Raw genomic sequence first — 51,866 nt, forward strand, 5'->3', positions numbered from 1 at the left:
AAGGCCACCTGTTGGCAGCCTGTTATTCGTTAAACGCTTCGATTATTTCGTCGATACATCGGTCAGTGTCGGCGTCCATGCCATCAGCCCGGCTCAGCAAATCTTTGATTTCATCAGCCGTGACATTCAGAGCTGTTAGGAATTCGACAACGGCTGAAGTCACTGCGCGATACTCTTGCTGATACATACATGATGAAAATGAACCGGCGACTGCATCACGAAGCTTTTGCTTCAAGTCTTCCGGGTAATCCGTGTTGATCATCTCTCACTCCATACGGCAGCGCCGCTGTTATTCAGGCGTAAAAAAAGCCGCTCACTTGGCGGCTAATTCGCGTTTTATCATTTCTGTAGTCCGGTTAGCCCATGGGTCAACAACCACGCCGTTCTTGATGTAAGGGGGGCCGTCCTCTGGCTTAACCATGCATTCCGATTGCAGCTTGCATCCGTTGCAGCGCTTGAACTGACCGCACCACCTTTGGACGTCAGTATTCATAGCGATAATCCTGATACTGAGACATGTCGTCATCAGGGTGTTGATCAAACTCTTCCATGCATCACCTCAAATAAGTGGAATGCTGAAGCCACGCTGTTTCTGCCTGGCGTTTGTGAGCTGGCCGTAAGGGTTATTCACCTTCCGGTACTCAGGGTTTTCTTGCGTTACAAATTCAGGCTCAGCACGATTGCGCCAGTTAGGTGCCGCTGTTACTGCTGTGAGTACATTGATGCTGCAACCAGAAAGAGTCGCTTCAATCTTTCTGCCCAGCGCGTTCTCTGCTGCACACTTTGCTCTGTAAGCCTGAGCACGGCGTTCACGTGAATTCATGGCTATCTCCTGTGATGATTTTGGTGGTGAGGTCTGGAATCGAACCAGAGGTACGGCTGCAATGCCCGCGTCTGCCACTGCGCTACCTCACCCCAAAAGCATCTCTGCTTTGGTACGCCTGTATCGGCGTCTGTCATATTGTTAAAGAGCATCACCGTCCTGGTGAGTGGTGCGTCCTGCTGATGGGGTGAATATACAAAACGTATCCTTATTATGCAATACGATATGTATACTTATTTTCTGTGATATACGTAATGTCATGTTTTATGGGTAGATTTATTTTCTACCTGAGGATTTCAGGCACAAAAAAACCAGCTTTCGCTGGCTTCTCGGGTTGTGGTGGGGATGACAGGCACAAAAAACCCGGCACGGTGGCCGGGAAATTTATAGCTGCCTATGTCCTGTTATCTTTATTGGATCATTTTTTTGGGGTGGGGGAACAATTAAAGAGTTTAAGCCGACTTTAGAGCACATTGATGCAACGTGCTCTTTCCAATAAGGCCAGGCGGCGTTAGTAATTTTATCAGAAGAGCTAAAATCCTCTAACTGTTTGATTTCTAATTGATGTAATGAATCAAAAACCACATCATGTTCTACAAGAATTTCAAAAAAAACTTTTTCATCCGTTTGTTCTGCTTGGTCTAAAAGACGTATTCCACATTGTAACCTGAAAAAACAAGCATAACTTTTTACTTCAAGCCGTTTCTCATCCCTAAAGACCTCAACGACCTGCACGCCAGTAACTTTGTTATAGGCTTGTTGAGTTAACTGCAAGCCGTTCATTTGTAGTATGTTTACATCATTATGAAAGGAAAGAGAGGATTTCCTTAAAAAGACGTCTTGAAACAATGGCTCTATCATAATATTTAACCAATCAGATGGCTGGCGAAATTTCCCAATGGGCGTTATTTGATTTCTGATCTGGCTGAAAAACCATCATTTCGATTGTTCCTGGCTTTGCCTTCCTCATTGCTTGGCTTGCAAGTCTTAAGGAAGCCGTCTCAGTAAATAAGGTACTTACAGCTTCACATATAGATGCGTTATAAGAAACCACAGCGACATCAGGACAGCCTTGATGCAAAAACTCTAAAGCTGCGGGTATTGCGTAAGCAGTTCTTATGAGTTTGTCCATGGCAACAGATTGAGTAACGTCACCATTTTCATATTTAGTAAAAGCGTTTTTCCCGCCACCAAAAAGCTTGGAAGCTGCGATTTGCGTTATTCCAAGAGCTTCCCTAAAGCATCTAATCTGTCTTCCAGTAAGCAATCCATCAGCTTCTCTATAAAAATCAGACATTTGTCTTTTGTTAAAAGTAGCTTGTTTTTCTGTAAATGTCTCAGAGCCACAGGAATCACAAGAGGATACGTGGAATTCCACTTGCTTTTTAAAACCTTCAAACTCACGAAGCACGTACTGGTGGTTTTCATGTAGGCTTTCATCCCCGCAAATCGGGCAGAGAGAATAACGTTTCATGAGAAATCCTTAGTTTTAGTTGAATCATGTAAGGAGATAACCGCTACAGTATTGCCTGTATCAGTGATGCATAACTTTACATACATCAAGGTCGTCATCTCCCTCCTTTCTTGAGGAGTATATAATGGTGCTGGCACTATATATGCATCACAAGCAAATATACCCTTGGGCGCATTTCCGTTACACCATTGAGAATTAAGGTATTCCCCTTGTGAGAGGGCTAACTTAGCAAAGCCCCTCAAATCACCCAAGTCAATCATGTGAAGCGTCATGAAATTGTTGGTGTTAGTCGTAACAGAATTCACTTGGCATCTATCAAGATTCTCTAAAAGATCCGGGTAAAGTGGGCCGGAATTTATGAGCCTTTCCTCACCATCTTTTAAAGCATCCTTAGGGGCACCCGTTTTATACCGGCTAAGTACTCTGTTTACCATTATGGTAAGTCCATGCTCATATTGTCAACTATCACAAAGCTGAAAATAGCGAAATAATTTGACAGAGGTTTTCAGGATAAACCCTTTATAAAAAAAGGAGTTAGCGTCATATTTTCTTTATGTTAAATTTTATAGCTTCATGGGTATATCGGCGAAATTCAAAAATACTTTAACTAAGATCTTACAACCAAAGCCATCTTAAGTTCATGGTTCAAACCAATCGCATCTTCGTCTCTACGCCCACGCCAATGATCCGGCAGTTACCATTGATGGGCTTCATCGGCCATGAGGGGTTCAGTCCCCGGAGATACTTTTCATTTCCATCTATGACTAGCTTTTTAAATGTCGCTTCATTGTCGTCCGTCAGCTTAGCAACGACCAGGCTACCGTTCAGAGGTTCACGGCCCGTATCAAACAGCACAAAAGTACCTTCCGGGATGCTTAATCCCATCGGTGCTGTCATAGAGTCTCCCTCCACCTCAAGCCAGAAAGCATCGCCCTGAATATGGGCATCAGACTCAAGCCACAGATCGATATCCTTCAGGGTGTAGACTTCACACGCCTCTGACCATGCACCCGCCTGAACCTTGCTGAGAACGGGATATTTGGTGCCCGGTGTATATGGGCCAACGTACGAGGTATTTGCAATAGATCCTGCTGGAGCAACTGTTCCATCAGCATTTACCGTAAATTCTTTATAACCGAGATAACGCAATAACTTAGCTATCTCCTCAAGGCTGGGTTCGCGCCTTGCGTTAAGCCAATGGCTAACCGCACCCTTAGTTATCCCAAGATGCTCAGCCAGCTTTTCCTGCGTCATATCCATGTCCTTCATGCGGGACTTGGCGAGGTCGTACCATTTCATATTCATGCCCTGATTATACGAACTGTATAAATCCAATCGAGACACAAAATGTATAACCCGCTTGCCGTGTACGGATACAATATGTATACTCAAATCAGTTTATGGAGGTTCAAATGAACAATTTGCGACTTTATCGCGAGCGCTTGGGATTAACCCAGACACAACTTGCGGAAATGGCCGGATGTACCCCTGGTGCAATTGGTCACTGGGAAACGGGCCGCAGAGGAATGGATATCCACCTTTGCCGGCAGTTTGTTTCGATTTTTAACAAGTTAGGCGCTACGGCTGGGCTTGACGATGTGTTCCCCCCAGGGAAGAACGCAGCAGCATAAGCAATATCGCTCTTTACACAACTTAACCGCGCCGATACAGGTGCACAAACACAGTGGCACCCCACGGTGCTCACACGTAACTAACTATCTAACCAACATGGAAATTATAAGAAATGGAACAGGCAAACCCACGCAAATCAGGAAGTATTGCGTTTATCGGTCGCCATCTTCTGGCGACTGCACACCAGGCATTATCAAACACCCGTCAGTCAGTGGTTGCGAAGATGCTCGAAGTGGCAGACAGCACCATCCTTCGCCGTACCGAAAAATACCCGGAAATTATGGAAACTCTCGCCGCCTGCGGTGTAGAGGATTTTGTGATGCGCGGAGAACGGAAGATGCCTCTGGAACACTACCGGCATTTGATCTGGATACAGCTGGAGTATTCCCGGCTGCAACTGGAAATGACAAAAGAAAAAGCCCCAAACGCGCGAACGTTTGAGGCCTGATGCGAAAAGACTGGATCAATTCACAGGAGTAATTATACATGCGAAAACGCAGAAATTACCAGGAAAAAGAGGAGCGCCGCCATCCTGACTCACCGGATGGGCTGGTCGTAGCAGCAGCCAATAGCAAGCCTTTCGCTGAGAGGCTCATTGGTGTTTACAGACTGGCTAAAGCAGGGGTGAAAAAAGATGAGCGTCGCTAAGTTATCGGATTACCGTAAGCCTCATCTGGAGGCCGTGGAGCGCAGAGTGGCCGATACAGATGATGGTTTCATCATGCTGGCTATGGAGCTTTATGAGGAACTGATAGGCGCTAACCTGACACGCAATCAGGCCAAGGTGGCACATGCCGTTTGCCGCAAGACATACGGGTTTAAGAAGAAGATGGATCGCATTGCAGACAGTCAGTTAGCAGAGCTGTGCCGTATCAGCAGACCGAAAGCAAATATTGCCAAGAACGAGTTGATAGCCATGGGTGTTTTAGTTAAAGAGGGCAGTCGTACCGGGCCTAATAAAAACATTTCAGAATGGCAAATCCCAGAGTGTTCCCAGATAGGTAACATTGTTACCAAAGCGGGAACAAAAAAAGTTACCAAACCGGTTACACCAAGTGTTACCAAAACGGAACACACAAAAGATATCTTTAAAGATAATAAAGAAAATACCCCTATATCCCCAGAGGGGAGTTTTCCGGTTAAGCAAGAATCACCCCCTGAAAAACCGCCTGTCAGTAAATTCACATTCAACCGTGAACGCTTCAAAGACACCTGGAACAGCAAAGCCCAGAAGCATGGCCTTCCACGGATCGCGAGTATCAGCACGACTACCGAGAAGGGCATCAAGCGGCTGTATGAGTCCCACCTGAAGCACTGTCGGGAAACAAAGCGCCAACCGAAGGACATCGACACGTTCATCAACGGCTACATCGAGTTTGGTTATCAGCCTACTCCGTACGCCATGGGAGATAACCCAGCCGGTAAAAAATACGGCGTGGATACCGCGCTAACCCAGCGCATCGTTGACCAGGTAATCAGCCAGGAGCCACAACATGGATAGCTATGAATTTGAAGAGCAGTTGGTAGGCGCGATGATGATTAAAGGCGATCACATAGATTGCCGGGACATTGCGGGCAAGCTGCCATCTGAGGCGTTTGAAAACTTTCACCTGCGCCGAATGTACGAGGTTATCTGTGCGCTTCTGAGCAAAGCAGAACCGGTGGACATTTTCACGGTGCGCGACAGCATTCCTGAAGATTCAAAGAACTTTGTGCTCGATGTTTCGTCGAGGTGTAAGTCTGGGGCGAATATCAAAGCCTGGGCGAAGCGAGTTCGTCAGTGCTGGATGATCCGCAAAGGTGTTACTGATTTGAATGATGCTATTTCGCTGCTGAAAGCTGCGGGCGCTCACGACATCAACGAACGGCTGGCAGATGTGGCGGGCTTACTGTCGAAAATACAGTTTGAAACTAACGACCGGTTACCGCGGCGAATAGGTGACATGCTTGGAGATTACATGGACGTGCTGGGCAAGCGAATGGAAGGCCAGGATTCCGGCCTGTACCTGAAAACTGGCATACAGCCGATGGACGATGAGTATGGCGGCTTCGACCGTACAGACCTGATCATCATCGCTGGTCGCCCTGGCATGGGTAAGACTGAGCTGGCTATCAACATAGGTAACTCAATCGGCCGGCAGAAAGGTCGAGGCCTGATGATATCGATGGAGATGTCAGATATGCAGGTCGTGGAGCGTCATGTGGCTGACCGTGCTGGCCTGTCCATTGGTACGCTGCGTAATCCCCTGAACATGCTGGATGAGCAGTACACGCGGCTTACAGGGGCTACAGGAACACTTCAGGACGAGGATAACTACGTGCTGGATGAAACCATGAGCGTTGATGAAATCATTGGCCACGCCGAGCGCCTCAACATGGACGGCGGCCTGAGCTTTATTTCCATCGACTATCTCGGCCTGATGAAGAAGCCCAAAGCTGAGCGCAACGATATCGCCATTGGTGAGATCACCCGCAAGCTGAAGCAGTTCTGCCTTCGAAACAAAGTCCCGGTAATCCTCCTGTCACAGCTCAACCGTGGCGTGGAAAGCCGACAGGACAAGCGACCTACCCTGGCTGACCTGAAAGACTCCGGTGCCATTGAGCAGGATGCAGACGTGATTATCTTCCCGTACCGCGACGAAGTTTATGACGAGAAGAGCAGCATGCGCGGCATCGCTGAAATCATCGTCGGCAAGTACCGCTCCGGCCAGCCCAAGACTTTCTACATGGGCTGGAAGAATGGTCACTTCATCAACATGGACCAGGAAGATGCAGCGCGTCAGTTTGCGCAGAATGAAAACCAGCAGCCCCGCGCCGCTAACGACTGGAGATAGTTATGAACGACACAAAATTACCAACCGTAGCCCATGAGAGCGAAATGGAACTCCTTCCGGGACTAACTATCACCGTCCTGGCGCTGGACAACGGGCAGAGGATTATCCCGGTAGAAGACATGCAGCGAGCCTGCGAATTCATCGGCATTGATCTGGAAGCATTTCACAGCTATCTGGCAGGCCAGCCAGCGCGTAAGGGAGGAGAGTGATATGAAATCCAAGCCAAAAAACGTAATCGTGCTCATCCAGTTAGAAAATGGAGAGTTGGTTCAGCGCCCACTAAAGCGCGAAGAAGTTAATTTTGTACTCCCCATTCTTCAGGAGTTCGACGGCGGAACGTTGAAAGTAATACCGGCACCAGCCGGATTGGTACTGGAGAAGAAAAATGACCAACAACGATGAGCTTGAGCGGCAGGCGTTTGAGATGCACACGCGGAAAGACGAGGCTTTCATGGAGTTTTGGTTAGATCGGGATGCTAACGGAAATTACTACTGGGACCAGACGCGATACGAATGGCATGGCTGGATGGCCCGCGCAAAGCAGGAGAGCAATCATGACTGAAGAGTTATGCAGGGCGAAGTTTGAAGAGTGGGTTGCTGATGAATTGGGACACACACTTGAATATGTCAAAGGGCAGAGGGCTGTAACGACAGACCGATATTACAGTGAATACGTAGAAATCCCGTATAGAGCATGGAAGGCCGCCTGGAACACCCGCGCTGAGATGGAGAAGAGTGATGAAAACGCATGAGCTGAAAATTCTGCCTGAGCATTTCTTTCCAGTGCTGGACGGTTTAAAGCTGGCTGAGCTTCGCAAGGCTGATCGAGATTATCAGGTCGGAGACACGCTAATTCTTCTGGAGTGGAATGGCGAATATACCGGTGATGCATGTACCCGCTTAATTACCCATGTTGCTGATGTGGGTGCCTACCTTCCCGGCTACGTTCTTCTCAGCATTAAGGAGCCTGAAAATGTCAGCTGAAGTAATCCAAATTAAACGCCCGGACCACCTGGCAGAAGTAGGCGCTGGCCTGACGCTGCTGAAGATGTTCCACAAGACCGGCGGCCACAATGCTCAGACCATCACTCTGATTATGGAGAAGATGGAAATCGACCTGGCTAAGGCGCAGGAGATAACCGACCGGAGGTAGAATGTGAACAAACAGAGCTATTTTTTGACAGACCCCGTCCGGCGACGAAACTGCACAGAATTCATCAACTCCTTACCAACCAATCCTGATTCACCCCTCGTAGTCACTATCCAGGAACGCACCCGCAGCCTCGACCAGAACGCCAAACTTTGGGCATGCCTCAACGACATCTCAGAGCAGGTCAACTGGCATGGGCGAAAGCTGGCGAGCGAAGAATGGAAGCATGTGTTTACCGCAGCCCTGAAGAAGCAGGACGTGGTGCCGGGATTAGACGGCGGATTTGTTGTTTTGGGCCAGTCAACCAGCCGCATGACCGTTGGTGAAATGCGGGACTTAATCGAATTAATCAGCGCCTTTGGTGCAGAGCAGGGCGTCAGCTTCGGCGACGATGCAACCTGTGCAATGCGCTGGGCAGCCCATTACGGGAGAGCAGCATGACAGCACGTGACCGCATCAAAGAGTTTCTGTCCGGCAAAAATGGTTATGTCTCTACCAGCATCCTCCATGACCACATTCAATCACTTGGCTATAAGCGTGTCAGTTCATGTGGCGCTTTATCCAAGATGGTAGCCAGAGGGGATGTCATCACCAACGGATATCACATCCACACCTACGTGAAGCTGAACGAAGACTATCAGCCGACAGCAGCATCCGTCCGGCAGACGGCCAATCATGCACACCTTGCCGGAGTGATGGGGCGGGTTCCCACAAAGCCCAAGCCGAAAAAGGAAAACGCCATCTTCGACCTGTGCCGGAAACACAGTCGCATGTACGAGCTTATTGACCAGCCACTGCGTGAGGTGAGGGTATGAAAAAGGATGTCTATACCGTACCGGAATTACTCAGGCGTTGTAACGGTAGCCGGACAGCTGTTGGCCGCATTGTAGGGCTGGACAGGCGCACTGTCGGTGTTTACTCAGATGATACTGAAGGGCTACGGCACGTCATCGTAAACGGCGTTCTGATGGTAGCTCAGGGAAACCGGGGGAGGCGAAAAAATGCTTAGTTGGTTTCACCATCCAAACTGCACCGCCGAAGAAGCAAACGCATTAATCCTCCAGTACCAATCCCGCAATATCAAAACCGAAAAGCACCTCGCCGCTGACTACAAGTCCTGGACAGTTTCTGCCTTGCTTCCGGAACTCAACTACACACCTCAGCCCAGCAAGCGATGGGCACAGCCGATATGGAGCAGGGTATGAGCATGCACGATTACATGCCTGGCACCTGGTGCGACAAATGCAAATCATCATCACCACCTGATGACCCTTGCAAGTGTGGAGCGTGCGCAAACTGTGGAATGCCACTCTCACCCGACGAATGTCATTGCTGTGATGAATGTGCTGCTTTCTACGAAATGACCGATCCAAATCACCGAATGGAGGATGAAGATGGCGAATCTTCGTAAAGAAGCGCGGGGCAGGGAGTGCCAGGTCAGATTGCCGGGCATCTGCAATGGTAACTCTGAAACAGTGGTACTCGCGCACTACCGGATGGTAGGTATCTGCGGAACAGGTATGAAACCTGATGACCTTTTTGGAGCCTGGGCATGCTCTCGCTGCCACGATGAAATTGACCGCCGCACACGTCACTGTGAAGTCACTGAAGCCCGCATAGCGCATCTGGAAGGCGTTATCAGGACACAGGATGCATTACTCAGAGAAGGAAAGGTGAAGCATGGCTGAATATCGGATCACATTGCCCTGGCCGCCGGGAAACAACCACCTCTTCTCAGTGTTTCGCGGCAGGAAAATCAAAAGCAAAAAAGGCAGGGAATACACAGCAGCAGTCATTAAGCAAATCACCGAAGCAAATCAGCAGTACCTCCTCACCGGCAGCCTCAAAGTAAAAATCACCGCATACCCACCGACACGCGCCAAGCGTGACCTGGACAACCTTTTCAAAGCCCCTCTCGACTCACTCACCCAGGCAGGCGTAATAGCCGATGACAGCCTGATTGATGACGTGCGCATGGTGCGCGGGGAAGTAGTGAAGGGCGGTCGCATGGATTTTCTGATTACTGAACTGGAGGAAGCATGAGCATACGCGAGCTAAATCTCAGCAAAGACGAGCACGACTGGCTGAACAGCTGGCTGGAGTTATGGGGCGCGTGGGTTTATTCAGGAAGACTGGAGACGCGAAAGAGCAGCATGATCGCTCAGTGGATGGCAAGTGTAGAGCCGCAGCCTGGCATGTCCCGGCCAATGTGTAACGATGATGACGGACTCTTGATTTCTCAGGTCGTGGATTCCGTCATGTGCATCGATAAAAAAGCTTATGGCATCCTGCTAAGTTACTACTCACACGGTTCTTCCAAGCGAGCCATTGCATCCTACTACCATCAGTGTGCAAGTCCTCGCAAAATCAACAAGGGGCGAAGTGGAGAGGGCTGGCGTAAGCCATCTTATGGAACCTGCCGTAATGAGATTGACGACATTCTGAATGCCAGCCTGTGGATGATCTTCAATCCTCTGCAAAAAGCATTTAATGAACGTAAACGTGTTGTTAAAGTGCGGCATTGTGCAAATAACATGTTGACATCCTTTAGCCATTTAGCCACTATATGACGGTAAGTTGCCGTACGTGTTCTTAGAATGCGACGGCGACTTTTTTATTGCCCAAATTCCAGAAGGTCGCCATCAGAGCGGCCTTTTTTTATTCCAGTTTTCGCCCCTACCAATTAACGCGACCCCTCAATATTCCTGTGTGGTAGCGGGCGTCTTTACCCTTTCAATGACACACGCAGCCGCCTGAAAGAGAGGTGGGAGATGAAACGTATGCCGGACAGACCTGATAACCTGGCGGCAATGATCGCCTGGCTGGCAAATCACCGCAATGAGGTCGGCTACTCAATCCTGGCATTCGTTATGTCGATCCTCACAACTTCGCGGAACAGGAAAACTATTTGGCGTGACCGTCTAACCGGCGCGGCAATGTGCGGAATCCTGTGTTTTTTTGCTCAACCAACACTCACGGCTATATGCGCGATATTCGGATGGAATTTTCCGCCGGAATTGTGCTGGCCGTTCTCTGCATTCGTCGGCTACATCGGCGTTGATGCTTTGTTCTCGTCTGTACGCAGGCGGGTAGGCATGGAAGGGGTTAACGGAGGTTCAAATGCTGACAGTTAATCAATTCCAGCGCGCAACAGGCGTGAATGATGAATTGCGTGACGCATGGTATGAGCCGGTAGCGGCAGCCATGCAGAAGCATGGGATTAACACGCCACTCAGACAGGCGCATTTCCTCGCCCAGGTGGGCCATGAGTCAGGCGGCTTCCGCTACGTGGAAGAGAACCTGAATTACCAGTACGGCGCTCTGCTCGCTATGTTCGGGAGCCGCATTACGAAAGAGCAGGCAATGAAGTACGGGCGCACCTCAGAACACGCAGCCAATAAGCAAATGATCGGTAATATCATCTATGCCAACAGGATTGGCAATGGTGATACCGCATCAGGTGACGGTTATCGTTACCGGGGGCGAGGGCTGATCCAGATTACAGGCAAGTCAAATTACAGAGATTTGATTCAACCGCTGGGTGTCGACGTGGTGGCAAATCCTGATTTACTGGCAGATTACAAACTGGCAGCAGAGTCAGCAGCGGCATGGTGGAAGATTCACGGGCTGAATGAAATAGCTGACGCAGATGATGTTGGTAGCATCATCCGCGTTATTAATGGCGGCATTAACGGAATTGAAGACAGGAAAACCCGGCTCACTAAAGCTAAGGGGGTTCTGTGCTAAAAGTAATCAGCGTTATCCGAAACAATACCGGCCTGATAATTGTAGGGCTATTTATCCTGGCGCTGTGGGGGCTAAACACCCGAAACGGTCAGCTGCTCGCGACAAATGATCGGCTGGAAAAGCTGGCTAACAGCAAAGACGATCAGATAAACGACCTGAGAAGTAAAAATGATGGCCTGGCGGCAAGCGTGAGCGACCTGGTCACAGCAGTAAATAAGCAGAATGCCGTCATGTCTCAGGTCACTGAGCAACGGGCAGTTACCGCACAGCAAAACAGGAAGCTCCAGAGTGAAATTAAACGTTACCTTGCGTCGGACAAGTGCGCTGTTGCTCCTGTTCCCGCTGATGCTGCTGACCGGCTGCGCGACGCAGCAAAAACCGCAGGTGGAGTACCGGACAATAAAGCAGCCCCAGCTAAGCCTGCCAGCCGAACTGACAAGCCAGATTGATGTGCCAGAGGTGCCGGTAGATATGACGTTCGGTGACAGCGTGTCACTGAATGCTGAGCTGTTTGGCCTGCTTGGCCAGTGCAACATTGACCGGTCGGGTATCCGTAAAATCGAGTTATCCCGAAATAAAGAATAAAGCTATGTCAGTGCAAGGCAGTCAAAACCCCACCCAGTTCCGCGAGCAGTGGGACAAAGATACAGAGCAGAAACCAGCCTCGGCATAGTCCGGGCTTACTCAGGCAGGCAGCTACGGTTAACTAGGCTGTTCAATATAGCCAGCCTATTGTAAATTCCCTTTTTTAAACTGAGAGGATTTACATGAAAAACGTTCCAGAACAAGGCACTTGCTACTTCAGCGACCTGTCAATTTTCGATGATTTTAAGCGTGATCTGAAAACTGCATTCCGAAACTCAGATTTCCATGATGTAACCGTTAATCGTGTCTCTGATGATGTTATCGTGGTTTTTGAATGGGCTGATAACACCTCAGATTTAGAAGTATCCCATGCCATTACAAAGAGAGTAGTGCAAAGCTTTGGGGGAGAATACCTACCTGGTGAGAACTAACAAATAAATAAGATTTAAATGCCGTCTTCGGGCGGCTTTTCACCCGATCATGTATATCTGAAAACTACCGAATATGTGTCATCGCCATCTAACGGAACAAAACAAGGCACATCAAAACGAGCGTGCCTTGTTGGTTAAAAAATTACGCAGGCAAGCCACCCCCTGTTGGGGCGGGATTAGATGTTGCATCTTCAATTAGGGCTTTAGCTACGGGCTTAGAAACAGGCACCTTAGTATGACAATCAGCAAACAATGCTTTCATGCCACCTACTTCTGACACAGTATATTTATGTTTCGTAGCGCTACCTGAGCTGAGCTGAGCGGCAATCACATCGTCAGCTACACCAGCCGCGGCCATTTTCCCTACGCGCTCAATAACCATGCCGGAGCGACTGGTAGGACTAGATGCCTTATCTAGAGCATGGCTTCCGGCATCTGCAGCCGCATCTAAAACCTTACCCATTAAGTTTTTTTTGCTCATAGCTTATTCCTTCCAAGTGAGCATGTGGCAAAAGCGCCACATCCTAAATTAGGGGCGTACAATCATTAGTCAAGGTATAGATAATAAATTCGCCAATTGGCGCATTTATTTTGTGTTGAAAACTGCATTCACTGAGTTCAACTTTCAGCATAAACACAATGAATTATCGGCTGGTGGTCTCACCATTGCCGGGGGTTAATCACATCTAACCAGCAGGAAACTCTAAATGGCTAATTTAAATGAGGGTAAATCTTTCAACGTTAAACTGCGTACGAAGGATGCCGCACAACAGTGCATCACCGCCATTGAAAATCCGTTATTGGCAGGTGGTTGGCTCTTAATCAAGACTCCGTTTGGATATTCAAGAACTCCTGAAAGCCAAATCATCAGTTATTCAGTAGAACGGGATGTGAATGATTTAGCTGGCTGTATTGCCAATAGCATTGATGATTACAACAAAAGATTTGCCGATGTAGCGCTGCTGAAACTTGAAGGTAAAACAGCAGTAACGTTTCTGGATGACCGCTTCACAGTGATCGCAGAGAAGCTAACCCCAGATGAATGCCGGGAAGCGATTGATCACATCAGGCGTAAACGTTGTGGATTGACGCTCATTAATCATGAATGAGCCACGTATCTACAACAGCCGCTGGGACAAAGCCAGGTTGTCATTCCTGAAATCGCATCCTCTTTGCGTGATGTGCCTCAGGCAGAGCAGGGCAGAGACGGCTACCGTTGTGGATCACATCAAAGCCCACAAGCTGAAAGAGGCTCTGAATGGTGGCAAGCCGGAAGAGATAGCAAAATCGCAGAAACTATTCTGGGATAAAGCTAACTGGCAACCCCTCTGCAAACAGCATCACGACTCCACCAAGCAGCGCGAAGAGAAGCGCGGTCACGTCATCGGATGCGATGAGAACGGCCTGCCACTCGACCCACAGTCGCACTGGCGGAGGTGATGAGCCACGAACCTACGGGGAGGGGCGGGTAAAGACTTCAGGGGCAAGCGCCTTCCTGACCGCCCGCCCCCCTTTTTATGCACAGCCGCGAAATGAAAAGTTTTTTCCGGGAGGTTAAAAAATGGCCGGAAGACGACCAAAACCTACCCCTCTGAAGTTAGTCACAGGTAATCCTGGCAAACGCGCGCTCAATAAAAAAGAGCCTAAGCCTGCACGGGAAATCCCCAGTCCGCCATCACATTTAACCGACGAAGGAAAGACCGCCTGGGGCCGCCTGAGCGTTCTTCTCGATGGTATGGGCGTGCTGACTATCGCCGACGCGTTTGCACTTGAAAGGCTTTGCGATATATACGCAGAAATCCTGCAATTGCGTGAAGACGTCGAGGCAGAAGGGCGTACATACAAAACCGAAACTGCTCAGGGCGACACACTGATAAAAGCTAACCCATCAGTCGCCATGCTGGCAGATGCCGATCGCCGTTTCAAAAGTTACCTGGTGGAATTCGGCCTGACACCGGCTGCCCGGTCAAAGGTGAATGTGAATGGTGGAGAAAAAGAAGAAGACCCGCTCAACCAGTTCTTCGGTTGATCCGGCAACGCAGTACGCACTGGATGTGACCAGCGGTGCCGAAGCTGCAGGCCCTGATATCCGTGCAGCGTGCGCACGTCACCTTCGGGATTTAGAGCAAGGCCCGGAGCGCGGTCTGTTCTGGGATGTGGATGCTGTAACCCGCGTTGTGGACTTCTTCGCGAAGGTGCTGAAGCTGAACGGCGGCGAGCACGAAGGGAAGCCTTTTATTCTGCTGCCGTGGCAGAGTTTTATTGTCGGCTCGTTGTTTGGCTGGAAGGCTGCAGACGGTACGCGCCGCTTTCGAATGAGCTATATCGAATCCGGTAAGGGTTCCGGTAAATCGCCTCTGGCGGGCGGCGTCGGTCTCTATCTCCTGATGGCTGATAAAGAACCACGAGCTGAGGTTTATGCGGCGGCCACCAAAAAAGACCAGGCAATGATCCTGTTCCGCGATGCAGTGACGATGGTTGATCAGTCCCCCGCACTGGCACAGCGAATTACTAAATCCGGTACCGGGCTGAATGTCTGGAACCTTGCCTTCCTGCAGACAGGTTCTTTCTTCAAGCCAATCAGTTCTGATGATGGTCAGTCAGGGCCGCGCCCACACGGTGCGCTGATTGACGAAGTGCATGAGCACAAAACAAACGCCGTCGTTGAGATGATGCGCGCCGGTACCAAGGGCCGCCGCCAGGCACTGATGTTTCTGATCACCAACAGCGGCCACGATAAAACCAGCGTTTGCTACGAGTATCATGAATACGGGCGCAAGGTTGCAGCCGGTGACCTGGAAGATGACAGCTTTTTCAGCTTCATCTGTTCACTTGATGAAGGGGACGACCCGTTTAAAGACGAAGCGTGCTGGAAAAAGGCTAATCCCTCGCTGGGACACACGTTCACCGAAAAGTATCTTCGCGAGCAGGTTACGCAGGCGCGCGGCATGCCATCGAAAGAAAGCATCGTCCGCCGCCTTAACTTTTGCCAGTGGGTGGAATCTGCCGATCCGTGGATAGACAGTGACACGTGGATGAACTGCGAACAGGACTTCGACCCTGACGAACTGACCGGCGAAGAGTGCTATGGCGGCCTGGACCTGTCCGGTTCGCGAGACCTTACCGCGCTGGCGCTTTACTTCCCGAAAACAAAAAAACTTCTGGTTGAGTTCTGGACGCCAAAGGACTCGTTGCTTGAGCGCGCCAAGACTGACCATGTTCCTTACGATGCCTGGCTGCGTAACGGCTTCATCCATGCGCCACCGGGCAAGGCTGTTAATTACGGCTTTGTAGCGGTTCGCATCGGTGAGCTGGCGGCGAAGTACAACATTAAGTGCATCGCGTTTGACCAGTACCGCATTAAGTATCTGGAGCCTGAACTCGAAAGCGAGTCGGTAAGCGTTAACCTGATCCCGCACGGGCAGGGTTTCTACAAGGCGCAGGAGTCCGGCCTGTGGATGCCGCGCTCAATTGAGCTGTTCGAAGAGCACCTGAACAACAAAGCGCTCGTTATCCGCACCAACCCTTGTCTGCGCTGGAACGCCGCGTCTGCGGTGCTTGAGGCTGACCAGAAGGACAACCGTATTTTCGCCAAGAAGAAGAGCACCGGCCGTATTGATGGCGTGGTGGCTTCCGCTATGGCTATTGGCGCGGCGGAAGATGCTGTGCTGGTGGAAACTGGTGATCCTGATGACTTTTTTGACGACCCGATCATGGTAGGTATCTGATGAAGGAAAACAAACATCCTGGCCGGGTAAAAAGCGCATTGCTTAACTGGCTGGGCGTTCCGATAAGCCTGACTAACGGCGACTTTTTTCAGGAGTGGTTCGGTACCAGCAGCAGCGGAAAGGTGGTCACCGCTGATAAAGCAATCGCGCTTTCCGCTGTCTGGGCCTGCGTGCGGCTGCTGAGCGAGTCCGTATCCACGCTGCCGATGAAAGTCTATCAGCGGGAATCAGACGGCTCCCGCAAGCTGGCACAAAATCATCCGGCCTATCAGCTTCTGTGCCGCCGTCCGAACAGTGAAATGACGCCGTCACGCTTTATGCTGATGGTGGTCGCCAGCGTCTGCCTTCGTGGTAATGCCTTTGTCGAAAAAAAGATGATAGGTAGCAAGCTGGTTTCGCTGGTTCCTCTTCTGCCTCAGTGCATGGTTGTGAAGCGCCTGGACAGTGGCGAACTGGAATATACCTTTACCGAGAAAGGCCAGAAGCGCGTCATCCCGGTAAAAAACATGATGCACATTCGCGGCTTCGGGCTTGATGGCGTGTGCGGAATGATGCCGATGAGCGTTGGTCGCGATGTCTTTGGCGCCGCGATGGCGGTGGAAGAATCCGCTGCGAAGATATTCGAAAACGGTTTGCAGAGTTCGGGTTACTTCGCTTCCAAAAATGTACTGACCAAAGAGCAGCGGGAGCGCCTGCGTAAAAACCTCACTGCTTTCGCTGGTTCAAAGAACGCAGGTAAATCAATGGTGCTGGAAGCGGATTTAACCTACCAGAACATCACGATGAACCCGGAAGCGGCACAGATGCTTCAGTCCCGTTCATTCAGCATTGAAGAAATCTGCCGCTGGTTTCGTGTGCCGCCGTTTATGGTGGGACACATCGATAAACAGAGCAGTTGGGCCTCAAGCGTCGAGGGGATGAACCTCCTGTTTCTGACCAATACGCTGCGTCCTTTGCTGGTAAACATTGAGCAGGAAATTGCCCGCTGTTTGTTAAATGGTGATGAAGACCTCTTTGCTGAATTTTCAGTTGAAGGCCTTTTGCGCGCTGACAGTGCCGGGCGCTCTGCTTACTACACCACTGCATTGCAGAATGGCTGGATGTCGCGCAACGATGTGCGTCGCCTGGAGAACCTGCCACCGATTGAGGGGGGCGATATCTACACGGTTCAGCTGAACCTGACGCCTCTGGAAGATTTGAAGCAAAACAGCCAGGCCGCTCAGGCCGCCAACCTGCTTAAGATCCACAACTACGTTTTCCCGGATATTCCTTTCGAACAATCCCCGCTGAAGCAAGCGGCTTAGGAGCAACCCCAATGACAGTAAAGAGTCTTCCGGCAGCGCCGGAGGGGCGGCCTTTTGCGCGCGAAAAACGCGATTTGCCGTCTTCCGCTATGGAGCGCTGGAACGGCGGCATAAAAGCCGCGAAGTCTGATGCGAACAGCATCTCTGTGTTCGACGTGATCGGCGCTGACTGGTACGGCGAAGGCGTGACTGCCAGCCGTATCGCCGCCGCACTGCGATCAATCGGCGGAGAGGACGTGACCGTTAACATCAATTCGCCGGGCGGCGATATGTTCGAAGGCCTGGCGATTTATAACCTGCTACGCGAGTACGAAGGAAAAGTCACCGTGAAGGTACTCGGCCTGGCTGCGTCAGCTGCGTCAGTCATCGCGATGGCCGGTGATGAGGTACAGATTGGCCGGGGTGCTTTTCTGATGATCCACAACTGCTGGGTTTACGCGATGGGCAACCGTCACGATCTGGCACAGGTCGCCGCAGATATGGAGCCTTTCGATAAGGCCATGAATGACATTTACGGTGCGCGTACCGGACTGAATATCGCAACCATCGAAGAAATGATGAATGCAGAAACCTATATCGGCGGCAGTGACGCTGTTGAAAAGGGATTTGCCGATCGTCTGCTCTCTGCTGATGAAATCTCTGACGACGACGACAGCCCGGCCGCAGCGCTGCGCAAGCTCGATGCAATGCTTGCGAAAACAGACGCGCCGCGCTCTGAGCGTCGAAAACTTCTCAAAGCTTTAACCGGCAGCAAGCCTGGCGCTGCTGCCAATCCTAAAGGTATGCCGGGCGCTACCGACGAAATAAACCCTGAAAACATTGAACAACTTCAAAACGCGCTGGCCGCGTTCGGCAAATAAGGAATCACCATGTCAGATGTAAATGAGTTACTGAAAAAAGTATCCGCGAAGCTGGAAGAGGTGTCCGGCACCTTCAGTCAGAAAGCTGAGGACGCGCTGAAAGAGGCGAAAAACTCCGGCCAGCTGTCAGCACAGACCAAAGAAGCAGTGGACAAGATCGCCACCGAGTTTAACGCGCTGACGGAAGCGAACAAATCCATTAAAGCTTCGCTGGGTGATCTGGAGCAGCACGTAGCCCAGATGCCACTCAGTAACGCTAAAAAGGTTATTGAGTCTGTTGGTCATACCGTTATCAGCTCTGAGGCACTGAAAGCCTTTGCTGCCAGTGTTGAGGGCGGCAAGCGTGTCAGCGTGCCGGTTAACGCAGCTCTGCTTTCCACGGGCGTAGCGGATGGGGTGGTAGAGCCACAGCGCCTGCCGGGCATTGACGCACTGCCAAAACAGCGGCTTTTCATTCGTGACCTTATCGCGCCAGGCCGCACCAGCGCGCCTGCAATCTTCTGGGTGCAGCAGACCGGTTTTACCAACGCGGCGAAAGTGGTCCCCGAAGGCACAGCCAAGCCGTACAGCGGCATCGAGTTCGCAACCAAAATCACACCAGTGACCACCATCGCGCACATGTTCAAAGCGTCCAAACAGATCCTGGACGACTTCGCGCAGCTGCAGTCAACGGTTGATGCGGAAATGCGTTACGGCCTGAAATACGTCGAAGAACAGGAGATTCTTTTTGGTGACGGTACCGGCGCACACCTGCAGGGCATCGTGCCGCAGGCGACAGCTTATGACGCAGCCTTTGAGGTGGCGCAGCAGAACGGCATTGACGACCTGCGTCTGGCCATGCTGCAGGCACAGCTGGCGCGCTTCCCGGCTTCCGGTCACGTCCTGCACTTTATCGACTGGGCGAAGATTGAGCTGACCAAAGACACGCTGGGCCGCTACATCCTGGCTAACCCATCTGCGCTGACCGGGCCGACACTTTGGGGCCTGCCTGTTGTGGCCACCGAAACCGCTGCCTTCCAGGGTAAGTTCCTGACCGGTGCATTCAATGCAGCTGCGCAGCTGTTCGACCGTGAAGATGCCAACGTGGTTATCTCCACTGAGAACGCCGACGACTTCGAGAAAAACATGATCTCAATTCGTTGCGAAGAACGCCTTGCGCTGGCTGTGAAACGCCCGGAAGCTTTCATTTACGGTTCATTCACTGTTCCGGCGCCTGCTGGCGAGTAATTCATCAAAGCGGCCTGCGGGCCGCATTCTCCCTGAGAGGAAGCCCACATGAAGTTGCGATCCCTTAAACCGGTTTATATCAACGGTACTGTACAGGTCGAAGGCAGCGAGTTTGAAACGCTGGAGCAACACGGCCGCGAACTGATTAAAAAAGGTTATGCCGAGCAGATCGGCGATGATGCCGAAGCGAAGGCGAAAGCCGATGCCGAAGCACAGGAAAAAGCAGACGCAGAAGCCAAAGTGAAGGCCGATGCTGAGGCAAAAGAGAAGGCCGATGCCGAAGCGAAGGCGAAAGCTGAAGCTGACGAAAAGGCCAAAGCTAAAAGCAAATAAGGTGCCGCTATGCTGCTGACGCTGGAAGAAATCAAAACGCAGTGCCGGCTCGAAAGTGATTTTACAGACGAGGATTCACACCTCGAACTTCTGGCGCTGGCAGCTGAAGCTAAGGCCACAACCTACCTTAACCGGAACCTCTATAAGACCCTTGTCGATATTCCCGATCTCGATCTGGATGGCATGGTGATTACGGAAGATATCCGGCTGGGCCTGCTGATGCTCGTCAGTCACTGGTACGAAAACCGCAGCTCTGTAACGGAAATTGAAAAGACAGAAACACCGATGGCTTTTTACTTTCTTTTGCAACCACGCCGCCTGCCTGTTTCAGGGTTCTGATTATGAAAACCGGATCAACGCGCACAAGCGCAACCTTCACGCTTCCTGATCCGGGGGAGCTGAATAAACGCATCCATCTGCGTCAGCGCATCGACCAGCCAGCTGCTGATTATGGCGTCGAACCGACCTTTCAGAATGAAAGGGATGTCTGGGCAAAGGTTCGCCAGGTGGGTGCCACGACTTACCACGAATCGGTTCAGGCAGATGAAAAAATAACCCATTACATGACCATCCGCTTCCGAAAGGGTGTCACCTCAGATTATGAGGTGGTTTATGGCGGGTCAGTGTTCCGGGTTAAGCGACTGAGAGACCTTAACTCCGCTGGCCGGTATCTGCTGATGGAGTGTGAAGAACTCGGCGCAGAAGAACGCAGCGGAGAGATGTATGGCTAAGCCGCTTCTGCACGTTGATTTTGTGCAGCCGAAAGACCTGGTTTTTAACCGCGGCAAGATGCGAAAAGCCTTCGTTAAAATCGGCCAGGTGCATATGCGTGATGCCCGCCGGATGGTGATGCGTCGTGGCCGGTCAGCGCCGGGCGAAAATCCCGGCTTTCGTTCCGGCAGGCTGGCGCGCTCCATCGGTTATTACGTTCCCCGCGCATCTAAAAACAGACCAGGACTGATGGTGCGCATTGCGCCTAACCAGAAGCGGGGTGAAGGGAACCGGCTTATTGAGGACGATTTCTATCCGGCCTTTCTGTTCTACGGCGTGAAGCGTGGCGCTAAGCGTAAGAAGAGCCATCACAAAGGCAAGTCTGGCGGCAGCGGCTGGCTCGTTGCCCCACGGAAAAACTACATGGCCGAGGTACTGGAGGCGCGTAAAGCCTGGACGCGTTATGTCCTGAGCCGCGCGCTGAGAACCTCACTACGCCCTGAAAGGAAGAAGAAATGAAGCTTTCGCTTGTCATTGCTGCGCTGCGGGCGCGTTGCCCTCTGTTTGCAGGCAACGTCGCCGGAGCGGCTGAGTTCAAGGCCATACCTGAAACCGGAAAGATGCGCCTGCCTGCGGCTTACGTGGTGCCTACAGAGGATATCACCGCAGAGCAGAAATCACTGACTGACTACTGGCAGAACGTCACGGAAGCTTTTGCCGTTATCGTTGTGCTGGATAATACGCGCGATGAACGTGGCCAGGCTGCGGGTTATGACGCCGTGCACGATGTGCGTGCTGAAATCTGGAAGGCGCTACTGGGCTGGGAACCGGATGAAGATGCTGGTCCCGTTGCATACTCTGGCGGTCAGCTGCTGGACATGGACAGGGGCAGGCTCTATTACCAGTTTGAATTTATGCTCACGCGGGAAATCACCGAAGAGGATACGCGCCAGCAGGATGACCTGAACTCCCTGGATGAACTGAAAACAGTCCACATCGACATGGATTACATCGATCCGGGCAATGGCCCTGACGGCATCATCGAACACCACACCAAAATCAACCTCAGCGAGTAAAACATGCAAATCAAACCCAAGCGCGGGCGGTCTGTTCCAGACCCTGTCCGGGGCGATCTGCTGCCTTCAGAAGGCCGGAACGTCGAAGAAAGCAGCTACTGGCTCCGCCGCCTTACGGGCGGGGATGTTGAAAAGGTCAGCACGGAAGAGAAGAAAACCGTGGCAGACACCAAAAAACAAGGCGGTGAGTAATGTCAGTCAGTTTCCCGACTATCCCATCAAACCTTCGCGTACCGCTCTTCTGGGCGGAGATGGACAACAGCGAAGCGAATACCACGCAGGACAGTGGACCGACGTTGCTGGCTGGCTTTGCCGCTTCCGGCAGCACTATCCCCAAAAACCAGCTTACCATCATGCCTTCAGCCTCGCTGGCCGGTAAAGTAGCGGGCCGGGGCAGTCAGCTTGCCCGCATGGTTGCGAAATACCGCGCCATCGATCCGTTTGGTGAGCTGTGGGTGATTGCGGTTGACGAGCCTGAAGGTGAAGCCGCTACAGGCACCCTGACCATTACCGGCAGTGCTCAGGCTTCCGGCACGCTCAGCCTGTATATCGGCGCGACCCGCGTGCAGGCGGCTGTGGTAACCGGTGACGCGCCAGCCGCCGTGGCTGCCACGCTGGCCGCTGCCATCAATGCAAATGCTGACCTTCCGGTCACGGCTACGGCAGCTGCAGTTGCGGTCACGCTGACAGCACGGCACAAAGGACTCACCGGCAACGATATCCCGTTGCTGATGAATTATTACGGCACTGTGGGCAGCGAAAATACCCCTGACGGTCTGAACGTGGCGATTACTGCCATGTCAGGTGGTACAGGTGTGCCGGATCTTTCCGGTGCAGTGGCGGCGATGGGGGATGAATCTTTTGACTTCATCGGCACGCCGTTCAGCGACTCCGCATCACTGGCAACCGTCGCGCTGGAGATGAACGACTCTTCCGGCCGCTGGAGCTATGCACGACAGCTTTACGGCCACGTTTACACGGCGAAGATAGGTTCGCTGTCTGACCTGGTGGCGTTCGGCGATACGCTGAACAACCAGCACATCACCGTGGCGGGTTATGAGCCAAGTGTTCAGACCGCTGCTGATGAGCTGGTTGCGCTGCGAACGGCACGCAACGCAGTGTTTATCCGCAACGATCCGGCGCGCCCAACGCAGACCGGTGAACTGACTGGCGCACTCCCGGCTCTGCCCGGTAACCACTTCACGCTGACCGAGCAACAGTCTCTGCTGATGCACGGCATTGCCACTGCATACACAGAGAGCGGTGTACTGCGCATTCAGCGCGATATCACCACCTATCAGCAGAATGCCTACGGTGTGGCAGATAACAGCTATCTGGACAGTGAAACACTGCATACCAGTGCCTACGTTATCCGTCAGCTGAAAAGCATTGTGACCAGCAAATACCCGCGCCACAAACTGGCGAATGATGGAACCCGCTTCGGCTCCGGCCAGGCCATCGTCACGCCTGCGGTGCTGAAAGGAGAGATGTGCGCCAGCTATCGCACCATGGAGCGAGCAGGGATCGTTGAAAACTTTGACCTGTTTAAAAAGTATCTGGTTGTAGAGCGTAATGCTACCGATCCGAACCGCGTGGATGTGCTCTTCCCGCCTGACTACGTCAACCAGCTGCGCGTCTTTGCGCTGCTTAATCAGTTCCGTCTGCAGTATGCCGAGGAGGGCGAATAATGGCTAAGATTGCGGGTACCTGTTATTTCAAAATTGATGGACTGCAGCTTTCGCTGACCGGTGGAATTGAGGTGCCGATGAACACGCGGGTTAATGATGACGTCATTGGCCTGGATGGCTCAGTGGATCGCAAAGAAACGCACCGCGCGCCATATACCAAAGGCACTCTCAAAGTGCCCAAAGATTTCCCCGTCGATAAAATCACTAACTCTGACAACATGACAATAACCTCTGAACTGGCAAACGGTCAGGTTTATGTGTTGTCAGAGGCGTGGCTTTTCGGTGAGGCCAACCACAATGCCGAAGAGGGCACGGTTGATGTCGAATTCCACGGATCAGAAGGATTTTACCAGTGAGTGAGTTTCAGCTGACAAAACCAGTACAGGCACATGGCGAGACGCTTCATGTGCTTGAGTTTCGCGAGCCTACTTATGATGAAGTAGAGCAGATGGGCATTCCGTTTAATTACACCGAAAATGGTGAGATGAAGCTTGATACCCGCGCCTGCCTGAAATATATCCCGGTTCTTGCCGGGATTCCCCGTTCATCAGCGGGAAAAATGGCGCTGAAAGATATTTTTATGGCGTCAATGACGATCGTCGGTTTTTTTACGGGATCGGAAGCAGCGGAAATCTCAGAAAGCGGCTCTACAACACCGCCCACTTCTGGCGAATAAACCCTTTAGAGCTGAAAAAAATCGGACTGTCCCGCTTTCTTGAAATGGAAGCGGAGGCAGTCCGTATAAATGAGGAAATGAACCGTGGCGGATAGTTTCCAGCTTAAAGCGATTATTACAGCGGTGGATCAGTTGTCTGGTCCACTAAAAGGTATGAGCAAGAACCTTAAGGGGTTCCAGAAAGACGCAAAAAGTATAATGGTCAACGCGGCCGCCATGGGTACAGCAATCGCGTCTGCTTTCGTGGTGCCAATTAATCAGGCTATGGAATTTGAATCCTCCATGGCCGACGTACGAAAAGTTGTTAACTTCGACACCCCAGCTCAGTTCAAAGAGATGGGCGAGGATGTTTTGAAGCTTTCTACCCGTCTCCCCATGGCTGCAAATGGTATCGCCCAGATTGTTGCCGCAGGTGGTCAGGCTGGCATTGCCAGAGAAGATTTACAGCAGTTTGCCAGTGACGCAGTGAAAATGGGAGTAGCCTTTGACCAGACGGCAGAAGAATCAGGTCAGATGATGGCTCAGTGGCGAACGGCGTTCAAAATGACGCAGAAGGACGTTGTAGGCCTGGCGGATAAAATCAACTACCTGAGTAATACTGGTCCTGCCAGCGCAGCAAAGATATCCGATATCGTGACGCGAATTGGCCCACTGGGCGGCGTGGCCGGGGTAGCCTCCGGGGAAATTGCTGCTATGGGGGCCACGATTGCCGGGATGGGTGTGGAGTCTGAGATAGCTGCTACTGGCGTCAAAAACTTCATGCTTTCGCTGACATCAGGTAAATCAGCCACAGCCTCTCAAAAGAAAGCGCTGAAGTTCATCAAAATCGATCCGGCACAGTTAGCTGCTGACATGCAGAAAGACTCGAAATCTGCAATGTTGAAGGTACTGGACTCACTCGCGAAAGTACCAAAAGCCAAACAGGCTGCGGTCATGAATGCCCTGTTCGGCAAAGAATCACTGGGTGCCATTGCGCCTTTGCTGACAAACCTCGATTTGCTGAGGAAAAACTTTAACCGCGTTACTGATGCTCAGCAGTATGGTGCATCAATGCAGAAAGAGTATGAGGCGCGTGCTGCCACAACATCCAACTCCGTTCAGTTGCTGAAAAACCAGTTTACTGCTGCCAGCATCACAATCGGGGATATGTTTTTACCTTCTATCGTAAAACTCAGCGCTAAGGTGCAGCCGCTCATTGAGCGCTTCAGGCAGTTTGTAAAAGCCAACCCGGACACGGTTAAAGGCGTATTTAAATTCGGCGTCACGTTACTGGGTACGGCTTCGGCATTTGGTGTTGCCACCAGGGCTTTCAAGACATTCGATTCCGTAATGAAAATGACGACTATGGGTAAGCTTCTGGCCCTCGTCGTTCTGGCCGGTGGTCTGATAGTCAGTAACTGGGATCAGGCTGGCCCGGTGGTGAAAAAGGTCTGGGAAAATATTGATGGGGTAGCCCAGGCCCTGGGCGGATGGGAAACTGTACTTAAGGGTATAGCTGCATTCACTACCGGCGCATGGCTGGTTTCCATGGTGAAAGGTTTTGGTGGCGCAAATTCCGAGGCAGGGAAACTTTCCAAAAACCTGAAAGGCATCGCCAGCATGGGAGTTATAACGGTAACTATTTCGGTGTTGTTCGATCTCATGAAACGGGTCAACAGTCTCCATGATGAAGCAGCGAAACAAAACACCGATGTCGGAACGCTTCTTGTAAACAAACGAAAACAGGCTGAGGAGGAACGGGGTTACCAGGGTTTTTTACCACGCTTGAAAGAAATTTTTGAAGGAATGAAACCCCTGAAAGATCTTCATAATGAAGCCGAAGGGTTAAGCGTCGATGCTGGCTCCGCATTAGTCAGAAAAAAAGAAAACCCCTCTGAAAACTCTTCCGGTGTCCAGCAGGGATTCATCCCCCGGCTTAAAGAATTGCTGGGAATGTATCCTGAGTCCGATGCATCTAAGTCACTGAATCAGCTTCCGAAAGTACAACAGGGAGAGTTAAAAGTTTCTTTCGATAATGCCCCTCCGGGTATGCGCGTGGCTCCAGTTGGCAACGCCACGCCCTGGGTAAATTATGACGTTGGCTACAACCGTTTTTCAAATCAGTAACCCGCTCCGGCGGGTTTTTTTATGCCTGGAGTAAATCATGAGCTGGTCAGATAATCTGCAGGAAGCCTCTCTTCGGGGAATTACTTTCAAAGTGGATGAAGATGAGGCCACCTTTGGCCGCCGCGTGCAGGTACATGAATATCCTAACCGCGATAAACCGTGGGCCGAGGATTTAGGCCGGGCAACACGACGTTTCAGTGTGCAGGCATATGTCATCGGCGATGATTTTTTTGAACAGCGCAACAGGCTGATCGAGGCAATAGAAAAGCCTGGCTCCTGCACGCTGGTTCATCCATTTTACGGTGAGATGACCGTAACCGTTGATGATGCCGTGCGCGTCAGCCACTCGGTGAGCGAAGGGCGAATGTGCCGCATCAGCTTCAGCTTTATTGAATCTGGTGAGCTGTCATTTCCTACCGCCGGGCTGGCTACTGGGCAAAAACTGTCTTCCTCGGTTTCATTCCTGGATGATGCTATTTCATCGGCCTTCGGTGCGTTCGGTATGGACGGGCTGCCAGACTTCCTGCAAAGCGGTGTACTGGATGAGGCGACGGTGATGTTCGACAACGTAACCGACGCATTTCAGTACATTGATTCTGGTATCAGCGCAGCATCTCGCCTGATGCAGGGCGATCTGTCTGTACTGCTTAGTCCGCCATCAAGTGGCATGAACTTCGTTAACAGGCTGCAGACTATGTGGCGTACAGGCACAAGGTTATCCGGCAATGCTTCAGATCTGATGTCGATGATTAAGGGGCTTACCGGCGTCACGCTTGACAGTGGTCTGGCTCCGCGCGGGGTATGGAAAACTGACAGTAAAACCACGCAGTCGCAGAACACACAGAGAAACCATGTGGCTCAGGCTGTCAGAACAACCGCCATCAGTGAGGCTGCCTATGCAGTAACTGGTCTGCCACAGCCAGTCACGCGCGCTGTAACCCGTCAGCAGGACTCTCAGCAGCCGATCGTTGTGGCTCATCCTGCCGTCACTGATATCAGGCCGGTTAATTCAGGCAGCACTTCCACCGGTACGGGCAATGCCAGCACAGGCACTACGATTTCAGCAGGCATTACCAGTTCTACCGATAACAGTACGGTGGTGTCATGGGACGACCTTGCAGTAGTCCGGGACAACCTGAATGATGCCATTGATAAGGAAATGGAGCGCGTGACGGATGATGTGCTTTTCCAGGCGCTGGTTACCGTGCGTACGGACGTAAACCGGGATATTTCTGCCCGGCTTGAGCAGGTCGAACGTCTGACCGATCGCACGCCAGTGCAGGTTACTCCGGCTCTGGTGCTGGCTGCTGACTGGTATGATTCGGCGGCGCGGGCTTCTGAAATCACCGCCCGTAACGGCATACGGCATCCCGGCTTTGTGCCAGTCAAAACGCTGAGGGTACCGGTCAGATGAATAACACCGTAATTCTCAGGGTGAACGGACAGGAGTGGGGCGGCTGGACGTCAGTGCGAATAGCCGCAGGCATTGAGCGCATCGCCCGTGACTTCACCGTTGAGATTACCCGCAACTGGCCGGGTGACACCGATCAGGCTAACCGCAGCAACCGCATTAAAAATGGTGACCTGGTCGAGGTGCTGATTGGTACCGATAAGGTGCTGACCGGCTATGTTGAGGCAACGCCTGTCCGGTATGACGCAAAGAGCATCAGCGTGGGTATTTCCGGTCGCAGCAAAACGGCTGACCTTATCGACTGTTCAGCGGCCCCATCGCAATACGCAGGCCGCTCGCTGGCGCAGGTAGCCGCTGAACTGGCTAAGCCATTCAGTATCAGCGTAGTCGATGCGGGCGGGACGTCCGGCGTGCTTCAGGGGATTCAGGCTGACCAGGGCGAAACGGTAATGGACGTGCTGAACAAGATGCTCGGCCTTCAGCAGGCGCTGGCCTATGACAATGAACTGGGAAATCTGGTTATCGGCGGCATCGGCAGCCAGCAGGCTCATACCGCCCTGGTATTGGGTGAAAACATCCTCACCTGTGATACTGAAAAAAGCATTCGCGATCGCTTCAGTGATTATCAGGTGTCCGGCCAGCGCACCGGGAATGATGACGACTTTGGCGAGGCAACCACTACCGCCATCCGCGCAAAAACGATTGACGGTGGCGTAACCCGTTACCGCCCCATGATTATCCGTCAGACCGGTAATGCCACCACAGCAACATGCGGAGAGCGTGGCGAGTTTGAGATGAGGCAGCGTGCCGCGCGCACAAATGAAGCGACGTACACCGTTCAGGGCTGGCGACAGGGCGACGGTTCACTGTGGCGACCTAACCTGCAGGTTATCGTCTTTGATCCAATTCTGGGGTTCAACAACATTCAGATGGTGATTGCAGAAGTGACCTATCAGCAGGATGAAAACGGCACGGTGACGGAGATTCGCGTCGGGCCGCCTGACGCTTATCTGCCTGAACCGGAAAAGCCCGGCAAGCGGAAGAAAAAGAAAGAAGAGGTGGATTTCTGATGGCTAACCCATTCCAGAGCATGAGCCGTGGAATATCAAACCTGCTGGCCCGTGCCGTGGTTCGCGGTCTGAATACGGCGACCAAATGCCAGATGCTGCAAATCGAAATGGCGGGCGGCGAGGGGAAAAGCGATATCGAGCATATGGAACCCTATGGATTTACCGCTGTGCCCATTCCCGGTGCGGAGGCCGTGGCCGCTTACTTTGACGGTGACAGGTCACATGGCGTGGTGCTGGTCGTTTCTGACCGTCGGTATCGCATTAAGGGGCTGGCTTCAGGTGAAGTGGCTGTCTACACCGATGAGGGTGACAGCATCATTCTGAAGCGCGGTAACTCAGCAGAAGTAAACACAAGGCACCTGATAGTGAATGCCACGGAAAAAGCCACCTTTAACACGCCACTTCTCGAAGTGCCTGATGGCGAGATCCGCGATAAAACCAGCACGATGACGGCGATGCGAGACGTATTTGATGCGCATAATCATAAAGAGAACGGCGATGGCGGCGGCACTACTGATGCGCCTGCGCAGAAAATGGGGGCGTCATGATAATTGTGAGTAACGGCGTGCAGCGTGATGTGACGTGGCCGCCCGATCCGCTGACCCGCGCTGTTATTATTTCGCTTTTCTCCTGGCGCCGGGCCGAACCGGACGATAACCCGGAACAGGATAACGGCTGGTGGGGCGACAGCTTCCCGACCGTACAGAACGACCGCATTGGTTCCCGCCTGTACCTGCTGAGCCGTCAGAAACTCACCAATAAAACGCCGCTGAAAGCCCGTGAATATATCACCCAGGCGCTGCAATGGCTGGTTGAAGATGGCGTGGCTGTGCGGGTTGATGTTAAGGCTGAACGAACCGGGATCAACACGCTGAGCGCGTCCGTGGTTATCAGTCAGAAAGACGGTAACCGGACGGCATACTCATTTGACGATTTATGGAGTGAACTCAATGGCTGACAGTGGATTTACCCGCCCGACACTCCCCCAGTTAATCACCACCATCCGAAACGACATTCTCACCCGCCTGGCTGCCGATACCACGCTGGCTGCGTTGCGACGCAATGACGCTGAGGTATACGGGCGAGTGCAGGCGGCGGCGGTTCATACCGTTTACGGGTATATCGATTATCTGGCCCGCAACCTGTTGCCGGATCTGGCTGATGAGGACTGGCTGACGCGTCATGCCAACATGAAGCGCGCTCCGCGTAAAGCGGCTACCTATGCTGCCGGTTATACGCGCTGGGATTTGGCAACGGACGGCATTATTATTCCTGCCGGCGTAACTATCCAGCGCGATGATCTGATTTCATTCACCACGACTGACGCAGCGGTATCCGCTGGTGGCGTGCTTCGGGTGCCTGTTATCTGTGATGCAACCGGCAACACGGGTAATACTGATGACGGACTGGCCATGCGCCTTGTGAGTCCGGTTACAGGGCTTACTTCCACTGGTGCTGCCGATAGTATTAAGGGCGGTGCCGATGTGGAAGATCTGGAGCTGTGGCGTGCGCGCGTGATTGAGCGCTGGTACTGGACGCCTCAGGGGGGCGCAGACGGCGATTATGAAGTATGGGCGAAAGAGGTGCCGGGTATTACCCGCGCATGGACGTACCGGCACTGGAGCGGGCGCGGAACGGTTGGAGTCATGGTGGCGAACAGCGATCTTGTTAACCCCATCCCTGATGCGGCTACGGTAGCCGCCGTTCAGGCTTACATCGAGCCGCTGGCACCCGTAGCCGGGGCGGATATTTACGTCTTTGCTCCGACGCCGCATCTGGTCGATTTTGAAATCCGTCTTAATCCCGACACTGAAGAGGTGCGCTATGCCGTTGAGGCTGAACTGCGATCAATGATGTTGCGTGACGGCGTGCCTGAAGGCGTGCTCAAGCCCTCCCGCATCAGTGAGGCAATCAGTATCGCGACTGGCGAATACAGCCACACTCTGGTCAGCCCGGCAACAGACACGCCGGTTGCGAAGGGTGAGGTCGGCGTGGTGGGGACTATCTCATGGACTTAACAGCACAATACCGGCAAATGCTTGGCGCTCTGCTGCCGCGTGGACCGGCATGGGATGTGGATGAACTTCTGTTAACAGGTTCCGCCCCTTCGCTGGCATCAGTTCACGGCCGTGGCGATGCGCTGATGAAAGAAATTGATCCGCGTTCGGTGACTGAGCTGATAGACCGCTACGAAACCATTACCGGGCTGCCAGACAGCTGCGCACCACCTGGCGTTCAGACGCTCCAGCAACGTCGCCAGCGCCTGGATGCAAAACTCAACCTTGCTGGCGGCATCAACGAAGCATTTTATCTGGCACAACTCAAAGCGCTTGGTTACACAGATGTGACCATAACACGTTACAACAAAAGCCAGTTCACATGCCTGTCCGATTGTATCGACTCACTTTATTCCGATGACTGGCGCTATTACTGGCAGGTAAATATCCCAGTATCGGCACAAATTAAGCCAATGACCGCAATCAGCAACAGCACTGACAGTTTGCGAACCTGGGGTGATACGGTCGCAGAATGCGTTATTTCCAAGCTGGCTCCTTCTCACACTTATGTAATTTTCAGATATCTGGAGTAATCATGCATCGTATTGATACCTCTACCGCGCAGGTGGATAAATTTGGCGCAGGCAAGAATGGGTTTACTGGCGGAAATCCACAGACAGGGGAACTTGCAACAGCTCTCGATGCGGACTTTTTTGATTCTGTTCAGGAAGAGATTTGCAATCTTATTGAATCGGCGGGCCTAACCCCGGATAAAGGGGATAATTCACAATTGTTGAAAGCTGTGGAAGCAATGCTTACAGCATTAAAGCTTGGAACTGCTTCCAAAAAAAATGTAGGAAACGGCGTAAACCAAATACCAGATATGTCGTTTTTTTCTGTTGGTAGCGGAAATAATTACTACAGATTCCCCAATGGGATGATAGTGCAAATATTTGGCATCACTCCAAGTACAACAGTAGTTGACACGCCATTTACATTCCCCCTTCAATTTCCAAATGGAGGGGTGGGCGTTTTTGGATGTTATAATGGTGGGACAGCAGCTAACTTTTATTCCTTCAACAATGTTACAAAAAATGGAGGTAATATGCGCGTGTTCGCTGGAGGTTCATCAACGCCTACTACTGGCGGCGGAACAGCAGCTGTATTAGCCATAGGGTATTAATGATGAGTAATGATTTTGAAAGTGAAGTTTCTTATAGCCCATCACAAAACGCATTTCTTTTAAATTCAATAAAGGAGCTATATCCCGAATGGCCGGAAGATGCGGTTTCAGTAAGCAATGAGATTTATACTGAGTTTTCTGGTCTGGTTCCGCAGGGAAAATGCAGAGCAACAGGGAATGATGGCTTGCCTGTATGGGCAGATGAACCAGATCCCAACCCAAAAAGCTTAATTGAAACTGCTGATTACGAAAAGTCTCGCTTAAGAAGCATTGCAGACTATAAAATTGCCCCCTTAGAAGACGCAGTAGATTTAGGTATGGCTACAGATGATGAGAAATCACTACTGACATCCTGGAAAAAATATCGCGTGAATCTTAGCAGGATCGACACTTCGGCAGCACCAGATCTAACATGGCCAGAACAGCCGTCCTCGTAGTTCTTAAAGCACTCGGCTTGGCCGAGTGCTTCCATTCCCAAAGGCGTTACTCCCATATCCTTAAGTAAACACTCTGTTTCAAAACAGATGAAAAATCACTATAATCAATCCACTTGATAGTTACTAAACATGGAGGAGTCAATTTGCGTTATCGCCCCGAAATAGATGGGCTGAGGGCCCTTGCGGTAGTTTCTGTGGTTCTATATCATGCAGGGGTACCATTTATCACGGCTGGTTTTATAGGGGTTGATATCTTCTTTGTTATAAGTGGATATTTAATTACAACTAACATCATAAGTGATATCTCAAAAGATAAATTTACTATATCAGGATTTTATGAAAGAAGAGCCAGGAGGATTTTACCAGCCTTGCTCTTTATGATTATAGCAATAATACCCATTTCGTATTACTATCTTCTTCCAGATGACATTAAAAGCTTTTGGAAGAGTATTCTTGCAGTTTGCATGTTTGTATCAAATTACTTTTTCTCTTCAGAAATTGGATATTTTGCACCCAACGTAGAATTGAAGCCGCTTTTACACACCTGGAGCTTATCTGTCGAGGAACAATTCTATCTTATTTTCCCGCTGTTTTTGATGTTTGTATTAAAGAAAATAAAATCTCTCGCAACTATTATTATTGCAATTCTTGCTGTGGTCAGTTTTTGTTATTCAGATATTGGATCAATAACAAACCCTACTCATTCCTTTTATAGCATAGCATCAAGGAGTTGGGAGTTACTCGTTGGTGCGTTAGCATCTTTTTATTTTAAGGGTGGATCAGCTATCCACCAGAACAAAATAATATCTTCTGTTGGTGGGTTTTTAGGTTTAGCATTAATATCAATATCATTATTTTACATTGACCAGTCAACGCCATTCCCTGGGCGCTACGCATTAATTCCAGTAATGGGCACATTGTTAGTGATAATTTTTTGCTCAGTAGAAAATCTACCAGGAAAGATTCTTGCTTTAAAGCCAGTAGTTTTTATCGGAGTAATTAGCTACAGCCTTTATCTTTGGCATCAGCCAGTTCTATCTTTGCTCAGGCACAAGTACGTCACTGAGCCATCTCCTTGGATAATATCTTTATCGCTTGTAATAACAGTTGCTATAGCATACTTAAGCTGGAGGTATGTAGAGTCACCGTTTAGAAACAAAACCTTCATCTCAAAAAGGCGGGTATTTAAACTGTCAGCGTTTTATTCTTTAGGGCTTATTATTATTTCTATTTTAGGAATTCAAACGAGTTATTTAAATAGGTTCGAGGGTAATCCTCGCTACATCGATATCAATAATCGAATGCGTGGAAACTATGGAATTTCAGAAAAATGTGAGAAAACTTTCCTAACCTCCAAAAATTGTATGACATCTAAAGAGCCTGAAATATTAGTTTGGGGTGACTCATATGGCATGCAAATGGCAAATGTTATCAAGGCCTCCAAGCCAGATGTCAAAATGGTGCAGGCAACTGTATCGCAATGCGCACCTGTCATCGGTGCTTCCTATGCAAAACTTATCTATGGTGCAAGAGAATGCATTGAAGGGAATGATAAAGTATTTGAATATCTAAAACGCACCCCATCAATTAAATACGTAGTGCTTGCTTCTCCATTTGAGGGGCTTGTGAACAATGGATATATACTTCAACGTGATGGTAAGATAGTTAATCCAGGCTCAAAAGAGTTCCTTAGATTATTCTATAAAACAATTGATGAAATAAAAAGTATTGGACGAATCCCGGTTGTGATTGCACCTCCTATTAAATTTAAAGGGAATGACATTGGCTATTGCCTCAAAAAATCATCGTTACTCAATGCGAGTCTCTCACGATGTAACTTCGATGCAAAGCAGATGCCAGACGTTCAACGCAGGGTTTATGAAACAATGAAAGAAATATCATTGCAGTCTAAAGTCATTTGGATGCCTAATTTTACTTGTCATCATGGCAAATGCGAAGCTTCAGAAAATGGCGTTTTTTTCTACAGGGATAAAGGGCATTTACCATATGAAGGTAGTGAATATTTAGGAAAAAAATACGACTTTTATAAAATGGTTGTTAACTAGCAAAGTTTAAATTCTCAAAATTCAGATTGAATAACTGGTCACATGTTCCGCAGGCAAAGGATCATGTGCCTATGCTAAAAAATACTCTTGCCAGCCCACGCCGAACACAACTACTGTATATAAAAACAGTAAAAATGGATGGTGGCCTATGGGCGGCAAGGACAATAATTACTCGGTCGTGTATCGCGGCGAGGTGCTTGATCACTTCATCGAAGGCAAGTGGGTATTCTTCCAGCGGAGCAAGGAGAGCGGAGGAGGGTTCTGGTTTGGCCGGACGTTCTCCGATTGCTTCTGGCTGGAATTCGAGCGGCCCACATCATTACGTGCAGGGCTTCAGTATCTTCTCTCTCTGGAAAGACTAAAGGGCAGAGAGAATGACTTTGATGATGATTTCACGCTGACTTAATAGGTGTGCCGAATTTGTGCCAGAACTGTGACACATAAAGGCAGAAATCTGCAAAGTATGACAAACGCTAAACTCGCGGGCTGGCTTGTGTAGCGGCTTACATGGTTGTTATGATGCGCCACTTTTAATTAATCATCAGACTGTTTCTCTGGTGGAGGCATTGTGAAGTTCGAATTAGACACTACTGATGGGCGCGCACGTCGCGGCCGCCTGATCTTCGATCGCGGCGTGGTTGAAACGCCTGCGTTTATGCCTGTGGGCACCTATGGCACCGTGAAGGGCATGACGCCGGAAGAAGTTATCGATACCGGCGCGCAGATCATTCTGGGCAACACCTTCCATCTCTGGCTGCGTCCGGGCCAGGAGATCATGAAGCTGCATGGCGACCTGCATGATTTTATGAACTGGAAAGGCCCCATCCTGACTGACTCCGGCGGCTTCCAGGTGTTCAGCCTGGGCGATATCCGTAAGATCACCGAAGCGGGCGTTCACTTCCGCAACCCGATCAACGGCGATGCGATCTTCCTGGACCCGGAAAAATCGATGGAGATCCAGTATGACCTGGGTTCCGATATCGTGATGATCTTCGACGAATGTACGCCTTACCCGGCGGACTGGGATTACGCCAAACGCTCGATGGAGATGTCGCTGCGCTGGGCGCAGCGTAGCCGCGATCGCTTTGATTCCCTTGAGAATAAAAATGCGCTTTTCGGCATTATCCAGGGTGGGGTTTACGAAGATTTACGAGATGTCTCGGTAAAAGGACTGGTAGAGATTGGCTTTGATGGTTACGCTGTGGGCGGCCTGGCGGTCGGCGAGCCGAAAGAAGATATGCACCGTATTCTGGAGCACGTCTGCCCGCAGATCCCGGAGGACAAACCGCGTTACCTGATGGGCGTGGGGAAACCACAGGATCTGGTTGAAGGGGTGCGTCGCGGCATCGATATGTTTGACTGCGTGATGCCAACCCGTAACGCCCGTAACGGCCATCTTTTTGTCACGGACGGCGTCGTGAAAATCCGCAACGCGAAGTATAAAGATGACACCGCAACGCTGGATGCGGAGTGTGATTGCTACACCTGTCGCAATTACAGCCGTGCTTACTTGCATCATCTCGACCGTTGTAACGAAATACTGGGTGCACGTCTGAACACGATTCATAATCTGCGCTATTACCAGCGACTGATGGCCGGTTTACGCCAGGCTATCGAAGAAGGTAAATTAGAGCAGTTTGTGACGGAATTCTATGAGCGGACGGGCAAGGCGGTACCGCCGTTAAACGTCTGATAATTAAACAATGAGGGAAATTTAATGAGCTTGTTCATTTCTGACGCAGTGGCAGCAGCGGCGCCATCTCAGGGAAGCCCCTATTCACTGGTCATTATGCTGGTGGTTTTTGGTCTGATTTTCTACTTCATGATCCTGCGTCCACAGCAGAAACGCGCTAAAGAGCACAAAAAACTGATGGATTCCATTTCCAAAGGTGATGAAGTGCTGACCACGGGTGGCCTGGTAGGTCGCGTCACTAAAGTGGCTGAAACTGGCTACGTAGCTATCGCGCTGAACGACACAACGGAAGTTGTGGTTAAACGTGATTTCGTGGCTGCCGTTCTGCCGAAAGGTACGATGAAGGCGCTTTAATTTTTTGTTTTCCCTAAGGGAACTGCCGTGTTAAACCGTTATCCTTTGTGGAAGTACATCATGCTGATCGTCGTGTTACTCGTCGGTCTGCTGTACGCGCTTCCCAACCTTTATGGTGAGGATCCGGCTGTTCAGATCACTGGCGCGCGCGGAAGCGCCGCCAGTGAGCAGACGCTGGTTCAGATCCAAAATGCCTTGAAACAAGAGAATATTCAGAGCAAATCAATTGCCCTGGAAAATGGCGCTATTATGGCGCGCTTTGCTAACGGTGACGTGCAATTACGCGCCCGTGATGCCATAACAAAAGTGCTCGGCGAAGATTACGTCGTGGCGCTTAACCTTGCCCCGGCCACCCCTGGCTGGCTGAGCATGCTGGCCGCAGAGCCGATGAAACTCGGTCTTGATTTGCGTGGCGGCGTACACTTCCTGATGGAAGTCGATATGGATACCGCTCTGGGTAAACTCCAGGAGCAGAACATCGACAACCTCAGAAGCGATCTGCGTGACAAAAACATTCCTTATACTAACGTTCGCAAAACCGACAACTACGGTATGGAAATTCGCTTCCGTGATGCCGCAGCGCGCGATGATGCCGTCAGCTATCTGTCAGGGCGCCATCGCGATCTGGTCATTAACGGCACCGGCGGCACGGCCCTGCGAGCGGTAATGACTGATGAGCGTCTGCGTGAAGCCCGTGAATATGCGGTTCAGCAGAACATCAATATCCTGCGTAACCGCGTTAACCAACTCGGCGTTGCGGAACCACTGGTTCAGCGCCAGGGTTCAGACCGCATTGTGGTTGAACTGCCTGGTATTCAGGATACGGCCCGTGCGAAAGAGATCCTGGGCGCAACGGCCACGCTGGAATTCCGTCTGGTGAACACTACGGTTGATCCTACTGCGGCGGCTAATGGTCGCGTCCCTGGTGATTCGGAAGTGAAAAATACCCGTGAAGGCCAGCCTGTCACCTTGTACAAGCGAGTGATCCTGACGGGTGACCACATCACGGACTCCACGTCGAGCCAGGATGAGTACAACCAGGCACAGGTGAATATCTCGCTGGACAGCGCGGGTGGCAACATCATGTCCAACTTCACTAAGGATAATATCGGTAAGCCGATGGCTACGCTGTTTGTCGAATATAAAGACAGCGGCAAGAAAGATGCCAACGGCCGGGCGATCCTGGCGAAGCAGGAAGAGGTGATAAACGTTGCAAATATCCAGTCTCGTCTGGGTAACAGCTTCCGTATCACCGGTATCAACAACCCGAATGAAGCCCGCCAGCTCTCGCTGCTGCTGCGTGCCGGTGCGCTGATTGCCCCTATCCAGATTGTGGAAGAGCGGACAATTGGCCCAACAATGGGTCAGCAGAACATTACTCAGGGTCTGGAAGCCTGCCTGTGGGGACTGATCGCCTCTATCGTATTTATGGTGGTTTACTACCGTAAGTTCGGGGTGATTGCGACCACGGCGCTGGTGGCTAACCTGGTGATGATTGTCGGCATCATGTCGCTGCTGCCTGGCGCCACGCTGACCATGCCGGGCATTGCCGGTATCGTCCTGACGCTTGCGGTTGCGGTGGATGCGAACGTACTGATTAATGAACGTATCAAGGAGGAGCTGAAGAATGGACGTTCTGTTCAGCAGGCTATCCATGAGGGCTATAAAGGCGCGTTCTCCAGTATTATCGACGCCAACGTTACCACGCTGATTACCGCAATCATTCTCTATGCGGTAGGCACCGGTTCGATCAAAGGCTTTGCTATCACAACCGCTATTGGCGTTGTGACTTCTATGTTTACCGCCATCGTCGGTACCCGTGCCATCGTCAACCTGTTGTACGGCGGCAAACGCATCAACAAGCTGTCTATCTGAGGAGTGCGTTGTGGCACAGGACTATAGCGTTGAACAACTAAACTACGGGCGTAAAGTTCATGACTTTATGCGCTGGGACAAACTGGCTTTTACTCTTTCTGGCCTGTTTCTGATCGCCTCTTTTCTGGTGATGGGCGTAAAAGGGTTTAACTGGGGTCTGGATTTCACCGGCGGTACCGTCATTGAAATCACCCTGGAGAAACCAGCGGAACTGGACAGCCTGCGCGGTGCGCTGGAGAAGGCCGGTTTCGTGGACCCTCAGGTACAGAACTTCGGCAGCAGCCGTGACGTGCTGGTCCGTATGTCCCCTAACGAGGGCAATGCGGGCCAGGAGCTGGGTAACAAGGTGGTGACTATCATCAACCAGACCAGCCAGCAGAACGCCACGGTCAAGCGTATTGAGTTTGTCGGCCCAAGCGTGGGGAGCGATCTGGCGCAGGCTGGCGGCATGGCGCTGCTGGTGGCACTGATTGCTATCCTGATCTACGTCGGTTTCCGCTTTGAGTGGCGACTGGCGCTGGGGGCCGTACTGGCTCTGGCGCACGATGTAATCATCACCATGGGCATTCTCTCTCTGTTCCATATTGAGATCGATCTGACCATTGTGGCGTCACTGATGTCGGTTATCGGCTACTCGCTGAATGACAGTATTGTGGTCTCGGATCGTATCCGTGAGAACTTCCGCAAGATCCGTCGCGGTACGCCTTACGATATCGTTAACGTTTCGCTGACGCAGACGCTGAGCCGAACCATCATGACCTCCGCCACGACGCTGGTGGTGGTACTGATGCTGTTTATCTTTGGCGGCGCGCTGCTGGAAGGCTTCTCGCTGACCATGCTTATCGGTGTCTCTATCGGTACGGTTTCATCTATCTATGTGGCTTCAGCGCTGGCGCTGAAACTGGGGATGAAGCGTGAACACATGATCCAGCAAAAAGTGGAAAAAGAGGGTGCAGATCAGCCTTCCATTCTGCCTTAATGGTGAAAGTGTGTAAAAAGGGCCGCGAAAGCGGCCCTTTTTTTATGGTGCTGAGGCAGGTGGCGCGTTCTTTGCCACAATGTCATGCACTCTGAGGTAGCCCAACTGCTCGGGGCTGATATTACTGAGGCGTAAAGGCACGGTAATTTCGCTGCGTGGCAGCAGAGAGTCAGCAATGCTGATTGCCTGGCTCTGGCTGGCTGCCTGAAGCGGTTTACCGGTAGTGGCATCCATTTCTCCCCACTCCACCTGGAAACTGAAGGCGGGAAGGGTGTTCTCCGCAGCTGAACGGATATGCAGGACAGCCCGCGTGCCGTTAGCTTCACTTTCAACATGACTCAGGGAAAGACGAACCTCGCCCAGCTGGCTCTTAAGGGGCACGGCGGTATTGGTGGCAGGCAGCAGCCAGGCACCGTTTTCCGAGCCGCTGTTCAGCATGTTCTGCTGTTCCAGGCTGGCCGCCTGCGTCGTCAGCTGACGCATTTCGCTGTTGAGCTTGCCTACCTGATTATGCAGTTTGTTCAGCTCAGGCTGCTGTGCCGGAGCCGTACAGCCTGCCAGCATCACAGCCACCATGGCCCACAGCGGTTTCATCTTCACTTTAATTGCCATATCTGATGCAGCTCCTTGCCCGCATTTTACTCAGGAATGCGCAGTGTCTGCCCCGGATAAATTTTGTCCGGATGGGTGAGCATAGGCTTGTTAGCTTCAAATATTTTGTTGTACTTGCCTGCATCGCCATACACTTCTTTGGAAATCGCGCTGAGCGTATCGCCTTTCTTCACGGTATAGAACTTCGCTTCTGTTGCCGCCTGCTGCACGTTAACGTTATCTTCCACCGCAGTGATACCGGCAACGTTACCCGCCGCGACCAGGATTTTTTCTTTCAGCTCTTGTGAGATAGCGTCGCCGCTGATGCTGGCTTTGCCATCTTTCACGTTGACATCAACCTTATCGCTGCCCGGCAGGCCCAGCTTATCGATGTACTCTTTCAGCTTTTTACTCTGGTCATCGCCATCGCCACCGGTCACAGAGTCCCACAGCTTTTCGCCCGCTTCTTTCACAAAGTTAAACAAACCCATATATCCTCCGGTTAATCCTTGTTTAAAGAAAAAATTTCGCTTAAGTGCCTCCTGATTATAGCGCTTAAGTCGATTTTTACCGTTACGAACCCGGTTTAATCACGCCAGAGGGGGAAAAGCCACAAAGGCGGCCAAATGGGCAACGCGATATTTTGTTGCCCGCCACTTCGCGCTACACTGTGAATCAATTTCCAGACTTATCAGGAAGCATCATGCATTGCCCGTTCTGTTCTGCCGTGGATACCAAAGTCATCGACTCCCGCCTGGTCGGGGAGGGAACTTCGGTGCGCCGTCGTCGCCAGTGTCTGGTCTGCCACGAGCGCTTTACCACTTTTGAAGTGGCTGAGCTGGTAATGCCCAGGGTGGTGAAAAGCAATGATGTCCGGGAACCCTTTAACGAAGACAAACTTTGTCGCGGACTGATGAAGGCGCTGGAGAAGCGTCCGGTTAGTTCAGATGATGTGGAAACGGCTATCAGCCATATCAAAAGTCAGCTTCGCTCGACGGGCGAGCGTGAAGTTCCCAGCAAGATGATCGGCAATCTGGTGATGGATGAGCTGAAAAAACTGGATAAAGTCGCCTACATCCGCTTTGCATCGGTTTACCGCAGCTTTGAAGATATTCGTGAGTTTGGCGAAGAGATCGCCCGTTTACAGGACTAAATCATGGTTGATGAAATCTGGATGGCGCGTGCGCTTGAGCTTGCGCGACGTGGGCGCTTTACCACTACGCCAAACCCTGAAGTCGGCTGCGTCATTGTCCGCGACGGGAAAATGGTGGGGGAAGGCTATCATTTCCGTGCAGGCGAACCGCACGCTGAAGTCCATGCTCTGCGTATGGCGGGCGAAAAGGCGAAAGGCGCCACGGCCTACGTCACCCTTGAGCCTTGCAGCCATCATGGCCGCACGCCGCCCTGCTGCGATGCATTAATTGCCGCCGGCGTAAGCCGTGTCGTGGCAGCCATGCAGGACCCTAATCCTGAAGTCGCCGGGCGCGGCCTGTACCGTTTGCAGCAGGCTGGGATTGAAGTCAGCCACGGGTTGATGATGCAGGAAGCGGAAGCGCTCAACCGGGGTTTTTTAAAACGGATGCGCACCGGTTTCCCCTGGGTGCAGCTGAAAATGGGCGCCTCTCTGGATGGCCGCACGGCAATGGCCAGTGGAGAGAGCCAGTGGATCACGTCGCCTGAAGCGCGCCGCGATGTGCAGCGGCTGCGGGCGCAAAGTTCCGCTATTTTGAGCAGTAGCGCTACCGTGCTGGCGGACGATCCTTCTCTTACCGTACGCTGGCAGGAACTTGATGCGGATACCCAGGCGGCGTATGCCCAGGAGGCGTTGCGTCAGCCGGTACGGGTGATTATCGACAGCCATAATCAGGTGACTCCGGCTCACCGTTTGATTTCACAGCCTGGCGCGACCTGGCTGGCTCGTCAGCAGGCCGACAGCCTGAAGTGGCCAGAGAATGTCGAGCAGTTTACTGTTCCCCGGCATAAGGGCCAGGCGGATCTGGTCTCACTGATGATGCTGCTGGGACGCAGGCAGATTAACAGCGTCTGGGTTGAAGCGGGGGCAACGCTTGCCGGCGCGCTGCTGGCGGCGGGCGTGGTTGATGAACTGATCCTCTATCTTGCGCCAAAATTGCTGGGCGATGCGGCGCGCGGTTTGTGCCATTTACCCGGCATAGCACAACTTGCTGAAGCGCCAGCTTTCACCTTCAGCGATATTCGTCAGGTTGGGCCAGATTTACGCCTGACGCTTAAAGTTTAATTTTTTCTCCTTCATGCCGGGAGGATGCAGCCTGACGGCAATGCGCGGCGTGAAGCAAGGGGCTGCTTAAAAGCGGAGCAGACCCGGAAAGAGTATGATAGAATCCGCCCCCCTGCGGGGCCATAACTGAACCCTGAAAGGAAGATTATGAACGTTATTGAAGCTGCTGTTGCTACTCCTGATGCGCGCGTTGCCATTGTCATTGCGCGCTTCAACAACTTTATCAACGACAGCCTGCTGAGCGGTGCCCTGGATGCGTTAAAACGCATCGGCCAGGTGAAAGATGAAAACATCACCGTGGTTTGGGTACCGGGCGCTTATGAAATGCCAATGACCGCTCGTGCGCTGGCGAAAGCCGGTAAGTATGATGCCGTTGTCGCTCTGGGAACCGTTATTCGTGGCGGCACTGCCCACTTCGAATATGTGGCTGGCGAAGCCAGCTCTGGCCTGGCCAGTGTCGCTATGAACAGCGATATCCCCGTTGCATTTGGTGTCCTGACGACAGAAAACATCGAACAGGCCATCGAACGTGCCGGTACCAAAGCGGGAAACAAAGGCGCAGAAGCTGCCCTGACCGCACTTGAAATGATTAACGTATTGAAAGCCATCAAAGCCTGATTTTAAGGGGAATTTCGTGAAACCTGCTGCTCGTCGCCGCGCCCGTGAATGTGCTGTCCAGGCGCTTTACTCCTGGCAGTTGTCTAAAAACGACATCGCTGATGTCGAATACCAGTTTCTGGCGGAGCAAGACGTCAAGGACGTCGATATCAGCTATTTCCGCGAGCTGCTGGGCGGCGTTGCAACCAACAGCGCGTATCTCGACGGCCTGATGAAGCCTTACCTGTCCCGTCAGCTGGAAGAGCTGGGCCAGGTAGAAAGGGCTATTCTGCGCATTTCTTTATATGAACTGAGCAAGCGTGCCGATGTTCCCTACAAGGTGGCCATCAATGAGGGCATCGAGCTGGCGAAAATATTTGGTGCCGAAGACAGCCATAAGTTTGTCAACGGCGTGCTGGATAAAGCCGCTCCCTATATCCGCCCCAACAAGAAGTAATCCTCCCAGGCCGGTTTTCCCGGCCTTCTTTATTTTTCAAACCCGGAATGCATAGTATGGCATGTGGCGAATTTGAACTTATCACACGCTATTTTGATCGTGTGACCAGCTCCCGTCGCGATGTGGAAAAGGGCATCGGCGACGACTGCGCACTACTGGCGCTCTCTGAAAAACAGACCCTGGCTATCAGCACCGACACGCTGGTGGAAGGCGTTCATTTCCTTCGTGATATCCATCCTGCCGATCTCGGCTATAAAGCACTGGCGGTAAATCTCAGCGACCTGGCAGCCATGGGCGCCGATCCGGCGTGGCTGACGCTGGCAATTACGCTTCCCACGGTGGATGAAACCTGGCTGAAGGCATTCAGCGACAGCCTGTTTGAGCTGCTGGACTACTACGATATGCAGCTGATCGGGGGGGATACCACGCGCGGGCCGCTCAGCCTGACGCTTGGCATCCACGGTCTGGTGCCGCAGGGCAGGGCGCTGAAGCGCTCTGGCGCCCGTCCCGGCGACTGGATATACGTCACCGGTACGCTCGGCGACAGCGCTGCCGGATTAGCTCTGTTACAGCACCACATGAAGATTAACGACCCTGTGGCCCATGAGATGTTAATCAAACGTCATCTGCGTCCGATGCCGCGTATTTTGCAGGGCCAGGCGCTGCGCGATCTCGCCAGCGCGGCGATCGATCTCTCTGACGGGCTGATCTCAGACCTGAGCCATATCCTTAAGGCGAGCGACTGCGGGGCACGGCTGAATCTGGATGCGCTCCCGCTTTCAGAAGTGATGAAACTCAATTTTGCGCCAGAGCAGGCGCTGAAATGGGCGCTGAGCGGTGGTGAAGACTATGAACTCTGCTTCACGGTGCCGGAAATTAATCGCGGCGCGCTGGATGTGGCGCTGGGTCATTACGGCGTGCCGTTTACCTGCATCGGCCAGATGGCACCCCAGTCGGAAGGGCTGGTACTGTTGCAGGACGGCAAGCCCGTGGAGAACAGCCTGAAAGGATTTGATCATTTTGACGCGAAATAAAGACGTGGCGAAAAGTCGCCTGAAAATGAGCAATCCCTGGCATCTGCTGGCAACGGGTTTTGGCAGCGGGTTAAGCCCTTATGTGCCGGGAACGATGGGATCGCTGGCGGCTATTCCTTTCTGGTACCTGATGACCTTTTTGCCGCAGGATATTTACTCGCTGCTGGTGATGTTCGGTATCTGTATTGGCGTCTATCTCTGCCATCGTACCGCAAAGGATATGGGCGTACACGATCATGGCAGCATCGTCTGGGACGAATTTATCGGCATGTGGATAACGCTGATGGCAATCCCGGTAAACAGCTGGCAGTGGGTGCTGGCCGGGTTTGTTATCTTCCGTATTCTGGATATGTGGAAGCCGTGGCCAATCCGCTGGTTTGACCGCAACGTGCATGGTGGCATGGGGATCATGGTGGATGATATTATTGCCGGTATCCTTTCAGCCGGCATTCTCTACTATGTCGGGCATCATATGGCGTGGTAGCCGCTTGCATGCCGCTTCGCAGAATTTATATCGGGCTTTATCTGCCAGGCGGGAAGCGATAATCAGGGCGACGCAGGTCGCCCTTTTTTATGCAAAAAGCACTCTTCAGCTATTCAAATCCCACCACTGCATGCGGCTGGTAGGCGCTCTCCAGTTCGATAATCTCTTCCTGAGTCAGCGTAACTTCCGTGGCTTTTACCAGGTCGTTCAGCTGTTCAGCCCGCGATGCGCCAATAATTGGCGCGGTAACGGCCGGTTTTGCCAGCATCCAGGCGAGGGCAATCTGCGCCCGGCTGACGCCTTTATCTTCTGCAATAGCAGCCACGCGTGCCGCTATTGCGCCATCATTCTCTTCCGTTTTGTCATACAGCGTGCTGCCAAACTCATCTGAAACGGAACGCGCAGTGGTTTCACCCCATGGACGCGTCAGACGGCCGCGCGCCAGCGGGCTCCACGGCAGGACGGCGATATTTTCAGCCTGACACAGCGGGTGCATCTCACGCTCCTCTTCACGCTGGATCAGGTTGTACTGATCCTGCATGCTGACAAAGCGCGTCCAGCCATGTTTATCCGCGGTATAGAGCGCTTTAGCGAACTGCCAGGCGAACATAGATGAGGCGCCGATGTAACGCGCCTTGCCAGACTTCACCACGTCATGCAGCGCTTCCAGCGTCTCTTCCAGCGGCGTGTTGTAATCCCAGCGGTGAATTTGCAGCAGATCAACATGATCCATGCCCAGACGGCCCAGGCTGTCATCGATGGACTGCATAATGTTGGCGCGTGACAGGCCGCCGGAAAGATTGCTCATCGGGAAATAGACTTTGGTGGCGACGACAATTTCATCGCGGCGGGCGAACTCTTTCAGCGCGCGGCCAACGATCTCTTCGCTGCTGCCGTCGGAGTAGCTGTTAGCCGTATCAAAAAAGTTGATGCCAGCTTCCAGCGCCTGCTTTATCAGCGGGCGACTACTCTCTTCGGGTAAGGTCCAGGCGTGACGGCCACGATCTGGCTCACCGAACGTCATACAGCCGAGGCAAAGGCGGGAAACGGTAAGATCCGTGGTTCCCAGTTGAGTGGTCTTCATAAGCGCTCCTGCCAGTCGGTTAACGGCTTTCCAGCCGGTTAAGAGAATTAAGCATAGCAGGAGAAAAGCTCCCCGGACGGGGAGCATTGTGCGGTATTACTGCGCCAGCCAGCGGCTGATTTGCTGTTCGATTCCTTCAGCATCCAGCTGATAATCATGGCGGATCTCATCCTGAGTGCCCTGCGGAATAAACTCATCGGGCAGACCGATATTCAGTACCGGAACCAGCACCCGCTTCGCCATCAATGATTCGATAACACCGCTGCCCGCGCCGCCTTTGATGGCACCCTCTTCCAAAGTAATCAAAGCTTCGTGGCTGGCAGCCAGCTCGACAATCAGCGCCTCGTCCAGCGGTTTCACAAATCGCATATCAACCAGCGTGGCGTTAAGGGAGTCGGCCACTGCCGCCGCTTCTGGCAGCAGAGTGCCGAAGTTCAGGATCGCCAGCTTCTCACCTTCACGTTTCACCACCCCTTTACCCAACGGCAGCGAGGAGAGCGGCTTCAGTTCTGCTCCGGTTCCTGTTCCGCGAGGGTAGCGCACCGCGCTTGGCCCCTGCGAGTAGTGATAGCCGGTATAGAGCATCTGACGACACTCGTTCTCATCGCTTGGCGTCATGATCACCATATTGGGGATGCAGCGCAGGAAGGAGATATCAAAAGCGCCCTGATGCGTCTGCCCGTCAGCGCCAACAATGCCGCCACGGTCGATAGCGAACAGTACCGGCAGCTTCTGGATAGCCACATCGTGGATCAACTGATCGTAGGCGCGTTGCAGGAAGGTGGAGTAGATGGCAACCACAGGCTTATAGCCGCCAATTGCCAGACCTGCGGCAAACGTCACCGCATGCTGCTCGGCAATCGCCACGTCAAAATATTGTGCCGGATAGTCGCGAGAGAAGCTCACCATGCCTGAACCTTCGCGCATAGCGGGCGTGACCGCCATCAGCTTAGCGTCATCTTTCGCCGTTTCGCTCAGCCACTGACCAAACACTTTGGAGTAGCTCGGCAGACCCTCAATGGCTTTCGGCAGCAGGCCGCTGGCAGCATCAAATTTAGGAACGGCGTGCCAGGCAATGGGATCCTTTTCAGCCGGAGCGTAGCCTTTGCCCTTTTTGGTCATGATATGCAGGAACTGCGGCCCCTTCAGGTCGCGCATATTTTTCAGCGTATGCACCAGAGCGAGCACATCATGGCCATCAACCGGGCCGATATAGTTAAAGCCAAGCTCTTCAAACAGCGTGCCGGGAACCACCATCCCTTTCAGGTGCTCTTCCGTTCTTTTCACCAGCTCTTTGATAGGAGGCAGACCACCGAGCACTTTCTTGCCCCCTTCACGCAGGCGCGAATAGGTTTTGCCCGACAGGATCTGCGCCAGGCGATTATTCAGCGCGCCGACGTTTTCGGAAATCGACATTTCATTGTCGTTCAGCACCACCAGCAGATCGGATTTGATATCACCGGCGTGGTTCATGGCCTCAAACGCCATACCGGCAGTGATCGCGCCATCGCCAATCACACAGGCGGTACGGCGACCTTTACCTTCTTTATCTGCGGCAACCGCCATGCCCAGACCGGCGCTGATTGAGGTGGAGGAGTGCCCGACATTCAGCACATCAAACTCGCTCTCATCGCGCCACGGGAATGGGTGCAGCCCATTTTTCTGGCGAATGGTACCAATGCGGTCGCGACGTCCGGTCAGGATCTTATGAGGATAGGCCTGATGGCCCACATCCCACACCAGATGATCAAACGGCGTGTTATAGACATAATGCAGCGCGACGGTGAGTTCCACCACGCCCAGCCCGGAGGCAAAGTGGCCGCTGGAGCGGCTTACGCTGTCGAGTAAATACTGGCGTAGTTCATCACAAAGTGTCGGCAGGCTCTCTTTGGGAAGCGAACGTAATTCTTTTACCGTGCTGGCAAGCGCCAGCGTCGGATATTTTGCAGTATCAAAACTCATCAGAGACTCATTGTGAAAGTTATTTATTGCGTTCAATTATGTAACTTGCAAGCGCTTGTAATGATGTTGTAGTAAAGGATTGCGCTGCAAGTGTATCTAATGCGCTGAGTGACTCCTGATAGAGGTCCCACGCTTTGGCCCGCGCACTCTCAAGTCCCATCAGGGCCGGGTAGGTGCTCTTGCCTAAATCCTGATCGGCTCCCTGCCGTTTGCCGAGGATGGCGGTATCGCCTACCACGTCAAGAATATCGTCCTGTACCTGAAACGCCAAACCTATTGCATTCGCATAGCGATCCAGCGCAGGTAATGCTTCACGGCCGCGTTCACCCGCTGCCAGCGCACCAAGGCGCACGGCGGAGCGAATTAATGCCCCCGTTTTATGACGGTGGATCTGTTCCAGCGCCGCAAGGTTAACCTGCTGGCCTTCCGCCGCAAGATCAAGCGCCTGGCCGCCGCACATGCCCGCCACGCCGCTGGCCTGCGCCAGTTCAGAAATCATCGCCACGCGGTATTCAGCGCTTACGCCCGGCATGGGTGTATCAGCCAGTATAGAGAAAGCCAGCGTTTGTAACGCATCGCCAGCTAAAATAGCCGTATCCTCACCAAATTTAATATGGCAGGTCGGCTGGCCGCGGCGCAGGCTGTCATCATCCATTGCGGGCAGATCGTCATGGATCAGTGAATAGGCGTGAATACATTCCACCGCCGCCGCTGGGGCATCCAGCGCCTCGTTATCAGCATGGAGCATTTCGCCGGTGGCGTATACCAGGAAAGGACGCAGGCGTTTACCCCCTAATAATGCCCCATATTCCATCGCTTCTACCAGCGGGGAATTCTGAAACGGCAGCGGCGCGATAAAGCGTTGTATAGCCTGGTTTACCCGCGCATGGTGGGCGGTAAGAAGGGCGCTAAAATCCATTAATCATTTTCCGGCGTGAAGGGCTGTAGGTCAGCTTCTTTATCGTCGCTTAACAGGATCTGCACGCGCTGTTCCGCAGCCTGCAATTTCTGCTGGCCTGCGCGTGCCAGCTGCACGCCGCGTTCAAATTCATTGAGCGCCTCTTCCAGCGGCAGGTCGCCACTTTCAAGACGGGAAACAATCTGCTCCAGCTGCGCAAGGGAGGTTTCGAAGCTGGCTGGCGGTTCGGCTTTTTTTGGCATAATGGCTTTCTGCTCAGTCGGTTTTTACCATGTAGTCGCTCATGGTAGCCGACTCGAAATGATTAGCAAAATAATGATGCTGCTAACGGATGAAGAAGCAGTCACCGGACAGATGTGATACACTCCAGCCCTGGATGTAAAGGGGCGAAGGCTGCTTTGCAATACGATGATTTTACCAGCTAAGTGCGCTTCATTTCAGCACTTAATTGCTCAACGAACCCATGCCGCCATGAAGTTTATCATTAAGTTATTCCCCGAAATTACTATCAAAAGCCAGAGCGTTCGCCTGCGCTTTATCAAAATCCTGACGACGAACATCCGTAATGTCCTCAAGTATAGCGACGAAACGCTGGCCGTAGTACGTCATTGGGATCATATCGAAGTGCGTTCAAAGGATGAAAGCAAGCGAGCCGTGATTGTCGACGAGCTTCAGCGCATCCCCGGCATTCATCACGTGCTGGCGGTGGAAGATCGCGTCTACACGGATATGCACAATATTTTTGAGCAGACGCTGGAGCTGAACCGCGATCGTATTGCAGGGAAAACCTTCTCCGTACGCGTGAAGCGTCGTGGAAAGCATGATTTCAGCTCTCAGGACGTTGAGCGTTATGTGGGCGGCGGGTTAAACCAGCACGTTGAAAGCGCCCAGGTGAAGCTTAACCATCCGCAGGTCACGGTGAATCTGGAGATTGAAGACGATCGTCTGATTCTGGTTACCGGACGCTATGAAGGCATTGGCGGTTTCCCGATTGGCACGCAGGAAGATGTGCTCTCGCTGATTTCCGGCGGCTTTGACTCCGGCGTTTCCAGTTATATGCTGATGCGTCGTGGCTGCCGCGTGCACTACTGCTTCTTTAACCTGGGCGGCGCAGCGCATGAAATTGGCGTGCGTCAGGTCGCGCACTATCTCTGGAACCGTTTTGGCCGCTCGCACAAAGTACGTTTTGTGGCGATCAATTTCGAGCCGGTAGTCGGCGAGATCCTGGAGAAGGTGGAAGACGGCCAGATGGGCGTGGTGCTGAAGCGGATGATGGTGCGTGCCGCCTCCAGAATTGCCGAGCGTTACGACGTACAGGCGCTGGTTACCGGTGAAGCGCTGGGGCAGGTCTCCAGCCAGACGCTGACCAATCTGCGGCTGATCGATAACGCCAGCGATACGCTGATCCTGCGTCCGCTGATTTCCCATGATAAAGAGCACATCATTAATCTGGCGCGCCATATCGGCACGGAAGATTTTGCCCGCACCATGCCGGAATATTGCGGCGTGATTTCAAAAAGCCCGACCGTGAAAGCGGTGAAAGCGAAAATTGAAGCGGAAGAGCAGAACTTCGATTTCGCTATTCTGGACCAGGTGATAACTGAAGCCACTAACGTTGATATTCGACAGATTGCGGAAGAAACCGAGCAGGAAGTGGTGGAAGTAGAGACGGTGGTCTCTTTCGCTGAGAATGATGTGGTGCTGGATATCCGTTCGCCAGATGAGCAGGACGATCGTCCGCTTGATCTCGAAGGTGTGGAGGTCAAAGGGCTGCCGTTCTATAAACTCAGCACGCAGTTTGGCAACCTGGACCAGAGCAAGACCTGGCTGCTCTACTGCGATCGTGGCGTAATGAGCCGGTTGCAGGCGCTCTATCTGCACGAGCAGGGCTTTAAAAACGTCAAAGTTTACCGCCCCTAGCCTGAGAAGGTTTGCACAATTTCTTGTGCAAACCTTTTAATTGTCAGTGGTGCCTTGTTAGTGGCCCTGACAACATATCCTGTTTATGCGCGCTCACAAAGGCGAGAAAACGGCCCAAATGTTCCAGTCTATTCAATCCACTCCCGGTAATCATAAATTCCCGCTGCCAGTACCAGCTCTTTGGCCACCTCATGCGCTTTATCCTTACCCAGGATCAGATCTATCAGCTTCAGCGCAAAGTCGACAGAGGTGCCGGGTGCCTGGCTGGTCAGCAAATTTACACGCGGGTCCCATACCACACGTTTATCCATCCATTTTTCTGCGGGAATAGTCTCTTTCAGGCCGGGAAAACCGGTCATGTTTCCTACGGGAAACAGATTGTGCGGGATGAGTACGGTGCCAGGGGCGGCGCAAATCGCCGCAACAATTCTTCCAGAAAGATGGAACTGACGTACAGTTTCAACCAGTAAGGGGCTATCCCGGAAGGCTTCTGCGCCTTTCAGACCACCCGGCAACACGATAGCGGCAAAATCATTATCGGCTACGGCAACTAATGGCGCATCTGCCAGAAGCCTTACGCCGCGTGAGCAGCGGATCTCGCGGCTGCCATCGTCAGTGACGCTGGCGGTTGTAACTTCTATTCCTGCGCGTACCAACAGATCGATAGTGGTGACGGCCTCCGTCTCTTCACTGCCAGGTGCCAGGCAAACCAGTACCGATACGTTCTCGCTCATAATCTTGTTCCTTTCGCTTAATCATTTCGTAAAGCCGGCTGTTTTCAGGCGTCGCCAGACCCTGTGCCCGTGCGCGGCGGATCACGTAGCCCGTGATGTAATCAATCTCTGTCCTGCGTTCGGAGCGAATATCCTGCAACATGGAAGAGGTGTTAGCGGCGGTGCTGTTGATCACATCCAGCACATAGTCCAGTAGCGCCTCAAGTGAAGTATGCTGGCCTTCCCGTTCCATCACCATTGCCAGTTCACTGCACAAAGCGGTCACTTCCGGTAGATGGTTCAGCAGCTCGCCGTTGGGACAGTCGTACAGGACGGTTAGCGGGTTAATCACGCAGTTCACCGCCAGTTTCTGCCATGCCGCAGAGGCCACATTATTA

At 52.1% G+C, this 51,866-nt stretch carries 76 protein-coding genes and 1 tRNA gene (1 of these 77 running past the window's edge); 60 read left to right on the forward strand and 17 right to left on the reverse strand.

Annotated elements, in window-relative coordinates; all coding sequences use genetic code 11:
• Positions 1-22: 22 nt before the first annotated feature.
• The 8 genes from AAH450_RS07860 to AAH450_RS07895 all read right to left on the reverse strand — a co-directional run bounded on the left by AAH450_RS07860 (position 23) and on the right by AAH450_RS07895 (position 3,602).
• Positions 23-262, reverse strand: coding sequence for a hypothetical protein (locus AAH450_RS07860; RefSeq protein ID WP_342909739.1), 240 nt, complete (start codon positions 260-262; stop codon positions 23-25).
• A gap of 51 nt (positions 263-313) precedes the next feature.
• Positions 314-493 (reverse strand): antirestriction Ral family protein, encoded by a 180-nt coding sequence (locus AAH450_RS07865; RefSeq protein ID WP_342909740.1) that lies wholly within the window; start codon positions 491-493, stop codon positions 314-316.
• Positions 494-559: 66 nt separating this feature from the next.
• Positions 560-823, reverse strand: a complete 264-nt coding sequence (locus AAH450_RS07870) for a hypothetical protein (RefSeq protein WP_342909741.1) — start codon at positions 821-823, stop codon at positions 560-562.
• A gap of 21 nt (positions 824-844) precedes the next feature.
• A tRNA-OTHER gene (locus tag AAH450_RS07875) sits at positions 845-915 on the reverse strand.
• Positions 916-1,207: 292 nt separating this feature from the next.
• Positions 1,208-1,684 carry a hypothetical protein gene (locus tag AAH450_RS07880; RefSeq protein WP_342909742.1) on the reverse strand — a complete coding sequence of 159 codons (477 nt, stop codon included), beginning with the start codon at positions 1,682-1,684 and terminating at the stop codon, positions 1,208-1,210.
• Positions 1,685-1,697: 13 nt separating this feature from the next.
• The gene (locus AAH450_RS07885) at positions 1,698-2,297 is read right to left on the reverse strand and encodes a type II toxin-antitoxin system MqsA family antitoxin (protein WP_342909743.1); all 600 of its coding nucleotides are present in this window, start codon (positions 2,295-2,297) and stop codon (positions 1,698-1,700) included.
• The gene (locus AAH450_RS07890) at positions 2,294-2,731 is read right to left on the reverse strand and encodes a hypothetical protein (RefSeq protein WP_342909744.1); all 438 of its coding nucleotides are present in this window, start codon (positions 2,729-2,731) and stop codon (positions 2,294-2,296) included. The genes AAH450_RS07885 and AAH450_RS07890 overlap by 4 nt, the downstream gene beginning before the upstream one ends.
• Positions 2,732-2,942: 211 nt before the next feature.
• On the reverse strand, positions 2,943-3,602 hold the full coding sequence (locus AAH450_RS07895) for a LexA family protein (RefSeq protein WP_342910367.1): 660 nt from the start codon (positions 3,600-3,602) through the stop codon (positions 2,943-2,945).
• Positions 3,603-3,769: 167 nt separating this feature from the next.
• Here AAH450_RS07895 and AAH450_RS07900 point away from each other — a divergent pair, with 167 nt between their 5' ends.
• The 22 genes from AAH450_RS07900 to AAH450_RS08000 all read left to right on the forward strand — a co-directional run bounded on the left by AAH450_RS07900 (position 3,770) and on the right by AAH450_RS08000 (position 12,676).
• Positions 3,770-3,928 carry a hypothetical protein gene (locus AAH450_RS07900; protein WP_463322722.1) on the forward strand — a complete coding sequence of 53 codons (159 nt, stop codon included), beginning with the start codon at positions 3,770-3,772 and terminating at the stop codon, positions 3,926-3,928.
• Positions 3,929-4,041: 113 nt separating this feature from the next.
• Positions 4,042-4,377: a hypothetical protein gene (locus AAH450_RS07905; RefSeq protein WP_342909746.1), complete on the forward strand. Its 336-nt coding sequence runs from the start codon at positions 4,042-4,044 to the stop codon at positions 4,375-4,377.
• Positions 4,378-4,415: 38 nt separating this feature from the next.
• Entirely contained in the window at positions 4,416-4,577 is a 162-nt protein-coding gene (locus AAH450_RS07910; protein WP_342909747.1) for a hypothetical protein, read from the forward strand.
• Between the two features lie 46 nt (positions 4,578-4,623).
• The gene (locus AAH450_RS07915; protein ID WP_342909748.1) at positions 4,624-5,430 is read left to right on the forward strand and encodes a replication protein; all 807 of its coding nucleotides are present in this window, start codon (positions 4,624-4,626) and stop codon (positions 5,428-5,430) included.
• The gene (locus tag AAH450_RS07920; RefSeq protein ID WP_342909749.1) at positions 5,423-6,763 is read left to right on the forward strand and encodes a replicative DNA helicase; all 1,341 of its coding nucleotides are present in this window, start codon (positions 5,423-5,425) and stop codon (positions 6,761-6,763) included. The genes AAH450_RS07915 and AAH450_RS07920 overlap by 8 nt, the downstream gene beginning before the upstream one ends.
• Before the next feature lie 2 nt (positions 6,764-6,765).
• Complete coding sequence (locus AAH450_RS07925) at positions 6,766-6,972, forward strand: hypothetical protein (protein ID WP_342909750.1); 207 nt, start codon at positions 6,766-6,768, stop codon at positions 6,970-6,972.
• Between the two features lies 1 nt (position 6,973).
• The gene (locus tag AAH450_RS07930) at positions 6,974-7,165 is read left to right on the forward strand and encodes a hypothetical protein (protein WP_342909751.1); all 192 of its coding nucleotides are present in this window, start codon (positions 6,974-6,976) and stop codon (positions 7,163-7,165) included.
• Complete coding sequence (locus AAH450_RS07935) at positions 7,149-7,325, forward strand: hypothetical protein (protein ID WP_342909752.1); 177 nt, start codon at positions 7,149-7,151, stop codon at positions 7,323-7,325. The genes AAH450_RS07930 and AAH450_RS07935 overlap by 17 nt, the downstream gene beginning before the upstream one ends.
• Positions 7,318-7,515, forward strand: a complete 198-nt coding sequence (locus tag AAH450_RS07940) for a hypothetical protein (RefSeq protein WP_342909753.1) — start codon at positions 7,318-7,320, stop codon at positions 7,513-7,515. The genes AAH450_RS07935 and AAH450_RS07940 overlap by 8 nt, the downstream gene beginning before the upstream one ends.
• On the forward strand, positions 7,502-7,747 hold the full coding sequence (locus AAH450_RS07945) for a DUF3850 domain-containing protein (RefSeq protein ID WP_342909754.1): 246 nt from the start codon (positions 7,502-7,504) through the stop codon (positions 7,745-7,747). The genes AAH450_RS07940 and AAH450_RS07945 overlap by 14 nt, the downstream gene beginning before the upstream one ends.
• Entirely contained in the window at positions 7,737-7,916 is a 180-nt protein-coding gene (locus tag AAH450_RS07950; protein WP_342909755.1) for a hypothetical protein, read from the forward strand. Before AAH450_RS07945 ends, AAH450_RS07950 begins: the two co-directional genes overlap by 11 nt.
• Before the next feature lie 3 nt (positions 7,917-7,919).
• Positions 7,920-8,354 carry a recombination protein NinB gene (locus AAH450_RS07955; protein WP_342909756.1) on the forward strand — a complete coding sequence of 145 codons (435 nt, stop codon included), beginning with the start codon at positions 7,920-7,922 and terminating at the stop codon, positions 8,352-8,354.
• On the forward strand, positions 8,351-8,728 hold the full coding sequence (locus AAH450_RS07960) for a hypothetical protein (protein ID WP_342909757.1): 378 nt from the start codon (positions 8,351-8,353) through the stop codon (positions 8,726-8,728). Before AAH450_RS07955 ends, AAH450_RS07960 begins: the two co-directional genes overlap by 4 nt.
• Positions 8,725-8,922 (forward strand): protein ninH, encoded by a 198-nt coding sequence (locus AAH450_RS07965; protein WP_342909758.1) that lies wholly within the window; start codon positions 8,725-8,727, stop codon positions 8,920-8,922. The genes AAH450_RS07960 and AAH450_RS07965 overlap by 4 nt, the downstream gene beginning before the upstream one ends.
• 210 nt (positions 8,923-9,132) lie before the next feature.
• Positions 9,133-9,324 carry a protein NinF gene (locus AAH450_RS21115; protein WP_463322723.1) on the forward strand — a complete coding sequence of 64 codons (192 nt, stop codon included), beginning with the start codon at positions 9,133-9,135 and terminating at the stop codon, positions 9,322-9,324.
• Positions 9,308-9,601, forward strand: coding sequence for a DUF1364 domain-containing protein (locus AAH450_RS07970; protein ID WP_342909759.1), 294 nt, complete (start codon positions 9,308-9,310; stop codon positions 9,599-9,601). The genes AAH450_RS21115 and AAH450_RS07970 overlap by 17 nt, the downstream gene beginning before the upstream one ends.
• Positions 9,594-9,956 carry a RusA family crossover junction endodeoxyribonuclease gene (locus AAH450_RS07975; RefSeq protein ID WP_342909760.1) on the forward strand — a complete coding sequence of 121 codons (363 nt, stop codon included), beginning with the start codon at positions 9,594-9,596 and terminating at the stop codon, positions 9,954-9,956. The genes AAH450_RS07970 and AAH450_RS07975 overlap by 8 nt, the downstream gene beginning before the upstream one ends.
• On the forward strand, positions 9,953-10,483 hold the full coding sequence (locus AAH450_RS07980; protein WP_342909761.1) for an antiterminator Q family protein: 531 nt from the start codon (positions 9,953-9,955) through the stop codon (positions 10,481-10,483). The genes AAH450_RS07975 and AAH450_RS07980 overlap by 4 nt, the downstream gene beginning before the upstream one ends.
• A 201-nt stretch (positions 10,484-10,684) precedes the next feature.
• The gene (locus tag AAH450_RS07985; RefSeq protein ID WP_342909762.1) at positions 10,685-11,047 is read left to right on the forward strand and encodes a phage holin family protein; all 363 of its coding nucleotides are present in this window, start codon (positions 10,685-10,687) and stop codon (positions 11,045-11,047) included.
• Complete coding sequence (locus tag AAH450_RS07990) at positions 11,034-11,660, forward strand: glycoside hydrolase family 19 protein (RefSeq protein WP_342909763.1); 627 nt, start codon at positions 11,034-11,036, stop codon at positions 11,658-11,660. Before AAH450_RS07985 ends, AAH450_RS07990 begins: the two co-directional genes overlap by 14 nt.
• A gap of 288 nt (positions 11,661-11,948) precedes the next feature.
• Positions 11,949-12,245, forward strand: coding sequence for an Rz1-like lysis system protein LysC (gene lysC, locus AAH450_RS07995; RefSeq protein ID WP_342909764.1), 297 nt, complete (start codon positions 11,949-11,951; stop codon positions 12,243-12,245).
• 182 nt (positions 12,246-12,427) lie between these two features.
• The gene (locus tag AAH450_RS08000) at positions 12,428-12,676 is read left to right on the forward strand and encodes a hypothetical protein (protein WP_342909765.1); all 249 of its coding nucleotides are present in this window, start codon (positions 12,428-12,430) and stop codon (positions 12,674-12,676) included.
• A 142-nt stretch (positions 12,677-12,818) separates the two neighbouring features.
• Here AAH450_RS08000 and AAH450_RS08005 read toward each other — a convergent pair whose 3' ends face one another.
• Positions 12,819-13,157 carry a hypothetical protein gene (locus AAH450_RS08005; RefSeq protein WP_342909766.1) on the reverse strand — a complete coding sequence of 113 codons (339 nt, stop codon included), beginning with the start codon at positions 13,155-13,157 and terminating at the stop codon, positions 12,819-12,821.
• 226 nt (positions 13,158-13,383) lie between these two features.
• Here AAH450_RS08005 and AAH450_RS08010 point away from each other — a divergent pair, with 226 nt between their 5' ends.
• The 31 genes from AAH450_RS08010 to secF all read left to right on the forward strand — a co-directional run bounded on the left by AAH450_RS08010 (position 13,384) and on the right by secF (position 39,450).
• Positions 13,384-13,785 carry a hypothetical protein gene (locus AAH450_RS08010; protein WP_342909767.1) on the forward strand — a complete coding sequence of 134 codons (402 nt, stop codon included), beginning with the start codon at positions 13,384-13,386 and terminating at the stop codon, positions 13,783-13,785.
• On the forward strand, positions 13,778-14,116 hold the full coding sequence (locus AAH450_RS08015) for an HNH endonuclease signature motif containing protein (RefSeq protein ID WP_342909768.1): 339 nt from the start codon (positions 13,778-13,780) through the stop codon (positions 14,114-14,116). Before AAH450_RS08010 ends, AAH450_RS08015 begins: the two co-directional genes overlap by 8 nt.
• A 121-nt stretch (positions 14,117-14,237) precedes the next feature.
• Positions 14,238-14,705 carry a phage terminase small subunit P27 family gene (locus tag AAH450_RS08020; protein ID WP_342909769.1) on the forward strand — a complete coding sequence of 156 codons (468 nt, stop codon included), beginning with the start codon at positions 14,238-14,240 and terminating at the stop codon, positions 14,703-14,705.
• The gene (locus AAH450_RS08025; RefSeq protein ID WP_342909770.1) at positions 14,659-16,404 is read left to right on the forward strand and encodes a terminase large subunit; all 1,746 of its coding nucleotides are present in this window, start codon (positions 14,659-14,661) and stop codon (positions 16,402-16,404) included. The genes AAH450_RS08020 and AAH450_RS08025 overlap by 47 nt, the downstream gene beginning before the upstream one ends.
• Positions 16,404-17,708, forward strand: coding sequence for a phage portal protein (locus AAH450_RS08030; RefSeq protein WP_342909771.1), 1,305 nt, complete (start codon positions 16,404-16,406; stop codon positions 17,706-17,708). The genes AAH450_RS08025 and AAH450_RS08030 overlap by 1 nt, the downstream gene beginning before the upstream one ends.
• Before the next feature lie 11 nt (positions 17,709-17,719).
• On the forward strand, positions 17,720-18,568 hold the full coding sequence (locus AAH450_RS08035) for a head maturation protease, ClpP-related (protein ID WP_342909772.1): 849 nt from the start codon (positions 17,720-17,722) through the stop codon (positions 18,566-18,568).
• Positions 18,569-18,577: 9 nt separating this feature from the next.
• Complete coding sequence (locus AAH450_RS08040) at positions 18,578-19,795, forward strand: phage major capsid protein (RefSeq protein WP_342909773.1); 1,218 nt, start codon at positions 18,578-18,580, stop codon at positions 19,793-19,795.
• 48 nt (positions 19,796-19,843) lie between these two features.
• Complete coding sequence (locus AAH450_RS08045; protein WP_342909774.1) at positions 19,844-20,128, forward strand: hypothetical protein; 285 nt, start codon at positions 19,844-19,846, stop codon at positions 20,126-20,128.
• 9 nt (positions 20,129-20,137) lie between these two features.
• Entirely contained in the window at positions 20,138-20,467 is a 330-nt protein-coding gene (locus AAH450_RS08050; RefSeq protein WP_342909775.1) for a head-tail connector protein, read from the forward strand.
• Between the two features lie 2 nt (positions 20,468-20,469).
• A complete protein-coding gene (locus AAH450_RS08055; RefSeq protein WP_342909776.1) occupies positions 20,470-20,859 on the forward strand; it encodes a phage head closure protein in 390 nt (129 codons plus the stop codon).
• Positions 20,852-21,358, forward strand: coding sequence for a hypothetical protein (locus AAH450_RS08060; RefSeq protein ID WP_342909777.1), 507 nt, complete (start codon positions 20,852-20,854; stop codon positions 21,356-21,358). Before AAH450_RS08055 ends, AAH450_RS08060 begins: the two co-directional genes overlap by 8 nt.
• Positions 21,355-21,915, forward strand: coding sequence for a phage tail terminator protein (locus AAH450_RS08065; protein WP_342909778.1), 561 nt, complete (start codon positions 21,355-21,357; stop codon positions 21,913-21,915). The genes AAH450_RS08060 and AAH450_RS08065 overlap by 4 nt, the downstream gene beginning before the upstream one ends.
• A 3-nt stretch (positions 21,916-21,918) precedes the next feature.
• Positions 21,919-22,107: a DUF2635 domain-containing protein gene (locus AAH450_RS08070; protein WP_342909779.1), complete on the forward strand. Its 189-nt coding sequence runs from the start codon at positions 21,919-21,921 to the stop codon at positions 22,105-22,107.
• A complete protein-coding gene (locus AAH450_RS08075) occupies positions 22,107-23,603 on the forward strand; it encodes a phage tail sheath subtilisin-like domain-containing protein (protein ID WP_342909780.1) in 1,497 nt (498 codons plus the stop codon). Before AAH450_RS08070 ends, AAH450_RS08075 begins: the two co-directional genes overlap by 1 nt.
• A complete protein-coding gene (locus tag AAH450_RS08080; protein ID WP_033755991.1) occupies positions 23,603-23,959 on the forward strand; it encodes a phage tail tube protein in 357 nt (118 codons plus the stop codon). Before AAH450_RS08075 ends, AAH450_RS08080 begins: the two co-directional genes overlap by 1 nt.
• A complete protein-coding gene (locus AAH450_RS08085; protein WP_342909781.1) occupies positions 23,956-24,279 on the forward strand; it encodes a phage tail assembly protein in 324 nt (107 codons plus the stop codon). Before AAH450_RS08080 ends, AAH450_RS08085 begins: the two co-directional genes overlap by 4 nt.
• 84 nt (positions 24,280-24,363) lie before the next feature.
• Entirely contained in the window at positions 24,364-26,385 is a 2,022-nt protein-coding gene (locus tag AAH450_RS08090) for a phage tail tape measure protein (RefSeq protein ID WP_463322716.1), read from the forward strand.
• A gap of 37 nt (positions 26,386-26,422) precedes the next feature.
• Positions 26,423-27,799 carry a DNA circularization protein gene (locus tag AAH450_RS08095; protein ID WP_342909782.1) on the forward strand — a complete coding sequence of 459 codons (1,377 nt, stop codon included), beginning with the start codon at positions 26,423-26,425 and terminating at the stop codon, positions 27,797-27,799.
• The gene (locus AAH450_RS08100) at positions 27,796-28,866 is read left to right on the forward strand and encodes a phage baseplate assembly protein (protein WP_342909783.1); all 1,071 of its coding nucleotides are present in this window, start codon (positions 27,796-27,798) and stop codon (positions 28,864-28,866) included. Before AAH450_RS08095 ends, AAH450_RS08100 begins: the two co-directional genes overlap by 4 nt.
• Positions 28,866-29,414, forward strand: coding sequence for a phage baseplate assembly protein V (locus AAH450_RS08105; protein ID WP_342909784.1), 549 nt, complete (start codon positions 28,866-28,868; stop codon positions 29,412-29,414). The genes AAH450_RS08100 and AAH450_RS08105 overlap by 1 nt, the downstream gene beginning before the upstream one ends.
• Positions 29,411-29,824: a phage GP46 family protein gene (locus AAH450_RS08110; RefSeq protein ID WP_342909785.1), complete on the forward strand. Its 414-nt coding sequence runs from the start codon at positions 29,411-29,413 to the stop codon at positions 29,822-29,824. The genes AAH450_RS08105 and AAH450_RS08110 overlap by 4 nt, the downstream gene beginning before the upstream one ends.
• Positions 29,817-30,884 carry a baseplate J/gp47 family protein gene (locus AAH450_RS08115; protein WP_342909786.1) on the forward strand — a complete coding sequence of 356 codons (1,068 nt, stop codon included), beginning with the start codon at positions 29,817-29,819 and terminating at the stop codon, positions 30,882-30,884. Before AAH450_RS08110 ends, AAH450_RS08115 begins: the two co-directional genes overlap by 8 nt.
• Positions 30,875-31,456, forward strand: coding sequence for a YmfQ family protein (locus tag AAH450_RS08120; RefSeq protein ID WP_342909787.1), 582 nt, complete (start codon positions 30,875-30,877; stop codon positions 31,454-31,456). The genes AAH450_RS08115 and AAH450_RS08120 overlap by 10 nt, the downstream gene beginning before the upstream one ends.
• Positions 31,457-31,458: 2 nt before the next feature.
• Positions 31,459-32,046, forward strand: a complete 588-nt coding sequence (locus AAH450_RS08125) for a gp53-like domain-containing protein (RefSeq protein ID WP_342909788.1) — start codon at positions 31,459-31,461, stop codon at positions 32,044-32,046.
• A complete protein-coding gene (locus AAH450_RS08130; RefSeq protein ID WP_342909789.1) occupies positions 32,046-32,483 on the forward strand; it encodes a tail fiber assembly protein in 438 nt (145 codons plus the stop codon). Before AAH450_RS08125 ends, AAH450_RS08130 begins: the two co-directional genes overlap by 1 nt.
• Positions 32,484-32,626: 143 nt before the next feature.
• Positions 32,627-34,549, forward strand: coding sequence for an acyltransferase family protein (locus AAH450_RS08135; RefSeq protein WP_342909790.1), 1,923 nt, complete (start codon positions 32,627-32,629; stop codon positions 34,547-34,549).
• Positions 34,550-34,697: 148 nt separating this feature from the next.
• Positions 34,698-34,955 (forward strand): hypothetical protein, encoded by a 258-nt coding sequence (locus AAH450_RS08140; RefSeq protein ID WP_342909791.1) that lies wholly within the window; start codon positions 34,698-34,700, stop codon positions 34,953-34,955.
• Positions 34,956-35,117: 162 nt separating this feature from the next.
• The gene (tgt, locus tag AAH450_RS08145; RefSeq protein ID WP_318789893.1) at positions 35,118-36,242 is read left to right on the forward strand and encodes a tRNA guanosine(34) transglycosylase Tgt; all 1,125 of its coding nucleotides are present in this window, start codon (positions 35,118-35,120) and stop codon (positions 36,240-36,242) included.
• Positions 36,243-36,266: 24 nt separating this feature from the next.
• The gene (gene yajC / locus AAH450_RS08150; protein WP_306207496.1) at positions 36,267-36,596 is read left to right on the forward strand and encodes a preprotein translocase subunit YajC; all 330 of its coding nucleotides are present in this window, start codon (positions 36,267-36,269) and stop codon (positions 36,594-36,596) included.
• 27 nt (positions 36,597-36,623) lie between these two features.
• Positions 36,624-38,471: a protein translocase subunit SecD gene (secD, locus tag AAH450_RS08155; protein WP_342909792.1), complete on the forward strand. Its 1,848-nt coding sequence runs from the start codon at positions 36,624-36,626 to the stop codon at positions 38,469-38,471.
• 10 nt (positions 38,472-38,481) lie between these two features.
• Positions 38,482-39,450, forward strand: a complete 969-nt coding sequence (gene secF / locus AAH450_RS08160; RefSeq protein WP_342909793.1) for a protein translocase subunit SecF — start codon at positions 38,482-38,484, stop codon at positions 39,448-39,450.
• 42 nt (positions 39,451-39,492) lie between these two features.
• On the opposite strand, the gene AAH450_RS08165 is transcribed toward secF, so the two are convergent.
• Both AAH450_RS08165 and lysM read right to left on the reverse strand, forming a co-directional pair.
• Positions 39,493-40,062 (reverse strand): SadB/YajI family lipoprotein, encoded by a 570-nt coding sequence (locus AAH450_RS08165; protein ID WP_342909794.1) that lies wholly within the window; start codon positions 40,060-40,062, stop codon positions 39,493-39,495.
• Between the two features lie 26 nt (positions 40,063-40,088).
• Positions 40,089-40,532 carry a peptidoglycan-binding protein LysM gene (lysM, locus tag AAH450_RS08170; protein WP_342909795.1) on the reverse strand — a complete coding sequence of 148 codons (444 nt, stop codon included), beginning with the start codon at positions 40,530-40,532 and terminating at the stop codon, positions 40,089-40,091.
• A gap of 212 nt (positions 40,533-40,744) precedes the next feature.
• Between lysM and nrdR the strand changes: the two genes are divergently transcribed.
• The 6 genes from nrdR (at position 40,745) to pgpA (ending at position 44,870) form a co-directional block, all read left to right on the forward strand.
• Complete coding sequence (nrdR, locus tag AAH450_RS08175) at positions 40,745-41,194, forward strand: transcriptional regulator NrdR (RefSeq protein WP_306207486.1); 450 nt, start codon at positions 40,745-40,747, stop codon at positions 41,192-41,194.
• Positions 41,195-41,197: 3 nt separating this feature from the next.
• Positions 41,198-42,298 carry a bifunctional diaminohydroxyphosphoribosylaminopyrimidine deaminase/5-amino-6-(5-phosphoribosylamino)uracil reductase RibD gene (gene ribD / locus AAH450_RS08180; RefSeq protein WP_342909796.1) on the forward strand — a complete coding sequence of 367 codons (1,101 nt, stop codon included), beginning with the start codon at positions 41,198-41,200 and terminating at the stop codon, positions 42,296-42,298.
• Between the two features lie 147 nt (positions 42,299-42,445).
• Positions 42,446-42,916 carry a 6,7-dimethyl-8-ribityllumazine synthase gene (gene ribH, locus AAH450_RS08185; protein WP_013201018.1) on the forward strand — a complete coding sequence of 157 codons (471 nt, stop codon included), beginning with the start codon at positions 42,446-42,448 and terminating at the stop codon, positions 42,914-42,916.
• A gap of 16 nt (positions 42,917-42,932) precedes the next feature.
• Entirely contained in the window at positions 42,933-43,352 is a 420-nt protein-coding gene (nusB, locus tag AAH450_RS08190) for a transcription antitermination factor NusB (protein WP_318789900.1), read from the forward strand.
• Positions 43,353-43,408: 56 nt separating this feature from the next.
• Positions 43,409-44,386 (forward strand): thiamine-phosphate kinase, encoded by a 978-nt coding sequence (gene thiL, locus AAH450_RS08195; RefSeq protein ID WP_342909797.1) that lies wholly within the window; start codon positions 43,409-43,411, stop codon positions 44,384-44,386.
• Positions 44,364-44,870: a phosphatidylglycerophosphatase A gene (gene pgpA, locus AAH450_RS08200; protein ID WP_318789902.1), complete on the forward strand. Its 507-nt coding sequence runs from the start codon at positions 44,364-44,366 to the stop codon at positions 44,868-44,870. Before thiL ends, pgpA begins: the two co-directional genes overlap by 23 nt.
• Positions 44,871-44,979: 109 nt before the next feature.
• Here pgpA and AAH450_RS08205 read toward each other — a convergent pair whose 3' ends face one another.
• The 4 genes from AAH450_RS08205 to xseB all read right to left on the reverse strand — a co-directional run bounded on the left by AAH450_RS08205 (position 44,980) and on the right by xseB (position 49,077).
• A complete protein-coding gene (locus AAH450_RS08205; protein WP_318789903.1) occupies positions 44,980-45,954 on the reverse strand; it encodes an aldo/keto reductase in 975 nt (324 codons plus the stop codon).
• A 96-nt stretch (positions 45,955-46,050) separates the two neighbouring features.
• Complete coding sequence (dxs, locus tag AAH450_RS08210) at positions 46,051-47,916, reverse strand: 1-deoxy-D-xylulose-5-phosphate synthase (RefSeq protein ID WP_342909798.1); 1,866 nt, start codon at positions 47,914-47,916, stop codon at positions 46,051-46,053.
• 19 nt (positions 47,917-47,935) lie between these two features.
• Positions 47,936-48,835, reverse strand: coding sequence for a (2E,6E)-farnesyl diphosphate synthase (gene ispA / locus AAH450_RS08215; RefSeq protein WP_342909799.1), 900 nt, complete (start codon positions 48,833-48,835; stop codon positions 47,936-47,938).
• Entirely contained in the window at positions 48,835-49,077 is a 243-nt protein-coding gene (gene xseB / locus AAH450_RS08220) for an exodeoxyribonuclease VII small subunit (RefSeq protein WP_306207464.1), read from the reverse strand. Before xseB ends, ispA begins: the two co-directional genes overlap by 1 nt.
• Before the next feature lie 229 nt (positions 49,078-49,306).
• On the opposite strand from xseB, the gene thiI reads away from it, so the two are divergent.
• Positions 49,307-50,755, forward strand: coding sequence for a tRNA uracil 4-sulfurtransferase ThiI (gene thiI / locus AAH450_RS08225; protein ID WP_342909800.1), 1,449 nt, complete (start codon positions 49,307-49,309; stop codon positions 50,753-50,755).
• 128 nt (positions 50,756-50,883) lie between these two features.
• On the opposite strand, the gene yajL is transcribed toward thiI, so the two are convergent.
• Positions 50,884-51,489: a protein deglycase YajL gene (gene yajL, locus AAH450_RS08230; protein WP_342909801.1), complete on the reverse strand. Its 606-nt coding sequence runs from the start codon at positions 51,487-51,489 to the stop codon at positions 50,884-50,886.
• Positions 51,443-51,866, reverse strand: the end of a protein-coding gene (panE, locus tag AAH450_RS08235) for a 2-dehydropantoate 2-reductase (RefSeq protein ID WP_342909802.1). The gene runs 497 nt beyond the window's last position; the window shows 424 of its 921 coding nt (coding positions 498-921); its start codon lies beyond the right edge, outside the window — the gene reads right to left on this strand; it ends in the stop codon at positions 51,443-51,445. Before panE ends, yajL begins: the two co-directional genes overlap by 47 nt.

Source organism: Erwinia magellanica (assembly GCF_039023495.1).
GTDB lineage: Bacteria > Pseudomonadota > Gammaproteobacteria > Enterobacterales > Enterobacteriaceae > Erwinia.

What these genes read in the sequence shown, in the direction of transcription:
- AAH450_RS07860 (WP_342909739.1), bottom strand. Translation starts at nt 262, where the DNA reads ATGATCAACACGGATTACCCGGAAGACTTGAAGCAAAAGCTTCGTGAT.
- AAH450_RS07865 (WP_342909740.1), bottom strand. Translation starts at nt 493, where the DNA reads ATGAATACTGACGTCCAAAGGTGGTGCGGTCAGTTCAAGCGCTGCAAC.
- AAH450_RS07870 (WP_342909741.1), bottom strand. Translation starts at nt 823, where the DNA reads ATGAATTCACGTGAACGCCGTGCTCAGGCTTACAGAGCAAAGTGTGCA.
- AAH450_RS07880 (WP_342909742.1), bottom strand. Translation starts at nt 1,684, where the DNA reads ATGATAGAGCCATTGTTTCAAGACGTCTTTTTAAGGAAATCCTCTCTT.
- AAH450_RS07885 (WP_342909743.1), bottom strand. Translation starts at nt 2,297, where the DNA reads ATGAAACGTTATTCTCTCTGCCCGATTTGCGGGGATGAAAGCCTACAT.
- AAH450_RS07890 (WP_342909744.1), bottom strand. Translation starts at nt 2,731, where the DNA reads ATGGTAAACAGAGTACTTAGCCGGTATAAAACGGGTGCCCCTAAGGAT.
- AAH450_RS07895 (WP_342910367.1), bottom strand. Translation starts at nt 3,602, where the DNA reads ATGAATATGAAATGGTACGACCTCGCCAAGTCCCGCATGAAGGACATG.
- AAH450_RS07900 (WP_463322722.1), top strand. Translation starts at nt 3,770, where the DNA reads ATGGCCGGATGTACCCCTGGTGCAATTGGTCACTGGGAAACGGGCCGC.
- AAH450_RS07905 (WP_342909746.1), top strand. Translation starts at nt 4,042, where the DNA reads ATGGAACAGGCAAACCCACGCAAATCAGGAAGTATTGCGTTTATCGGT.
- AAH450_RS07910 (WP_342909747.1), top strand. Translation starts at nt 4,416, where the DNA reads ATGCGAAAACGCAGAAATTACCAGGAAAAAGAGGAGCGCCGCCATCCT.
- AAH450_RS07920 (WP_342909749.1), top strand. Translation starts at nt 5,423, where the DNA reads ATGGATAGCTATGAATTTGAAGAGCAGTTGGTAGGCGCGATGATGATT.
- AAH450_RS07925 (WP_342909750.1), top strand. Translation starts at nt 6,766, where the DNA reads ATGAACGACACAAAATTACCAACCGTAGCCCATGAGAGCGAAATGGAA.
- AAH450_RS07930 (WP_342909751.1), top strand. Translation starts at nt 6,974, where the DNA reads ATGAAATCCAAGCCAAAAAACGTAATCGTGCTCATCCAGTTAGAAAAT.
- AAH450_RS07935 (WP_342909752.1), top strand. Translation starts at nt 7,149, where the DNA reads ATGACCAACAACGATGAGCTTGAGCGGCAGGCGTTTGAGATGCACACG.
- AAH450_RS07940 (WP_342909753.1), top strand. Translation starts at nt 7,318, where the DNA reads ATGACTGAAGAGTTATGCAGGGCGAAGTTTGAAGAGTGGGTTGCTGAT.
- AAH450_RS07945 (WP_342909754.1), top strand. Translation starts at nt 7,502, where the DNA reads ATGAAAACGCATGAGCTGAAAATTCTGCCTGAGCATTTCTTTCCAGTG.
- AAH450_RS07950 (WP_342909755.1), top strand. Translation starts at nt 7,737, where the DNA reads ATGTCAGCTGAAGTAATCCAAATTAAACGCCCGGACCACCTGGCAGAA.
- AAH450_RS07960 (WP_342909757.1), top strand. Translation starts at nt 8,351, where the DNA reads ATGACAGCACGTGACCGCATCAAAGAGTTTCTGTCCGGCAAAAATGGT.
- AAH450_RS07965 (WP_342909758.1), top strand. Translation starts at nt 8,725, where the DNA reads ATGAAAAAGGATGTCTATACCGTACCGGAATTACTCAGGCGTTGTAAC.
- AAH450_RS21115 (WP_463322723.1), top strand. Translation starts at nt 9,133, where the DNA reads ATGCCTGGCACCTGGTGCGACAAATGCAAATCATCATCACCACCTGAT.
- AAH450_RS07970 (WP_342909759.1), top strand. Translation starts at nt 9,308, where the DNA reads ATGGCGAATCTTCGTAAAGAAGCGCGGGGCAGGGAGTGCCAGGTCAGA.
- AAH450_RS07975 (WP_342909760.1), top strand. Translation starts at nt 9,594, where the DNA reads ATGGCTGAATATCGGATCACATTGCCCTGGCCGCCGGGAAACAACCAC.
- AAH450_RS07980 (WP_342909761.1), top strand. Translation starts at nt 9,953, where the DNA reads ATGAGCATACGCGAGCTAAATCTCAGCAAAGACGAGCACGACTGGCTG.
- AAH450_RS07985 (WP_342909762.1), top strand. Translation starts at nt 10,685, where the DNA reads ATGAAACGTATGCCGGACAGACCTGATAACCTGGCGGCAATGATCGCC.
- AAH450_RS07990 (WP_342909763.1), top strand. Translation starts at nt 11,034, where the DNA reads ATGCTGACAGTTAATCAATTCCAGCGCGCAACAGGCGTGAATGATGAA.
- AAH450_RS08000 (WP_342909765.1), top strand. Translation starts at nt 12,428, where the DNA reads ATGAAAAACGTTCCAGAACAAGGCACTTGCTACTTCAGCGACCTGTCA.
- AAH450_RS08005 (WP_342909766.1), bottom strand. Translation starts at nt 13,157, where the DNA reads ATGAGCAAAAAAAACTTAATGGGTAAGGTTTTAGATGCGGCTGCAGAT.
- AAH450_RS08010 (WP_342909767.1), top strand. Translation starts at nt 13,384, where the DNA reads ATGGCTAATTTAAATGAGGGTAAATCTTTCAACGTTAAACTGCGTACG.
- AAH450_RS08015 (WP_342909768.1), top strand. Translation starts at nt 13,778, where the DNA reads ATGAATGAGCCACGTATCTACAACAGCCGCTGGGACAAAGCCAGGTTG.
- AAH450_RS08020 (WP_342909769.1), top strand. Translation starts at nt 14,238, where the DNA reads ATGGCCGGAAGACGACCAAAACCTACCCCTCTGAAGTTAGTCACAGGT.
- AAH450_RS08025 (WP_342909770.1), top strand. Translation starts at nt 14,659, where the DNA reads ATGGTGGAGAAAAAGAAGAAGACCCGCTCAACCAGTTCTTCGGTTGAT.
- AAH450_RS08030 (WP_342909771.1), top strand. Translation starts at nt 16,404, where the DNA reads ATGAAGGAAAACAAACATCCTGGCCGGGTAAAAAGCGCATTGCTTAAC.
- AAH450_RS08035 (WP_342909772.1), top strand. Translation starts at nt 17,720, where the DNA reads ATGACAGTAAAGAGTCTTCCGGCAGCGCCGGAGGGGCGGCCTTTTGCG.
- AAH450_RS08040 (WP_342909773.1), top strand. Translation starts at nt 18,578, where the DNA reads ATGTCAGATGTAAATGAGTTACTGAAAAAAGTATCCGCGAAGCTGGAA.
- AAH450_RS08045 (WP_342909774.1), top strand. Translation starts at nt 19,844, where the DNA reads ATGAAGTTGCGATCCCTTAAACCGGTTTATATCAACGGTACTGTACAG.
- AAH450_RS08050 (WP_342909775.1), top strand. Translation starts at nt 20,138, where the DNA reads ATGCTGCTGACGCTGGAAGAAATCAAAACGCAGTGCCGGCTCGAAAGT.
- AAH450_RS08055 (WP_342909776.1), top strand. Translation starts at nt 20,470, where the DNA reads ATGAAAACCGGATCAACGCGCACAAGCGCAACCTTCACGCTTCCTGAT.
- AAH450_RS08060 (WP_342909777.1), top strand. Translation starts at nt 20,852, where the DNA reads ATGGCTAAGCCGCTTCTGCACGTTGATTTTGTGCAGCCGAAAGACCTG.
- AAH450_RS08065 (WP_342909778.1), top strand. Translation starts at nt 21,355, where the DNA reads ATGAAGCTTTCGCTTGTCATTGCTGCGCTGCGGGCGCGTTGCCCTCTG.
- AAH450_RS08070 (WP_342909779.1), top strand. Translation starts at nt 21,919, where the DNA reads ATGCAAATCAAACCCAAGCGCGGGCGGTCTGTTCCAGACCCTGTCCGG.
- AAH450_RS08075 (WP_342909780.1), top strand. Translation starts at nt 22,107, where the DNA reads ATGTCAGTCAGTTTCCCGACTATCCCATCAAACCTTCGCGTACCGCTC.
- AAH450_RS08080 (WP_033755991.1), top strand. Translation starts at nt 23,603, where the DNA reads ATGGCTAAGATTGCGGGTACCTGTTATTTCAAAATTGATGGACTGCAG.
- AAH450_RS08095 (WP_342909782.1), top strand. Translation starts at nt 26,423, where the DNA reads ATGAGCTGGTCAGATAATCTGCAGGAAGCCTCTCTTCGGGGAATTACT.
- AAH450_RS08100 (WP_342909783.1), top strand. Translation starts at nt 27,796, where the DNA reads ATGAATAACACCGTAATTCTCAGGGTGAACGGACAGGAGTGGGGCGGC.
- AAH450_RS08105 (WP_342909784.1), top strand. Translation starts at nt 28,866, where the DNA reads ATGGCTAACCCATTCCAGAGCATGAGCCGTGGAATATCAAACCTGCTG.
- AAH450_RS08110 (WP_342909785.1), top strand. Translation starts at nt 29,411, where the DNA reads ATGATAATTGTGAGTAACGGCGTGCAGCGTGATGTGACGTGGCCGCCC.
- AAH450_RS08115 (WP_342909786.1), top strand. Translation starts at nt 29,817, where the DNA reads ATGGCTGACAGTGGATTTACCCGCCCGACACTCCCCCAGTTAATCACC.
- AAH450_RS08120 (WP_342909787.1), top strand. Translation starts at nt 30,875, where the DNA reads ATGGACTTAACAGCACAATACCGGCAAATGCTTGGCGCTCTGCTGCCG.
- AAH450_RS08125 (WP_342909788.1), top strand. Translation starts at nt 31,459, where the DNA reads ATGCATCGTATTGATACCTCTACCGCGCAGGTGGATAAATTTGGCGCA.
- AAH450_RS08130 (WP_342909789.1), top strand. Translation starts at nt 32,046, where the DNA reads ATGATGAGTAATGATTTTGAAAGTGAAGTTTCTTATAGCCCATCACAA.
- AAH450_RS08140 (WP_342909791.1), top strand. Translation starts at nt 34,698, where the DNA reads ATGGGCGGCAAGGACAATAATTACTCGGTCGTGTATCGCGGCGAGGTG.
- yajC (WP_306207496.1), top strand. Translation starts at nt 36,267, where the DNA reads ATGAGCTTGTTCATTTCTGACGCAGTGGCAGCAGCGGCGCCATCTCAG.
- AAH450_RS08165 (WP_342909794.1), bottom strand. Translation starts at nt 40,062, where the DNA reads ATGGCAATTAAAGTGAAGATGAAACCGCTGTGGGCCATGGTGGCTGTG.
- lysM (WP_342909795.1), bottom strand. Translation starts at nt 40,532, where the DNA reads ATGGGTTTGTTTAACTTTGTGAAAGAAGCGGGCGAAAAGCTGTGGGAC.
- nrdR (WP_306207486.1), top strand. Translation starts at nt 40,745, where the DNA reads ATGCATTGCCCGTTCTGTTCTGCCGTGGATACCAAAGTCATCGACTCC.
- ribD (WP_342909796.1), top strand. Translation starts at nt 41,198, where the DNA reads ATGGTTGATGAAATCTGGATGGCGCGTGCGCTTGAGCTTGCGCGACGT.
- ribH (WP_013201018.1), top strand. Translation starts at nt 42,446, where the DNA reads ATGAACGTTATTGAAGCTGCTGTTGCTACTCCTGATGCGCGCGTTGCC.
- thiL (WP_342909797.1), top strand. Translation starts at nt 43,409, where the DNA reads ATGGCATGTGGCGAATTTGAACTTATCACACGCTATTTTGATCGTGTG.
- AAH450_RS08205 (WP_318789903.1), bottom strand. Translation starts at nt 45,954, where the DNA reads ATGAAGACCACTCAACTGGGAACCACGGATCTTACCGTTTCCCGCCTT.
- dxs (WP_342909798.1), bottom strand. Translation starts at nt 47,916, where the DNA reads ATGAGTTTTGATACTGCAAAATATCCGACGCTGGCGCTTGCCAGCACG.
- ispA (WP_342909799.1), bottom strand. Translation starts at nt 48,835, where the DNA reads ATGGATTTTAGCGCCCTTCTTACCGCCCACCATGCGCGGGTAAACCAG.
- xseB (WP_306207464.1), bottom strand. Translation starts at nt 49,077, where the DNA reads ATGCCAAAAAAAGCCGAACCGCCAGCCAGCTTCGAAACCTCCCTTGCG.
- thiI (WP_342909800.1), top strand. Translation starts at nt 49,307, where the DNA reads ATGAAGTTTATCATTAAGTTATTCCCCGAAATTACTATCAAAAGCCAG.
- yajL (WP_342909801.1), bottom strand. Translation starts at nt 51,489, where the DNA reads ATGAGCGAGAACGTATCGGTACTGGTTTGCCTGGCACCTGGCAGTGAA.